Below are 57,671 nucleotides of genomic sequence, written 5' to 3' on the forward strand. Positions count from 1 at the left end.
ATACATCAATAATTGCACTCCAAAACCAACTAAAAAAGTTAAATCTCTATATTTTGTGGTCATTGAAGAAATAATCATTCCTAATCCCAATCCTAATAATCCCATTATTATAATTATAATTGGGAACAATGGTAATATTTTCAAATCAATACTTCCTGAGTTACCCTTTATCCAGAAAAAAAAGTAAAAGCCTATAAATATTAAAAATTGAATCCCAAATTTCAATAAATTAGAAACCACAACAGATAATGGTACAATAACTCTTGGAAAATATACTTTTCCAAAAACACCTTGATTCTTTTTAAATGTGTCACTTGTTCCTTTTAAACATTCAGAAAAGTAATTCCATATAGTAATACCAGCTAGATTAAATAAAAATGGATGGATGTTATCTCCTACTTCAATATTTGCAATGCCATTAAAGATTATCGTGAATATTACTGATGTAATTAGCGGTTGAATTAAGTACCATAGTGGGCCTAATACAGTTTGCTTATATAAAGTAATAACATCTCTCTTTACAAATAAGAATAGTAAATCTCTATAATTCCAAATTTCTTTAAAATTAAAACTGACTAATCGTTGTTTAGTTGAAATTGTATATAACCATTTTTCTTGAGTCACTATTTTTTTTTTAATTTCACTTATTTATGCTCTATACTCCAAATTATATTAGGATAAGTTTTTTCTTAAACTTATATCTTAATACTAAACAAAATTAATTACGAGAAGAAAATATATTTCAAGTCTAATTTTTATTATTGATTTTTAAGACACGTTTTATTCTCTTAAGCAATGATTTCTTAGAATCATTCTCATGATAAGAATTTCCGTATAATCCATAACCATAACCATAACCATAGCCGTAACCATAATTATTATTTTTATGCTTATAGTAATTTAAAATATAACTCACATTTTTAATTTCTCCGGCTTTATATTTTGCATTTATTAATTGCAACATACCTTTTTTAGTATATCCTAATCGTATCACAAATATGGATGCATCTGCATACTGCACTAATTCTAAAGCATCAGACACCAAGCCTAACGGCGGTGTATCTAATATTATAATATCATATTTCCCTCTAAGAGTTTCTATAATATCTCTCATATTGTCACTCATTAATAACTCTGAAGGGTTTGGAGGGATAGGTCCAGAAGGTATAATATCTAAATTTTCAATATGTGTTTTATGTGTTATTTCATCTAAAGTACTTTGACCAATAAGGTTATTCACTACACCTACATCATTAGTAATTCCAAAATCACCAAATATTTTAGGTTTACGTAAATCCACACCTAGTAAAATAGTTTTTTTTCCTGATAATGCATATACTGTGGCTATATTTATAGAGCTGAATGTTTTTCCTTCTCCACTAACTGATGATGTTATCATTAGTGTTTTTCCGGATTTTATATCTTGCTTTTTATAAAAGAATTGTAAACTCGAACGAATAGCTCTAAATGCTTCTGATATTGAAGATTTTGAGTTTTCATAAACAACTAAATTATTATTATTTGGTTCTTTACCTATAAGTCCCAAAATTGGAATTTTAGATAGACGTTCTACTTCATTAACATCACGAATACTAGTGTCCAATAAAAACACAATAAATATTAATAACATAGGTCCTAAAATCCCTCCAGCTAAGGCTATAATTTTATTAAGCCTTTTATCTGGGCCTACTAATCCTCCACCAATATCTTTAGCTTCATCTACTACAGTAATATCAGAGATATTAGCGGCCTTAATTATTGAAGCTTCACTATGTTTTGCTAAATAAACATCATAAGCTTCTTGACTAATATTAAGTCGTCTTTGAATTTTAAGGTATTGTTGTTGATCTTCTGGTAAGGCACTTAATTTTACTTGTGCGTCTCTTATATTTTTATCTAAAGAACTTTGAGTTGTTCTTATAGTTCCTTTAGTAGATTTAATAATCTCTATTAGTACATTTTTTTCCGAATCTATTTGTTTATCTAAACTATTAAATAAAGCTGAACTCTCCCTAGTTGTTGATTCTAAGTTTTGGCGTTCTACTGCTAAAGAAACTATTTTTGTTACACTTGCCGATATATTCCCTTCTTCAATGCCAACAGTTGTTGGAGCAGTAATTTTGGTATAATCTGTTTTTGTGTTTAAATAGTTTTCTAAGTTTTCTAAATACTGAAATTTTACATTTTCTGATTCTTTATTTTTTTGCAATTCTCTTAACTGTTCCGAAACAATTAACATCTCATCATCAATATTCAGTACTCTTTTTTGTCTTCTAAAATCATTTAATTCGTCCTGAACATTTTGCAAACTATCATCTACAGCAGCAATACTGCGTTCTATAAATTCAATAGTTCTAGTTGCATAAATATTTTTTTGCTCTAATTCCGATTTACTAAAAATTGCAACTGTAGCATTTAAAAAATCTACAATTTTTGCTTTATTATTTCCAGACATCGATAATTTTAATATGGAAGATGCTGTTCTCGAAAAAGGAGCTATAGTCACTCTATTTCTATAACTACCAACAACATTATCAAAATTTAAAAATTTAATAAAATACTCTTCATTAGGAGCAACAGTTCTATCTTCTCTTAACTTAAGTTTCGCATTAAAAAAAGGCAGTTTAACATCTTCATCAATTGAAAATGTTTCTTTAAATTCCCCTAAAGAAACCGAAACAGATTGCCTAGATTTATCCCCATAGGATTGAGTTAATACCTTATTTGATTCAAAATTTATAGAAATTTCATATTGCGTCTCACTAATAAATCTAACCTTTATAAGCTTATTTAAAATTTGCCCTTTAGATTTATCAATTTCTAAATAAAAAGGGGCTGCCGTGTATATTTCATCTTTCCTATATTTCCCTTCTTTTAAATATTGCACATAATATTCTAATGAATCCACAACAGCTTCATTATGAGTTCTAGTTCTAAGAGCAGTTATAATACGTCCTGTCTTTCCTGAAACACCACCCCAGTTAAAGGAAATGCTTGTATTTGCCGAAAAAAACGGGTTCTGATCATTCTCAATAGAGATCAACGTATCTAATCGGTATACATTTTGCTTACGCACATTAGCATAATTTGCTGCAAACAAACCTATTACAACACACAATACAATTAACCACCAATAATTTAATACTTTAAAAATGTATCCTTTTATGTCAAAAGTAAAACCTCCTCCTGGCTCTCTTTCTCCTTCATACTCATCTAGTTCATTAAAACTCATTTTTTAAAATCTATTAATTATCAATATTGATGTGGTAACCAAAGAAACAATAGAAAAAATAGTAGTCAATGTCTGTATACCATTTGTTCCAGTTCCCCATGATTTTTGTTTTAAAGGTTGTACTGTAATGATATCATTTGGTTGTATATAATAATAAGGAGAATTTAGTATCTTAACATCCGTAAGGTCTAGATGGTGTATTTTTTGACCTTGTGGGTATTGTCTAATAATTAATACATCTTTTTTATTTCCTGTTATTGGTATCTCTCCAGAATTTGCAATTGCTTCAAAAATATTTACACGATCTTGGTATAATGTTCGTGTTCCTGGGCTCCCAATTTCTCCATTTACAGTATAACGAAATCCAGAAAGTTTTACTGTTACAAATAAGTTAGCAGCTTCTTTAAATTCTTTTTCTAATAATTGTTTTTTAATAAGCTCTTCAATTTCTTCAGCAGTATATCCTAAAACATTTAACTTCCCCAATACAGGCATTCTTATATTACCATGTAAATCCACTGTAAAGCCCTCTGTATAAGCTCGTTCTACACCACTAGCATTTAAATTACCATCTCCAGTAGGGTTTAAAATAGTAACGAGTTCTTGTCTAGAAGCTTTTACTCTAATATCCAATATATCACTAATTTGAATACGATAAGGCTTTTGTTTTTCAATTAATGCTGGAGCATCAGTATTTGTATTATTTTCATTTAAATACTTAGTATCTTTATAGGGAACACAGGAGGTAATTAATAAACTTATAATTATGCCAAATCTGATAATGAATTTATTCATATTGAGGCGGGATTGTTTTCACACAAATATAACTTTTACACAGGAATATCAAAACTAATCTGTGATTTTTTGGTTATTTATACGTTATTTGCAAAAAAGACCTTTTGAACTATTTAACAGTAGAAAATATCTCTAAATCATATGGTGAATTAACGCTATTTGAGAATATTTATTTTAGCATCCACAAAGATCAAAAAATAGCTTTTGTAGCTAAAAACGGTTCTGGAAAAACATCTATATTAAATATACTTTCTGGTAAAGACGAATCTGACACAGGGCAAATTGTTTTCAGAAAAGGCCTTAAAACAGCATTCTTATCTCAAGAACCTGATTTAAAACCTACATTAACCATAGAAGAAACCATCTTTAATTCTGATAATCCTATTCTTGAAGTTATTAATACTTACAATAATGCATTAATTAATCCTGAAGATACTGATGCTTATCAAAAAGCATTTGAAGAAATGGAGCTTCACAATGCTTGGGATTTTGAAACTCAGTATAAACAGATTCTTTTTAAACTAAAATTAAAAGATCTCGATCAGAAAGTGAGTAATTTATCTGGTGGGCAAAAAAAGCGTCTAGCACTTGCAAATGCACTTATAAATAAACCTGACTTACTAATTTTAGATGAGCCAACCAATCATCTAGATTTAGAAATGATTGAATGGCTCGAGCATTTTTTTGCTAAAGAAAACATGACTCTTTTTATGGTAACTCACGATCGTTATTTTTTAGAGCGCGTATGCAATGAAATTATCGAATTAGATCAAGGTAACATCTATAACTATAAAGGTAATTATTCTTATTATCTAGAAAAAAAAGAAGAGCGCATTGAGCGTGAATCTATAGAAGTTAATAAAGCTAAACAACTCTATAAAAAAGAGCTAGGCTGGATGAGAAGGCAGCCAAAAGCACGAACAACAAAATCTAAATCAAGAATTGATGATTTTTATGAGATTAAAGAACGTGCTCACAAACGTCGTGAAGACCACGAAGTACAGTTAGAAATAAATATGGAGCGCTTAGGTAGTAAAATACTTGAGCTTTATAAAATCTCTAAAAAATTTGATGAAAAACAAATTCTAAACAAATTTGAATATGTTTTTCAAAAAGGAGAACGTATAGGGATTATTGGAGAAAATGGCACAGGAAAATCTACATTTTTAAATATATTAACGGGTAATATAGTTCCAGATTCTGGTAAAGTTATTTTAGGTGAAACCGTTAAGTTTGGCTATTATACTCAAAATGGAATTACAATAAAACCTGAGCAAAAAGTAATTGATGTTGTTCGTGAGTTTGGAGATTACATTCCACTAAAAAAAGGGCGTCAAATTAGTGCTCAACAATTACTGGAACGTTTTCTGTTTGATAGAAAAAAACAATACGATTTTGTCGAAAAATTAAGTGGAGGTGAACGCAAGCGTTTGTTTTTATGCACTGTATTAATTCAAAATCCAAATTTTTTAATTTTAGACGAACCTACAAACGATCTGGATATTGTAACCCTAAATGTTTTAGAAAGCTTTTTATTAGATTTCCCTGGCTGCTTAATAGTCGTATCTCACGATCGTTATTTTATGGATAAAATTGTAGATCACCTTTTCGTATTTAGAGGGCAAGGTATTATTGAAGATTTCCCAGGAAACTACAGTGATTTTAGAGCCTATGAAGACAGTTTAGAAAAAATAAGTTCTAATAAAGTCGAAAAGACAGAAAAAAAGCAATGGAAAAAAGATGATACTCAAAAGTTATCTTACAATGAGCAAAAAGAGTTAAATAACATCGAAAGCAAGTTAAAATCATTAGCACACGATAAAAAAGAACTGGAAGCTAAATTTAATGACCCTTCACTCACTCAGGATGAGATTACAGAACTCTCAAATAAGTTACAAGTTATCATTGATGATATTGAAACCAAAGAAGAACGTTGGTTTGAGTTATCTGCCAAGTTAGAGTAAAATGGAACGCATTTTTGCATACATAAAATTTTTACTTAGATCTAAAAATCAACATGGTGTTCACTCCCCTTTTGTTTACGATTTAATTACTAAGTGTTTTTATGACAGTAAAAAATACGCCCCTTATTTTCAATTAAAAAAATACAGACAATTCTTATTACAGAACAAAAACACTATTTCTGTTACCGATTTAGGAGCAAATTCTCGTGTTATGAAAGATAATACAAGGGTTATTTCTCAAATTTCCAAAAATGCCGGAACAACCTATAAAAGAGCAAAGTTATTATATCGATTAACCTCTTATTTTAAATTCAATACCGTTTTAGAATTAGGAACTTCTCTAGGGATGGGTACACAAGCCATACATTTAGGAAATTCAAAAGCAGCTATTACTACTATTGAAGGTTGCCCAAATACTTCTAAAGAAGCTATAAGTAGTTTTAAAATATTTAATATTAATAACATTAATTGTATTACTGGAGATTTCAATAGAGTTATAAAAGAGCTGACTACAAATACTTATGACTTTATTTTTTTTGATGGCAATCACCAAAAGGAAGCAACTTTAAATTATTTTGAAACCCTATTACAAACTATTCATAACGATTCTGTATTTATTTTTGATGATATTTATTGGTCTAAAGAAATGACAGAAGCTTGGGAAGAGATAAAACAACATCCAAAAGTAAGTGTTACTATAGATACTTTTTTTTGGGGATTTGTTTTTTTTAGAAAAGAACAAGAAAAAGAACATTTTACAATTAGAATATAAAAAGTTATCTACTTTTATTTTCAAAAATCAAGGCACTTTATCAGTAAAAATAGCTTAAAAAACGTTTAACTTTAATTTTTAACTTTTAACTTGCGTAGCATGAAGGTTTACACAAAAACAGGAGATAAAGGAACTACTGCATTATTTGGCGGAACACGTGTTCCTAAACATCATATCCGTATAGAAAGCTATGGTACGGTTGATGAGTTAAACTCGTACATAGGTTTAATTAGAGATCAAGATATCAATCCTGATTATAAAAAAATACTTGTCGAAATTCAGGATAGATTGTTTACTGTTGGTGCTATTTTAGCCACCGATCCAGAAAAAGCTATTTTAAAGAGTGGGAAAGAACGCTTAAATATTCCTAAAATATCTGATGAAGATATCACACTTTTAGAACAGGAAATGGATATGATGGAAGCGCCTTTACCTCCAATGACACATTTTGTACTTCCAGGTGGGCATCAAACGGTGTCATTCTGTCACATAGCACGCTGTGTGTGCCGTCGTGCCGAACGTTTAGCTACTGCTTTAAATGATATCGAACCCTTTCAACCTAATACTTTAATGTATTTAAATCGCCTATCCGACTATCTATTTGTATTGGCACGAAAATTGTCCAATGACTTACAAGCAGATGAAGTAAAATGGATTCCTAAAAAAAATTCGTAAACATTTATCTTCTAAAAGAATAAACATTGCAAAAAAAATAGTTTTGTTCTAAAATGCAGATCGAAGCTAACGTTCTTGAAAATAATGATTAAATAATTATTTTTTTACTTGCATATTTAAACTAAAAAATTATTTTTGCAAAAAATTAAAATAAGTACAAAATGTATTGGACATTAGAATTAGCATCTTTTTTAAGTGATGCGCCTTGGCCAGCAACTAAAGACGAATTAATAGATTATTCTATTAGAACTGGAGCCCCCCTAGAGGTTGTAGAGAATCTTCAATCTATTGAAGACGAAGGAGATTCATATGATTCTATCCAAGAGATTTGGCCTGATTACCCTACAGATGAAGATTATCTCTGGAATGAGGATGAATATTAAATACAAGCCATTAAAAAATAATTAAAAGTCTCATTAGAGGCTTTTTTTGTGCTTCATTTTTTCTGATAACACTGTAACAAACATTATCTTTGACATCCTATTTGTTAAAGAGTAAAATAAACATATATAATGAGTTTTTTAAATTCAGTACTTAAAGTATTTGTTGGAGATAAATCCAAACAAGATGTAAAGGCACTTTCGCCTATAGTTGAGCAAGTAAAATCTTTTGAAGCAAATCTAGAAAGTCTATCTCACGATGAGTTAAGAGCAAAAACTATAGAATTTAAATCTAAAATAGCTGAAGGCAGAAAAGTTTTTGAAGACGAAATTCTTAAACTTCAAGAAGAAGCAGACACTATTGAAGATATAGATAAAAAAGAAGACATCTATCAAAAAATTGATAGCCTTAAAGACGATTCATATAAAGCAACAGAAGAAGTATTAAATACCATCTTACCAGAGGCATTTGCAGTGATTAAAGAAACTGCAAAGCGTTTTGTAAATAACACCAGTATTACTGTTAATGCTAATGCTTTTGATCGTGAGATCTCTGGAGGTAAAGCTTATGTAAATTTAGATGGAGATAGCGCTACTTGGGCAAACTCATGGGATGCTGCGGGGAAAGCTATTATCTGGGATATGATACATTACGATGTTCAGCTTATTGGTGGTTCCGCAATGCATCAAGGTAAGATTGCCGAAATGCAAACAGGTGAAGGTAAAACTTTAGTAGCTACACTTCCTGTGTATTTAAATGCACTTGCTGGTAAAGGAGTACATTTAGTAACCGTTAACGATTATCTAGCTAAACGTGATAGTGCATGGATGGCACCTATTTTTGAGTTTCATGGACTGAGCGTAGACTGTATTGATTATCACCAACCAAACTCTGAAGGCAGACGTAAAGCTTATGAAGCAGATATTACTTACGGAACCAATAATGAATTTGGTTTTGATTATTTGCGTGATAATATGGCACATTCGCCAGACGATTTAGTACAACGCCCACACCATTACGCTATTGTAGATGAGGTAGATTCTGTATTAGTTGATGATGCTCGTACGCCACTTATTATTTCAGGACCTATCCCTCAAGGCGATCGTCACGAATTTAATGAGTTAAAACCAAAAGTTGATGATATTGTTTCTGTACAACGCCAATATTTAACAGGTGTTTTAGCAGAGGCAAAAAAGCTAATTGCAGCTGGAGATACTAAAGAAGGAGGGGTACAATTACTACGTGCATATCGTGGTATTCCTAAAAACAAAGCACTGATAAAGTTTTTAAGTGAAGAAGGGATCAAACAATTACTTCAAAAAACTGAAAATGCTTATATGCAGGATAACAATAGAGAAATGCATAAGATCGATGCAGAACTTTATTATGTTATTGATGAAAAAAATAATCAGATTGAATTATCAGATAAAGGTGTAGATTATCTTTCCGGGAAAGATGATCCCGATTTCTTTGTAATGCCTGAAATGGGTATTGAGATTGCTAAAATTGAAGCACAAGGCCTTTCGGCAGAAAAAGAAGCTGAGCTTAAAGAAAATTTGTTTCGTGATTTTGGAATTAAATCCGAGCGTATCCATACTTTAAATCAGTTATTAAAAGCTTACGCATTGTTTGAAAAGGACAATCAGTACGTTGTTATGGATAACAAAGTAATGATTGTAGATGAGCAAACTGGTCGTATTATGGATGGACGTCGTTATAGTGACGGATTACACCAAGCGATCGAAGCTAAAGAAAACGTAAAGATTGAAGCTGCCACACAAACCTTTGCTACGGTAACACTTCAAAATTACTTTAGGATGTATCGCAAGTTGTCTGGTATGACGGGTACTGCGGTAACAGAAGCAGGTGAACTTTGGGAGATCTATAAATTAGATGTGGTAGAAATTCCTACCAACCGCCCTATTGCCAGAGATGATCGTGAAGATTTAGTATATAAAACTAAGCGTGAAAAATATAATGCTGTAATTGATGAAGTAACAAAACTATCACAATCTGGTCGTCCGGTACTTATTGGTACCACCAATGTGGAGATTAGTGAGTTACTTGGCAAGATGTTGAGTATTCGTAAAGTACCACATAACGTCTTAAATGCAAAATTGCATAAAAAAGAAGCAGATATTGTGGCAGAAGCTGGTAAACCAGGGCAAGTAACTATAGCTACCAATATGGCTGGTCGTGGTACCGATATTAAATTAATAGATCAGGTTAAAGATGCTGGTGGATTAGCCATTGTGGGTACAGAACGTCACGATTCGCGTCGTGTAGATAGACAGTTACGTGGTCGTGCTGGTCGTCAGGGAGATCCGGGAAGCTCGCAATTTTATGTGTCTCTAGAAGATAATTTAATGCGTTTATTTGGTAGTGAGCGAATTGCGAAAATGATGGACAGAATGGGATTAAAAGAAGGCGAAGTAATTCAGCATTCTATGATCTCTAAGTCTATTGAGCGTGCACAGAAAAAAGTAGAAGAAAACAACTTTGGAGTACGTAAGCGATTATTAGAGTATGATGATGTGATGAACGCTCAACGTGAGGTAGTATACAAACGACGTTACCATGCTTTATTTGGAGATCGTTTACGCGTAGATCTTGCTAATATGATCTACGATACTTCAGAAGGTATTGCGCAAACCAATAAAGATGCTAACGATTTTAAAAATTTCGAATTCGAATTAATTCGTTATTTCTCGATGAGTTCTCCAATTACAGAAGAAGAGTTTGGGAAACTTAGCGAACAAGATATCGCTTCAAAAATTTATACAGCAGCATTTGATCATTATAAAGAAAAAATGCGTCGTAATGCAGAGATTGCATTCCCTGTCATTAAAAATGTATACGAAACACAGCGTAATCAGTTCCAACGTATAGTAGTACCATTTACAGATGGTATTAAAAGTTTACAAGTAGTTACCGATTTAGAGAAAGCTTATGAAACTAATGGTAAGCAATTAATTACCGATTTCGAGAAAAACATCTCATTAGCCATTATTGACGATGCCTGGAAAACACATTTACGTAAAATGGATGAGTTAAAGCAATCGGTACAATTAGCGGTACATGAGCAAAAAGATCCTTTATTAATTTATAAGTTCGAATCGTTCGAGCTGTTTAAACAAATGATCGATCAGGTAAATAAAGATGTGATCTCTTTCTTATTTAAAGGGGAGTTACCACAAGAAACCACAGATACTATCCAGGAAGCTAGAACTAGACGTAAAGAAAAGTTAGAAACGACTAAAGAAGAGATTCCTAATATGGATGAGCGTTCTGCACAAAGTAGAGCTGCTGGCGGTAATACACAAGCGCAACAAGTGGTAGAAACTATTGTACGTGATAAACCAAAAATTGGGCGTAACGATCGTGTTACCATTAAAAATGTGATGAATGGTGAAAATAAAACCCTTAAATACAAACAAGCAGAACACTTAATTGCTAAAGGTGATTGGGTTTTGGTTGAAGATTAATTAATTCTTGCGAAAGCAGAGATCCTATAAAATAAAATCCTGATAGCAACAAATATGCTATCAGGATTTTTTCTTACATTTAATAAAAATATCTGTAATACACATATAAGAGATATATAGTTACTAAAGTAACTATATATCTACGTTAGGCAACATATGAAACCAACAAAACGCAAATGAAAAAACAATTATTTACTTTAATAATTCTATTAGCCTCATTCTTAACTTTTGCACAAGAAAAATTTGAACCAACAATTCTAATACTTCCCCCAAATGAAACAAAGTATGAGAAATCATTCAAGAAAGAAATAGCAGAATACAACAGCAGTATTGAAAAAAACAACAATACTTCAGAAACAGAATCTTATCTTAATTCTGAAGATTTTTTATCACAACCCGAAAACATTCGAGAGATGATAAAAAGTGAAATAGAATTTACTAAAAACATAGATTTTTTTAAAAATGCAAGTTCTATTTCCGAACAATTTTTAGCATATCGTTTTTTTGAAAAATTCCCAAATCTATTAATTATTCTAAAAGACAAAAAAAGTGATGGTTCTTTAAATAATTTAAAAAGTATATCCGAAAATGAGAAATTTCAGTATGTTCTTAATTTCTCAAAAATTGAGTTGTACAAACAAAATGATGTTGGTTATGCCAAAATCAAAATTGAACTATTTGACAACATATCAAACTCTATAGTTTTAGATAAATCTTATATTGGAGATTGGAATAATCCAGGATTTGAGTTTGCGTGTACTAATGAATCAATTAACTGTACAATTAACAATGCTTTGTCGAAAGCATTGAACGATATTATTTACACAGTTGCAATTAACAGTCCGACATTAAAAAAAGAAAAACAATTAAGTCAAGAAAGATTTAATATTCTTTCAAATGAATATTTAAGAAAAGAGTTTGATGAGCAATTTTTAAAAACCATTTTATCTAACAATAATGATAAACCTTTTCAATTATTGCTAAATGCTGACGAAACAAAATTTGTAGCTTTTTTTATTGAACAAGTCTCTTCTCAAGATTTTAAAGGTTTAACTAAAAATAAGAAAGATAAAAACGTAAAAATCATTTCACCAAATGACATTAAGGACAAGAAGTTTCTCGAAGAAATTCCAAGAACATATGCTTACATTATAAAAGCTGTGAAATACAATGATAAATGGTATTATGAAAAATCAAAAGTTACTTATTTTCAAGCAAACTCAATAAATGAAGGACAAGAACAATATTTTAATAATCTTCAACAATGGAATTTTTTCAAAGAAAATTCAACAGAATTAAATCCTGACTTTTGGGAAACAAATTTATTTGAAAAAGTCCCTGATTTAAAAAAAGACCCAGATTGGGATAAATATGGAGAATCGATATGGAAAACTGATGAAGTTAATAATCGAAATTACATTGGATTATACGAAATTGTTGCTGACTCTTTAAGAAAAGAGAAACAATCAAAAAACACTGCTTTTGAAGAAAAACTAAATAAAAACATTTTTAACCCTGCATATGAAATTTTAAAGAAAAATAATCCTAACAATTATTCAAAATTATCTGTTCATTCTTTAATATATTCAGAAAACAGAGGTTTAGCAATTAATCCTGTGTTAGTAACCGACAAGGAAGGAATTAAAAAACTTCACTATTTCTTGGCTTTTAATGATTCCCAAAAATTATATGAATGGAACTATTTTGAGCCTGTAACTATTAAAGGTAATTTATTTGGAAGCAAGGTTGTTGACCAAATTGGTTCTGTAACCGAATGGAATTTTTCCGTTGACAATCTAAATGATGACAAATTTTGGAATCAATATGTTTTACTAAAACAAGGAAGTGATTATAAATATTTAAAGGAAATAAAAAAATAAAGCCAGCTGGTAACAACGTGTATAAGCCATTACTTGGTCAGAGCTACTTTGGAAAATTCTTGCGGATTTTCCAACTGAGTTTTGTACTTGGATTGGTTCACGCTAAACCACGCAACGGCTCATACACAAACCGTTGTAACCAATGCGAAAATCCTAAATGGTAAGAATATATTTTGATAAGCAGATTTTTAGTCATCTCTTCAAACAAGAGAAAAGTCAATATGTCAAATTATTAGAAAAAATAAGAATTCAAAAAGCAAGTTTATTTTGTTATTCTCATGCTCATTTACTTGATTTAAAAAACGATAAAACAGATATAAAATATTCAGAGTTAAAATTTATCGATTCCATTGTGAATGATAATTATCTCTCTTACCACGCAATTGAAAAAAAGACATCTTGTTATTTAGCAAGACCTTTAGAGGCATTCGCTGATGTTGAAAATGAAACAGATCACATTGACTTCTCTAGTTTGTTTGACTTTGACACAAGTAATTTAAATCCTGAAGAATTAGAAAAAATTCAAGCTGCAAAAACCTTATTAACCGAAACTAAATTAGATTTTAATTTCCCTGGACTTGAAAATATGGATTCAGAATTATCTGATCCATTAAAAAACATTATTCCAGTTGGAGAAGAACCAATGTCAATAATGCAATGGGGCGAAAAGTTTTTAGGGATGGTAAATAATATGAAAGAAGATAAAACCATTTATAAGGGTTTAAGAAATCTCACTGATAAGCATATTAATAACGGGAAATTTACAATTGAATATGATGAAATCGATTTTAATGAAGACCTAAAAGATTCTCAACTTCAAAAAACTTTTACTGAATATGTAAATAGTAATCTAAATCCCAATGGTGATAAAGAAATTTCAAAATATGATTTTTTTAATAATGCCTATTTTACTCTAGATATATTAGGGATAAGCAAAGAACCATCAAAAAGTGTAAGATTCAATAATATGCTAAATGATGGAATTCACAGTTATTATGGAGCTTATTGTGATTGTGTAGTGTCTGATGACCAAGGTTTTCTTAAAAAGACAAGAGCGCTCTACAAACTACTTGGAATTGACACAAAGGTTATGCATGTGGATGATTTTATAAAGTCATTTGATTTCATTGTAGAAAAAGAAGAAAAAGACCAAATAGCTTTCTCTAAACTATTAATCAATGATTTAAAAAATGGTTTAGTAATTGATTCATACAAATCATTAGATAGAAATAGAGAAACTGAAACAATTAAACCTGTTCATCACTATTTAGGATTTTTTAATAGAATAGATAAAATTCATGAAGATGGAAGAAACTATTTGTATTTCTATCGAATAACTAAGAATTATTCGAAGTTCACTTTCATCCGAGAATATGAATTAGTTGTTAATAATGCAATAGAAATCTTTGGAACTGATATGTATTTCAAAGAAAAATTTGAATGGGAAAAAGAGAAAGATTTAATTCAATCAGGAAATTGGCAAGGTAGAACTTGGGAATTTGATAGCTATACTCTAAAAATTGAGTGTAATAAAGGTTCTGGCGATTTAAGTATATTGATATCAATAAATTAAAAATGCACAGGCTACAACAACGTGTATAACCAATTGCTTGGTTTGTGTGTACTCGGAAAATCCTAGCGGATTTTCTATTCGGTTTGTATTTGCTAACTTAGTACCAACACAACCTAACATACACAAACACAATGTGTGTAAATCACAAAAAATAATAAAATAGCAATTCAATGAAACAAAACGGATCTGTTATAATTCCAACCATGAGATACAAAGATGCCCCAGCAGCTATTGAATGGCTCTGTAATGCTTTTGGGTTTGAAAAGCATTTGGTTGTGCCAGGTGCAAATGAAACTATCACTCATGCTCAGTTAAGTTTTGGTAATGCTATGATCATGCTAGGGTCTGAAAATGATAGCGAATATGATAAATTCGTCAAGACACCAAAAGACTTAAATGGAATTAATACACAAACTCCGTATATTATTGTTGAAGAAATTGATGACCATTATAATAGAGCAATTGCAGCTGGAGCAACAATAATTTTAGATATAAAAGATCAGGATTATGGTGGTCGTGGCTACAGTTGTAAAGATCCAGAAGGATATATATGGAATTTTGGCTCATACAATCCATGGGCATAATAAAAAATTAAAAGCTTACACACAAAAAAAGCTATAAACCTATTATCGCCTTGCAAGACAGCAACGCCTTATAACCAAACTGTTAATAGTTATTAGAAAGACCAAAAAACGAAAATTAAATGCTAAAAAAAATACTTTGGGGAATACTAACTATTGCTATAATAGGAGGCGTCTTTGGTTATTATAAATATCAAAAAATAATGTCTCCTAATGTTCCTGAAAAACTAGAGAATAATATTGTTATTATTCCAACTAATTCCTCATTTAATGACGTCGTTGAAATCCTCTATAAGAATAACCAAATTATAGATACCGTTTCGTTTCGTGAAGTGTCGGAGATGATGAATTATAAAAAAAGTATCATGAGATCCGGAAGGTATAAAATTATTCCATCCTGGAGTAACCGCTCATTAATCAGTCATCTTAGAGCAGGAGAACAAGAAACTGTAAATTTAGTTTTAACTCACGGTTGGTTATTAGAAGATGTCGCAGGCAAAGCTTCTGGATTTATAGAAAGTGATTCAACTGATTTGATTAATCTTTTTCAAAATGAGAATTATATAACCAAATTCGGATACACCGCTGAAACTCTAATGAGTTTGTTTGTTCCTAATACATATGAATTTTATTGGAACTCAAATGAAAAGGATTTTTTTGAAAGAATGATTAAAGAACATAAGCGTTTTTGGAATTCCAACAATAGACTTACAAAAGCTAAAAAAATAGGATTGACTCCTGAAGAGGTTTATACCTTAGCTTCAATTGTGGAAAGGGAAATATCAAAAGATGAAGAAAAAAAACGAGTAGCAGGGTTATATCTAAATCGAATTAAAATAGGTATGAAGTTAGATGCAGACCCTACGGCAAAGTTTGCAACAAGAGATTTTAAAGCGACAAGAATTTTATATAAACATATTCGTTTCGAGTCTCCATATAACACTTATTTGCACAGAGGGCTACCTCCTGGACCAATAAGTATGGCATCTATTAAAAGTATTGATGCTATTTTGAATTCAGAAGAACACAATTTTTATTATATGTGTGTTGATCCAGATAATCCGGGATATCACCTTTTCGCAGAATCTATAACTGAGCATAATAAAAATGCCAGAAGGTATCATCGTTGGTTAGATAGAATAGAGAATAAAAATACTAACTAAAGGTACATATTACGGGTTCATGTTTGCTGAACAGCAAATGAATGATATCTTATTTAGTAGAAAATCAACTGCTAGTTGTTCTCCTTTTTTTTCCTAATTCGTAGTGTTTTGATATTTCACTAATTTAAAAAAAATTAACCTATTCTTTTAATATTATGAGTTTTGCCTTTGTGAATTTTCAACTTTTTTAATATACTCTGTTGGAGTAACCTTTGTTATCTCTTTAAATGCTTTGTAAAAGGTAGATTTAGAATTAAATCCAACTTCTAGCGCAATAGAAACCAAAGTCAGTTCTTTATGATTATTGTTATCAATTCTTTCTAAGAAATCTTTAACTCGATATTCGTTAACCAGTTCGTAAAACGTTTTTTTATAAATGTTATTTAGAACCCATGATAATTTATTAGTTGTTGTATTAATTTCATTCGCTAGAATAGACAAACTTAATTCTGGTCGACAATACCCTTTCTTTTCTTTTAAGAAGATATCAATTAGGTTTTTAATCTCATTTATTTGTTTTTCGTCAAGCTTATTCTTTTTTTTAGGTCTGTTTTCTTTCTTAGAAGGAAAACGAATTTTAAATACTTCTGGGTATTTTAAATTATAAAAACCTACAATATAAATCTGTATCCCAAAGATTAAACAAGATATATCCCAAATCATTCTAATATCAATTGGTAATTTAATAACAAAACGCTCAAGAATTCCTAACAACCAAAAAATCATATAAATCAATAAACCAATCAACATGATCTCTACATATTTTACAATGGTTTGATTAAAGGACAGTTCTTCTTCTTCGTTTTTCTTATAGTAATTCAACAATCTATTAGATTTGAATAAATAAGCAGAAATAAAGACAAAAAATATGACGTCATTCCAAAACAATAAAGTATTAAAATAGCCACTCAAATCTTCTATTGAATCATAAATATAAATATGAAAAAAACAGAATCCTAAATACAATAGTGCTGGCAGATAGTGATAGAATGCTAACTGATAATTTCCATTTTTATAAAAAAGTAGCCGCCTAATATACGTATAAACGAAAGGCCCAATAAAAAGATATAAAGCATTAATGATGTTACCATATCGTCTCAAAAAATCTCTTTCAAATTGATGACCTAAAGCTCTTTCGAATAAAAAAAGGCTATAAATAACCAATAAGTACTGTATAACCCTGTTTGCTCCTGTATGCTTTTTAGGAATATACTGAATAGCAAAAATCAAAAACAAACACTGGCCAATAATTAATACTAGAAAAAGTTCATATGGCGATATACTCATCCACTTAAAATTTTAACATTGTTGTGTTTTAATCTAACATAAAAATACGTTTTATATTATTTTATTTAGTTAGAACTTAATCTTTATTTATACAAGGATTAAGAAAATAGTCTGATACTATAGTTTAGGACATCTAAGTAACTAAAATTGGCACATCTGATAACAAAAAAAGTTTTCTTTACAAGAAATTAATTTACAAATTATGAGATCTAATTATTTATTCATTCTTATTGCCTGTCTATTATTATCATGTAAAAACAGTAGTCAATCAAAATCAAACAATACACTATCAAACGAAATTGAGAACTTATCTTTTTCAACAGTAGACTTTACAAAAGTTAAAGGTAAAATACAGAATTATTCAAAACAATTCAATTTACATACCGATGCTTACCTAAGCATTATTTTTAACTTAGATAAACCACTTATACAAAGTCTTCAAAAATTAGCTCCAACCTTATCAGAAGATGAATTATTAAGCAAAGGAAATTTTCAATTTTCATATTTGGTAGACGGAAAACTAATTCATGTAGAGAATTTAGGTACCGGAGCAGGACCAAAAACCCGAAAAACAGAGAAGCTTAGACAAGTAATACCATTAGTAACACCTGAGCGAATAAATTTTTGGGGTTGGTATATGTGGCAACGATTTATGAAAGTTAATGGTGGGCAAGATGCATTTACAGAGGGAAACCATACGTTAAGCATCGAAGTAAGACCTTATTTAAACGAAGATGTATTAAAAGTTGGTTCGCTTTTGGCAAAAGGAAATGTTGCTGTAGAAGTTCCTAAAATAGTTATAGACGAAAATTTAGTTCCTGTTCAAAAAATAAAGCCAAATAGTGGATGGGAAATTTCTAAAGATAATTTTGATGTTAACAAGATTGAAGCTCTCAATAGAAAAATAGCAGAAGGTAGATTTAATGATATTAATGGAATTGTGGTGATAAAAGAAGGCGAACTTTTAATAGAGGAATATTTTAACGATGCAACAAGAGATAGTTTACACGATGTTAGATCTGTGGGAAAATCATTTGCCTCTACAATTATGGGTATTGCCATTAAAGAAAAATTTATAAAAAACGAAAATGCTTTGTTAAAAGACTTTTATGATTTAAAATCCTATAAAAATTATAGTGCAAAAAAAGATGCTGTAACATTAAAATCACTTTTAACCATGAGTTCTGGATTTTTGGGTGATGATGATGACTATGAAAGTCCGGGGACTGAAGATAAAATGCAATCTTCTGATAACTGGGTAAAATTCACGTTAGATTTACCTATGCATAAAGACAAAATAATAGGTAAGGATTATAATTATTTCACTGCAGGGACTAATTTGCTTGGAGATATTATTCATAAATCGGTTCCCAATGGACTTGCTTCTTATGCCGATAAAAAATTATTTGCCCCATTAGGTATTGCCAATTATAAATGGTTTTATACGCCTCAAAATATTGTATACACAGGTGGAGGCATACGACTACGAGCTATTGATTTTGCAAAATATGGACAATTATATAAAAACAAAGGGCTTTGGAATGGTAAACAAATTCTCACTAAAGCTTGGGTAGAAAAAAGTTTAGCCAAACAAGTATCGCAGGATTATGGAGGAATAAAAGGCTTTCATTACGGTTACCTTTTCTGGAATAGAGTATATACAGTTAATGGCAAAAACCACGAAGTTTCTTTTTCTGTTGGTAATGGAGGTAATAAGATTCTCATTTTTAAAGATATTCCTTTTGTTATTGTCATTACTGCTTCTGCTTATAACCAACCAGGCGCTCACGCAAATGTTGATAAAATGGTGACTGATTATATTTTACCAGCTGTATTAACTGAAAAATAAGGTAATACTTTATTATATAAAAAGAAGCTTTACTTTTACTTTGAATAGACAAAACTTAAAACATATGCGTTTAATAATTAATTTTCTTTTCTGGTGCCTATTAATTCCCATAATAGGTTATTCTCAGAAAACAGATGAGCGTCTTAAATATCTGGGTCAAAAGCCGCCAACTATAAGCTCAGAGAGATTCGCACCAGGTCTTATTTCTAAAAAGGGGGTATATGAGTTTGGATCTGTTTTTAATAAGGATGCCACCGAGTTTTTCTATGGAGTAAATGTCAATGGGAAAGAAGAGATTCGATTTTCAGAACTGGTTGGAAGCAGTTGGAGTACTCCAAAAACAATTCTTAAACATGAACGATATGGTTATAACGATCCCTTTCTTTCTCCTGATGAGAATCGATTATATTTTATTTCTCAGAGAACTTTAGATGGCAGAAGCAACAAACAAGATTATGATATCTGGTATGCTGAAAGGGTTGAAGATGGGTGGTCAGAACCCATTAATGTCGGGTCAAACATTAACACAAAAGGAAATGAATATTACATTTCTTTTACCAACGATGGCACCATGTATTTTTCTTCAAACAAAAATAGATCTAGTTTTGATATTTATACTTCAAAATTCGTTGACGGAGAATTTCAAAAGCCTATTGCGTTAAGTGATTCAATTAACACTTCAAATTACGAAGCAGATGTTTTTATCGATCCAAACGAATCTTATATTATTTTTTGTGCCAATCGTCCAGAAGGACTAGGGAGAGGTGATCTTTACATTAGCTTCAAGAATACTGATGGAACATGGACAAAATCTATTAATATGGGAGAGAAAATAAATACAAAAGGTCATGAGCTCTGCCCTTTTGTATCTAAAGATGGTAAATATTTATTTTATACAAGTAATCAAGATATTTATTGGGTAAGTGCAGAGATTATTAATGTAATAAAAAAGAAAGAAAACCGCAATTGAAAAAGTATTGTCTATAAATAAACAAATCCTATATCATTATAATTAGGATTTTAAACTCTAGGAAAAAAAGATAATAGTAATATATTCCTGTTTCTATTTTTACAGAAATTAAAGAGGTTTACTGCATGATAACATTACTATACTTTGCGTTGATAATAATTGTTTTATCGGTACTTGAATTATCTTTAGAGAATGAAGAACTGCTAGTTCCTGCTTTTTTATCTGGATGCGAAAAACGTGTACGATTACCTTGATACTCTAAATTATAAGCGCTCTTAGGTAGCTGTACAATAGCATCTGTATTTTCTAATATCAAGTTTAAATTTTTAAAAGAATTTGAAATACTATTAATTTCTAGATCTCCAAAGCTTCCATTAATAATAGCATTACCTGTTAACTCCCCTACTGTAATATTTGATGAGTTGGAGTTTAACCTTAACTTGTTTACACGTTTTAAATGTGTGTTCTCTCCATAGTTTAATTTTAATTCGCCTAAGTTCCAGTTATCAACTTCAATAGTTGAGTAAGAAGCATCGATGGAGGTTTCCCCTCCATCAATACCTACTGCTAATAACAATGAGTGTGATAAATCTGCATTTAAATTATGTACCACAGATGCAAACTTAAGTTCGCCATGACGAACATTTACTTTAAGTTTTGTATCCTTAGGCATTTTAATTTTTATGGTTTTAATCACTTTATTATTTTTTAAGCTTTTACCATCACGATTTAATCTTATTACTCTATTATTTCTGTGTATGTTCCCCTCTTCATCAAGATCTTCTACACGCTCTACAAGCTCTCTAATCTCTCTCTGGAAATCACCATTTTCGTCTTCAAATTGCTCTGCAAACTTTTCTGCCCAAACTTCAATGTCTTTTCCATACTTATCTTCAAACTCGTCTCCCCATTTTTCGATATTCTTTAACCAATCGCTATTTTCAAAACGTTTTCCGAGTTTCTCACCCCATTTCTCCATATCTTTTGCCCATTTACCTTCAAACTTCTTACCGAATTTCTCTCCCCATACTTCCATTTCTTTAGACCATGCATCAAAATCTGTTTTTGCAAACTCTTTTGCCCAAGCTTCCATCTCATCAGAATACTCTTTACCATACTCTTCTTCGTATTCTTTTTTCCATTTCTTAAGATAACTGTCACCATCTTTTTTGTACTCATCAAAGTCAAAATTAAAATTATGAACTCCTTTTGGTAAGTCTGGTAAATCTGGAAAGTTTGGCATGTGTGGCATCTCTGGAATACCAGGAACTTCTGGAATTTCTGGAATTTCTGGGAAATCTGATATCACAATCTTTAAATCTTTCATTGCATCACCTATAACATGATCTAAATCAAGATCTAAATCAAGATCATTCCAAGTATGAATTCCGCTGCCTTTTGTAGAAATTGTAACATTACTACCAAAGCCATCAATATCTACATCCCAATTTTCTAAAATTTTCTGAAGATCTTCTTTACTCAATTCTTTACTTTCAATATAAGCTTCTACTTGAATTTCGTTTTTACTCCAAGACTCAATTTCAATATTAGTATAACTTGTATTTAAGTTTAAAGTAACATCCTTATTAGCACTTACGGTCTGTTTTGTTTTCTCTAATTTTTGCTGAGCATTTAAATTAAAGCCTATTAAACAAACTAGAGCTATTATTATTTTATACTGTTTCATTTTTTTGATTTTTAATATAAGTATACCCACTTATATAATGTTTTTAGAATTATTTAATTCGCTTAGTTTTTCTTTTAAACGATACATTAAGTTTAAACGTAATTTTAAATTCTCGATAGACGCATTAATAGTCTGTTCGTTTGGTCCAGACTCAACAAGTTCTGTAACTAATAATTCATATTCTTTATTTAACTCTTCCAAACGTTGTAAATACCCATCAAAAAGCTCTTTAGTTTCTGGCGTAACTTTCATTTTAGATAACTCTAAATTAATACTCGCCAAATAATAATCTTCAACTTTTTTTAATTGAGGAGATACTTCTCCTATAGATTTTGTTTGCCCTTCTGATGGAGTTGTTGTACTTATCTCTGTTGGAACTTCACCACCTGTGTTCGATAAAAATTGATATGCACTAAAACTTAACCCTAATAATATTATCACACTTGCTGCAATATTTAAAACTGAAAATTTGCGTTTTATGGATTGTTCAGGAAGCGCTTCATCTAATTTTTTTAGAAATCGTGTTTCGTGCCCGTTAGGCATTTTATCGTTACTTGTCTTAACTTCATTTTCGAACAACTTTTTAATGTCTTGTGCCATTTTGTAATATTATAAGTTCGTCTCTTAATTTTGTCTTACCTCGAGATAATTGTGTTCGTGATGCAACTTCTGTAATGTTTAAAATCTCTGCAATTTCTTGATGGTCGTAACCTTCAATTAAATAGAGCATCACCACGTATTTGTACTTATCTGGTAAATTATGTATTGCATTTTTTACTTCTTCTAAAGTAATTGCATCATCTACTAACCATTCGTCTTCATAATTAGAGTCGACTACCTTGAGGTGCACCTCATCTAATTCCAACAATTGTTGTTTTTTAGATTTTATTAAGTCTATGCTCTTATTAATAACGATACGTTTTAACCAAGCCCCAAAAGTGACTTCTCCTTTATACTGATCTAGTTTTGCAAATGCTTTAATAAAGGCCTCTTGTACGATATCTTCAGCTTCAAAAGAATCCTTTACAAAACGTTTTGCTACAATAAACATCCCATCACAATATTGGTTATACAGTTGCAACTGCGCTTTACGATTGTTTCGTTTGCATTGTTCTACAATATCAATTGTAAGTGTACTCACGTTTTGGTTTTGGTTAGGTTTCGTCGAATTCTAACTTTAGAACTCAACATAAAGACGACAACAAATTTAAGATGTTGCAAAAAAGGTAAATATTTTTTTACTCCTATTAAAACAAAGTATAACAAAATCACGTTTTTGTATTAAAATATTAAGGTTTTAAATATCTTTATATCCAAAAATTAATCTTGTAATTAGTAACTATGAATCGTGTTTTAAAAGGAATCATCTTTTTATTATTAATAGCTGCAGTTGGCATATTTATATATGCATATACTGGTGGTGATTTATTCAAAAAGCCTTTAAGTCCAAAAGATACTGTAGAGTTTAAATTAAATGATCTAAACTTAGAAGTATTTTACAATCGCCCTTCTAAAAGAGATCGAGATATTTTTGGAGCTTTAGTAGCTTACAATAAAGTATGGCGAACTGGTGCTAATGAAGCAACTACTTTTGAAACTAATAAACCTCTTAAAGTAGGTAATGACTCTTTACCAGCTGGTAAATACACGTTGTGGACTATCCCTAATGAAGATAAATGGAAGGTTATTTTTAATACAAAGCAATATCCTTGGGGTGTAGATGATGCAATGCGACCATTAAGAGAGCCTGAATTTGATGCCGTAAGTATTGATGTTCCTGTTGAATCTATAAATAATATAGTAGAACAGTTTACAATTGCTTTTGATAATTCTACAGATAACTTATCTTTAACAATGGCTTGGGATCAAACCAAAATTACAGTGCCATTAAAATAAATTTTGCAAAACAACAAAACACATAAAAGTGCTTTGCACGAACAAGAAGGTGTTTCTCAACCTGAGATTACTGATAAAAATGCGATTTCTAAAATAAAAAGTAATCGAAAAAAGCAACCTAGTGCAGAAGAATTAACCGCAGGTATTTTTAAAGGTAATATCACATCGCTAAGCCAAGCTATTACTTTAGTAGAAAGCAAAAATTTAAAGCACCTACAAAAAGCCAATACTATTATTACGAATTGCTTACCAAAAGCAAATAAATCTATTAGAATAGGAATAACTGGTGTTCCAGGTGTTGGAAAAAGTACTTTTATAGAATCTTTTGGAAAACATCTTACCAACTTAGGTAAAAAAGTAGCTGTTCTTGCAGTAGACCCAAGTAGTTCTATTACTGGAGGAAGTATTTTAGGTGATAAAACCCGAATGGAAGATCTAGTAAAAGATAAAAATGCTTTTATACGACCTTCTGCTTCTGGAGATTCTTTAGGTGGTGTTGCCAGAAAAACACGAGAAACCATTATTTTATGTGAAGTTGCTGGATTTGATACTATTATTATAGAAACTGTTGGTGTAGGACAAAGTGAAACGGCAGTACACAGTATGGTTGATTTCTTTTTATTATTGAAGTTAGCCGGTGCTGGAGATGAGCTACAAGGTATTAAACGCGGTATTATAGAAATGGCTGACGCTATTGTTATTAATAAAGCAGATGGCGATAATTTAAAGCAAGCTAAACTGGCTAAAGTAGAGTTTAACCGTGCACTTCACCTTTATCCTGAAAAAGAATCGTTTTGGACTCCTAAAGTATCGCTTTGCAGTGCTTTAAACCATGAAGGTATTGATGAAGTTTGGCAAATGATATTAGGGTATATTTCACTAACACAGGAGAATCATTTTTTTGAGCAAAAACGTAATGATCAAAATAAATTTTGGTTACTACAAACTATAGAAGAAAAATTAAAGTCAGATTTCTTTAATCGAGAAGCTATAAAGAAAGAGCTAAAATACCAATTACAATTAATAGAAAACCATCAAACTACACCTTTTGCTGCGGCAGACGTACTATTAAATTTATAGATGAATTATAAATTAACAATCATTGTTCCTGTTTATAATGAAGAAGATAATTTATATCGTGTTGAAAAAGAACTACTCGATTATATAAAAATTGCATTATATCCTACTTGTGTTTTATTTATAAATGATGGTTCTATAGACAGCAGTCAAGAGTATATTGAAGACATCTGTACTAGAAATACGTCATTCAATTTTATTTCTTTCGAAAATAATAGTGGATTAAGCGCTGCAATGAAAGCTGGTTTTGATCATACAAAAACTGAATTAGTAGGTTATATAGATGCTGATCTACAAACTACACCTCAAGATTTTAATCTATTACTAAAACATATTGAAGAATACGATTTAGTTACTGGAATAAGAACCAATCGAAAAGATTCTCTTATTAAAAATATCTCTTCAAAAATAGCAAACAAAACACGTAGAGTTTTTACTCGTGATGGAATGGATGACACTGGATGTCCTTTAAAAATAATTAAAACAGATGTTGCTAAATGCATTCCTATGTTTAAAGGATTACATCGGTTTTTACCAGCAATGGTTTTATTACAAAAAGGAAAGGTCACCCAAATTCCTGTACAACATTTTCCAAGAATTGCAGGGAAAACTAAATTTGGTATCTTGAATCGTTTTTTAGGACCTTTAAGTGATTGTTTTATCTATTTATGGATGAGAAAAAAATACATTAATTATAATGTAACTAAACAAAATTAATGAAAGATTGGTTAGTATACTCTATAGGTTTTTTGGCGCAATTATTATTTTCGTCTAGACTTATCTTACAATGGATTATTTCTGAAAAACAAAAGAAAGTTGTTACTCCTGTACTATACTGGATTTTGAGTTTAATAGGTGCTATTTTTCTTTTTGTTTATGGATCATTACGAAATGATTTCGCCATAATGCTAGGGCAAACACTTACTTACTTTATTTACATTAGAAATTTACAATTACAAAAGCAATGGAAAAAAATATCAGTAGCTTTTAGATGGTTTCTTATTCTAATTCCTGCTGTTGCTATTATTTATTACCTCAATGATATAAGTAAGGTGGAATATTTATTTTTTAATGAAACGCTCCCAATATGGCTATTACTCTTGGGGATTGTTTCTCAAATAGTATTTACATTTCGATTTGTTTACCAGTGGATGTATTCTGAGAAATACAAAAAATCTACCTTACCTTATGGTTTCTGGTTATTAAGTTTAATAGGTGCTATATTAATTCTAATCTATGGTATTATTAGAAAAGACATTGTACTTATTGCAGCGAGTGCTTTTGGTAGTTTTATATACGCACGAAACTTAATTCTCTTGAGGGAGAAATCGTTTTCTTAAATAGATTTGTAGTTTATAAAAACCTAAACCAGCCATGGCTCCAAAAGCCATTCCGCAGATAATATCCAGAGGGTAATGTACTCCAACATAAATGCGACTATAAGCAACAATTACACTCCATATAATTAAAACAAATATTAGTTTTTTATAATAGGGCTTTAGCAACAATCCTCCAAAAACAGCTGCAGCCATAGAGTTAGCTGCATGGCCTGAAAAGAAACCATATCTACCACATCTTTCTGCAACAAATCTCATTATACTTTGTAATTCTTCTTCCCTACACGGCCTTGGGCGTTTTACTAAAACATATTTAAATAAATTGGTGATTTGATCTGTAAATGCTATTAACGCTGCAATAACAATAACTAAAAGCAACAACGTTTTTAAGCCAAACTTTTTATAAACCAAAAAAAGTAATGCTGCATAAAGTGGTATGAATGTTAGTTTATTGGTAATGATTAACCAAAGGTTGTCCCAAGTTTCACTTCCTAAATTATTTAAAAATAAAAATAGTTCTTTATCGTATTCTAAAAGTTGATCTAACATATTAATCGTCGTATCGTGAAACTTCTCTATCGTAAAATGCTGTTGCGTCTGCTATGAGTTGTTCGGTTTCATTAAATAATTCTTTTTCATCATGTTGATCAAAATCTTCTAACCACTCTACTTCATCATTCTCTAGATTAATAATAAATCTAGGGAAATTTGTATGAACCACAAAAATAGCATTTGGGAAATCTGTATTGTCACCGAGTATAAATTTTGGAAGCTCCATAATACGCTTATTTTTTATTTAGCAAAATTAATTTTTTTGTCAAATAATTAAATCGAATATACAACAAAATTGCCGCAGATGTTAATCCCATTAATAATCCTAGCCAAATACCAAAACTGCCATAAGCTTCTTCTTTTCCTAAAAAATAACTCACAGGAAAACCAATTAACCAGTATGCTATAAATGTAATTAATGTTGGTATTTTAACATCTTGCAATCCTCTTAAAGCTCCTAAAACCGTGACCTGAATACTATCACTTAACTGAAATATTGCTGCAGCAAGCAACAATTTGGCTGCAATTACAATAACTTCAGAAGTATCTAAAAAGTTTTCAGCATCATTTAAATCTACATACAATTTAGGAAGATCTTTATGAAATACTAAAAACACAATAGCAAAAACAAAAGCTAATCCTAGTCCTAATAAAAATATTGAAATCGCTATACGGCGTAATTCTTTAAATTGTTGCAAGCCTTTTTGGTTTCCTACTCTTATCATTGCAGCCACACTTAATCCCATAGCAACCATAAACGTCATTGACGATAAATTAAGTGCAATTTGATTTGCTGCTTGTGGATTTTTACCTAATGTCCCGCTAAGCCATACTGCTACTGTGAAAATCGCAACTTCAAAAAACATTTGCATAGCGCTAGGGAGTCCTAAATTGATTATTTTTTTAATCATTTTATTATCTAATACAAATAATTTTATATGTGTTACATATACTTTTGACTTCTCTTTATTTTTTAACAACCACCATAAAAAGAAGAGCATTATAAAACGAGATACTAAAGTTCCGACGGCAGCTCCAACGATCCCCATTTCTGGAAAACCAAATTTTCCAAAAATCAAGAGATAATTTAATACTACATTTATCACATTTGCTAAAATAGTAGCATACATAGGATACTTTGTCATAGACAAGCCATCGCTAAACTGCTTAAACGCTTGAAATATAATTAGAGGTACTAATGAAAATGCTACTAAATCTAAATATGGAATTGCGAGTACAACCACTTCTTCTGGTTGTTTCATTAAATACATTAGTGGTTTAGCAAGAAGTATTAGTCCAAACAAAATTAAACTCAACACTGAGCATAAAAACAAACCATGCTTAAAAGAAGATTTCCCTTTTATAAAATTAGTTTCTGAATCTGCCTCTGCTATTAAAGGAGTTATTGCTGTAGAAAAACCAATACCTAAAGACATAGCAATAAACACAAAACTATTCCCTAATGATACCGCAGCCAACTCTGCTGATCCCAATTGCCCTACCATAACGTTATCAACAAAACTCACAAAAGTGTGTCCTAACATTCCTAACATTACCGGAGTAGCTAATTTTAAATTGTATTTAAATTCTTTTGTATAGTTAACTAACACGTAATTTTTAAATATAATAGCGGCAAAGGTAACTTATGAAGTTGAGATTATTAATCAGAGATGAAAATTGTTAATAAATCAATTTTAAATACTTCATAACAAACCATTTAAGCTTTATTTTTACTATGAATTAACATTTTTCGATAATTTTAGTTTTTTAGAGGGATTTTTAAAATTATTTTTCAAAAAAATGTCGCATAAAAAAGACGATTCGTAGATGAATCGTCTTTTTTTATTTTATAATAGCATATCTGCTCTATTCTTCCTCATCATTATTTTCATTTTCTACATCTTCATCCAACAAATTAAGTAAATCGTTTTTTTGCAAAAGATTATACCAACGAATCACTTTTTTAATATCACTTGGATATACTTTGTCTTCATCATAATCTGGTAATACCTCAAAAAAGTATTCTTCTAAAACATCTTTACTACTTTTATGATTTATAGTTGTTTCTGCTCCATTTTCTTTAGTTCTGATTTTATCAAATACATCTCTAATTGGCACTTCTTCTGTAAGTGTATAAATTGCAATCTCACTTAACACGCTTACATTACTTCTTAAACTTACAGAGATTCGTTTCTTATCTTCTAACCCTTCAGCAATAAAGCCTCCCCTAGTTTGTGTCACTAATTTATATAATCCTGGTTTTTCTGAAATTGCTATAATAGTATCTAAGCCCATTGTATTACTAATTATTTTAAAACGGCAAATATCATTGCTTTGAGATTATTCTCAAAATATTATCGTTTCTTTTTTACATCAGGGAATTTCATTTTATAATCTATATTAATTTTCCCTTTAGATATGTTTAAAAGCTTCCCTTTTATTAGACGTTTTTTAAAATTAGATAGTTTATCTGTAAATAAAATACCTTCAATATGATCATATTCGTGTTGAATGACTCTAGCTAATAAGCCATCAAATTCTTTAATATGAGTTTTAAAATTTTCGTCTTGATATTCAATTTTGATATTTGGTTTCCTAAATACATCTTCACGAACATTAGGGATACTCAAACATCCTTCATTAAACACCCATTCTTCACCACTCTCTTCTAATATTTTAGCGTTAATAAATGTTTGTTTAAACTCTTTTAGTTTAGCTTGCTCTTCAGGACTAAGTGTATCATCATCTGCAAAAGGCGCTGCATCAACCAAAAAAACACGAATTGGTAATCCAATTTGCGGTGCAGCTAACCCTACTCCATAAGCATTGTACATGGTCTCATACATATTTGAAATTAATTCATTCAAATTAGGATAATCCGATGTTATATTTTTCCCAACCTTTTTTAGTACTGGGCTACCGTAAGCTGTAATTGGTAAAATCATTTCTAAATTTTAAGAGTACAAAAATACAATACTTTAAATGTTTAGTTGCAAAGAAACTGTGAAAAACTATTTATTATATAGATAACTTTGAAGTATTATTACAGCACTAATTTCATCAACTAAAGATTTATTTTGTCGTTGTTTTTTTTTAAGTCCACTATCTATCATAGTCTGAAATGCCATTTTAGAAGTAAAACGTTCATCTACACGTTTAATGGGGATAGCTGGAAATGATTTAGATAATTTTTTTAGAAATGGTTGAATTAATGTTTCACTTTCTGAAACTTCATTATTCATTTGCTTTGGTTCTCCTACTAAAAACAATTCAACATTTTCCTTACTTATATAATCGTTTAAGAAGGTTAACAATTCTTTAGTAGCAACAGTTGTTAATCCCGAAGCGATAATTTGCAGCTCATCTGTTACTGCTATTCCTGTTCGTTTTAATCCATAATCTATTGCTAAAATTCGCGCCATTAATATTTTTTCATTTTTTTAAATTCATTTTAATATATCGGTGAGACATGATATCCATTTTAATTATACTCATTGGCGTTAATTAAATAATTATAGATATTTCACAAAAATAGTATAATGAAATTAAGTATTTAAAATAGAGCACTTATCTTTGCGCAAAAAATTTACTTTTAATGAAAGATTTACAACAAATTATAGAAAATGCTTGGGAGAATAGAGCACTTTTATCAGAAACTGAAGTTATAGACAGTATACGTAAAGTAATCTCTTTATTAGACACTGGAGATCTAAGAGTAGCTGAACCTACTGCAAATGGTTGGCAAGTTAATGAATGGGTAAAAAAAGCAGTTGTTTTATATTTCCCTATTCAAAAAATGGAAACTTTAGAAGCTGGTATTTTTGAATATCACGATAAAATTCCTTTAAAAAGAGGTTATGCTGAAAAAGGAATTCGTGTGGTGCCTAATGCCGTTGCTAGACATGGCGCTTATATCTCAGAAGGTACTATTTTAATGCCAAGTTATGTAAATATTGGTGCTTATGTTGATGAAGGTACTATGGTCGATACTTGGGCTACTGTTGGTAGCTGTGCACAAATTGGTAAAAATGTACACTTATCTGGCGGTGTTGGTATAGGTGGCGTTTTAGAACCTTTACAAGCTGCTCCAGTAATTATAGAAGATGGTGCTTTTATTGGTAGTCGTTGTATTGTTGTTGAAGGCGTAAAAGTTGAAAAAGAAGCTGTTTTGGGTGCCAATGTTGTATTGACAATGAGCACAAAAATAATTGATGTAACTGGTGATACTCCAGTAGAAATGAAAGGGATAGTTCCTGCACGCTCTGTAGTAATACCTGGAAGTTATACAAAAGAGTTTTCAGCTGGAAAATATAATGTACCTTGTGCTTTAATTATTGGAAAACGTAAAGAAAGTACCAACAAAAAAACATCTCTTAATGATGCGTTAAGAGAATACGACGTTGCTGTATAAACTATTTTGAAAATATTAATTATTCAACAAAAAATGATTGGTGATGTACTTGCAAGCAGTATACTGTTTGAAGTACTAAAAACAGAACTTCCTAATGCTGAATTACATTATGTAGTTAACTTACATACAATTCCTGTTTTAGAAAACAATCCTTTTATTGATAAATTAATTGTTGTTACTCCAGAAATTGAAAAGAGTAAATTAAAATTTTGGAAGTTTTTAAATCTTCTAAAAAATGAAAAGTATGATACAGTTATTGATGTTTATTCTAAAATGTCAAGTAACTTGATCACTCTCTTTTCTGGAGCCAAAACAAAAATTTCTAAACAAAAATGGTATACTTCATTTATATATACTAATACATTTGAAGAACAGAGAATTTGTAATACAAATAAAGGTTTAGCTATTGCAAATAGGTTACAATTATTAAAACCTATTTGCAATACTATTCCTAAATCAATTTCTCCAAAAATATACTTAACTCCACGAGAAATTGCAGCGGCAAAACAATTTTTAGTTCAATCAAGTATCAATTTATCTCAACCTTTGTTCATGATAAGTGTTTTAGGAAGTCATCTCAATAAAACATATCCTTCTGAATATATGGCAAAACTGATAGATAGTATAGTTGGAAAAACTCAAGGACAAATCTTGTTTAACTATATTCCTAAACAAGAAAAGGAAGCTAAAACAGTTTATGATTTTTGCAAAGACAGCACTAAAAAACACATTTATTTTAATGTTTTTGGTAAAAACCTGCGTGATTTTTTAGCGATTACAAAACATTGTAGTGCTGTAATAGGTAATGAAGGAGGCGCTATTAATATGGCAAAAGCAATTAATATTCCAACTTTTACAATATTTTCACCTTGGATTATAAAAGAAGCTTGGAACACCCTTGAAGATGACAAGATTCATGTTGCTGTTCATCTAAAAGATTATAACTCAGAATTGTTTAAAGGTAGATCATTGAAAGAACTTAAAGAAAACACTTTTAATCTTTATCAACAATTTTTGCCAGAAACTATCACCCCAAAATTAAAACAATATTTACAACAGTTTTAGTTATTCTTTTATAATTCCAAAAGGAGTTCTAATCACTTTTTCTCTTTTAGTTACAGCTCTTATCTCTAAATTCTTCTGAATCATTTCTTTCTTTACATACCCTCTTTTATGATCTAAATGTAAGCATATTGCACTATAGCGTATTTGTTTAGCTTTAATTTTATTATTAAACAGACGCTCTCCTATCTCTCTGTCTTCTCCACCATATTGCATACGTTCATCAAAACCATTGACATTTAAAATATCCTTTTTCCAACCAGAAGAATTATGCCCATTCCAAGTTGCTTTGGTTGGTGTAAATTTATTAAGCAATTTTTCTTTTAATCCACTTGTGGTAATCTTATTATTTTTAAAAGATGATTTTAATCCATTTTTCTTTAACCATCTTATATCAAAACATTGTTGAGATTTAATCTCTTCTTCAGAGATAAGTTTACTAATGTTCATTGACAATTTAAAATAACCTCCAGACAAAAAACGACCTTTTTCTTTATTTGTATTGTGTACTTCTAAAAAATCATTTCGTGCAATACAATCTCCATCTGTAAACACAAGATATTTCCCCTTACTTGCCGTTATTGCTTTATTTAAAATAATTGTTTTTTGAAAGCCATTATCCTTATGCCATACATGTTGTATTGGATAACTCACTATATTTTTCATTTTCTCAATAAGAGTTTTCGTAACATCATCAGAGCCATCATCGGCAATAACAACTTCAAAATCTCTATAGCTTTGATTTTCATAACTCCATAATACTTTTTGCAACCATAATGGATGATTATAAGTACTAACAATTACTGATATATTTAGTGCGTTCATTGGCTCAAAAATAGTTATTTTTGTCAACTCTAAATCAGCAAATTAATTTTCTTTTGAAATTAGATCATATTAAAATATCAGCTTTATTGATTACTTATAATGAAGTGAATCATATAAATGAGGTGATTGCTAATATTGATTTTGCGAATGAAATCATTGTTATAGATTCTTATAGTAATGATGGGACTTATGAAAAGCTTAAGAAATTAAACAACGTAAAAGTAATTCAACGTGAATTTAAGAATTTTGCAGATCAGCGTAACTTTGCTATAGATCAAGCAAATAACAATTGGATTCTTTTTATTGATGCAGATGAACGTATAACTCCTGGGCTTAGACAAGAAATTTTAGAGAAGGTTAATAGTGATACTGAAAGTGTGGCTTTTAGGTTTCCTAGACAATTTATATTTCAAAAAAAGCAAATTAAATTTAGTGGCCTACAAACAGATACTATTTTTAGATTATTCAAAAAAGGAACTGCAAAATATCGTGAAGATAGGCTAGTTCATGAATTACTTGATATTAATGGTAAAACTGAACTTTTGAATCATAAAATGCTTCATTATTCATTTAGCAACTATGAAAGTTACAAGAGCAAAGTAGAGCATTACGGTAAGTTAAAAGCATTAGAGTTATTTAATAAAGGTGTAAAACCTAATGCATTTCATTTTTATTTTAAACCTTTTTATAAGTTTGTATCTAATTTTATATTCAGATTGGGTTTTCTTGACGGAAAAGTAGGTTATAACATTTGCAAATTAAATGCCTATGGTGTTACTTGCAGATATAATGAACTCAAAAACTTAATTAAGATTACGCCAAAATAATAATTTGTTTTTAAACCTTCTTTTACGGTGAAATTTATTTTGAAACTCTTGAGTAATTTTCCACATTAAATTAAAAACCTTATTATAATTTTCTCCAGCTAATTTAGCATATTCATCACTCATAATTTCAATCATAGATTGGTGAGTTGTTAACCTTGAAAAATTTTTAATACGAGTTTCAAAATCTAAAGTTTTAAATTCCATTCTATTTAAATCTACTAGATAAAATTCATAATTTTCATTAATTATTTTAATTAAGGTATTACCTGGTGAGTGATCTAAGAAGTGGATTCCTTTTTCATGTAATTCAAAAGTGAATTTTGTGAAAGCTCTTAATATTTTTTCATGATTAGGGTAGTTAAAATCTGTTGTTAATTCTCTGTAAGTTAAATCATAATGTAAGTGTTCACTAACGTAAAAACTCTTTTTAAATAAAAAAGGAGTCATAAACTCATAAAACGCGATTGGTCTTGGTGTATTAATATTACGTTTTATGAGTTCATTAGCATAAATATAGGAACGTTGTGCTTTACTTTTTCGAAAAAACTTATATGCAACTTGATTGAATATATTTGGAATCTTAAAAGACTTTATATTAATAGTTATTTCATTAGTTTCAAAAGTTTTTAATGAATTTCTATTTTGATTTCCAAAATCTTTCCCTTTTTTATCATAATTTAAAATTAAATCATCAAGAAAGTTTTTTTTACTTCTAAAGTTATTATGAATAGTTTTATTTTTCATTTAAATAAGAATCAATTCCATTTTCACACCAAGTAACTTTATTTTTAATTGTGTTTAGTTCTATCTCATTATTTAATTCTAATCTATCTTTAGGTTTTTCATTATGAAAGATATGAAATAATATAGCTCTGTATCGCAATCGTCTTGCTTTCAATCCATAATTATGAAATCTTAAAGCTAATTCTGAATCTTCTCTCCCCCAACCCTCAAAATTTTCGTTATAACCATTAATAGCAATAAAATCTTTTTTATAAAACGAAGTATTACATCCTCTATATTTTTTAGAAAATAAATCGTTTTTTTTATAAAACATACTAAATAAAGGTGCATGTAATGCTCGTGTTCTCTTTTTTATTCCTTTGGAAAACAAGTGAAAATTCACTTTTCTTCTTTTAAATAGTTCCTTTAAAAATGATTCTTGGATATTTACACGACTACCAAATAAATAAACATTTTTTTCAACAAAATTTATATGATCTTTAATGAATGAAGGGTGTAAAATACAATCACCATCTACTTGAATAATATAATCTCCGGTGGCTTTGGCAATAGCTTTATTTAATATTGTAGCTTTTCTAAACCCATCATCTTCCTGCCAAATATGTATTAATGGGATTGTAATTTTTTTAGCATAAACTTCAATTACTGAACGAGTATTTTCATTTGAGCCATCATCTGCTATAATCATTTCATCAGGTAACACTTTTTGAAACATTATACTCTTAAGCATTAAGCTTAATGCTTCTGGCCAATTATATGTTGAAATAATTAAACTTGATGTTATATTAGGTTTCATTTAAAGTTTTGCTATCAATTTTCAAATATATGATAACCTTTTAAATTTAATTTTTCTTTTGGAATTAAAAACACATTATCTAAAGTACTACATTCATTAAGCGAATTAATTTGAGTCCATTTTAAATTAGATTCTCGAAAAATAGCATACTCCTTAGGTATTAATTTAAAAAATCTCTCGTCTAATTCAACATTCCGAGCCTTATAATATGGTTTATTCACTTCCATTAATATCGTAGGCCTGTATTTATTAATTGTCTCCGACCCTCCTTCTAAGCAAAAATCTTCATGTCCTTCAATATCCATTTTCATGATATCTATTTTACCGTATTTCTCAAAGTCATTAGGCCAAACATCATCTAATGATTTTAATTTAATTGGCGATAATTTAAAGCCTTGATCCATTTCTTCACTAGTCGGGATAGATGCATTACCTGTATTGGATCCTCTTTTAAAATCTTCCCTTAATGTAATTTGACTTTCTTCAGATTTGTTAGATAGTCCATATTTATTGAGTAAACAAACATCAGTTAGTTTATTCATTTTTAAGTTATCAGACAATCTTCGAAAATTTCCTTCAAATGGTTCAAAAGCTATAATTTTTCCTGAGAATTTTTGTGATTTAAAATAATTCCCCATAGAGATGGTATAAAACCCAATATTAGCGCCTATATCTAAAAAACAAGAATCTGTTATAAGTAATGAATGGATAATTTTTATAAGTTCTGGATCATATTTTCCTGTATAAAAAGAAATTCTCTCAGTTTTTGTGCTTATATCTACCAACATATTAGTACCATCTTCCATTTTAGCAGTCATAAGAGAATCTGCTCCAATAGCTAAAAATAACCTATTAAAATGTTTATATAACTTATTTAATTTTCTATGGTAAGGTAATTGTCTTGTTATGCTTGAACTTATAGTTAATATTTTATTAGTTAATTTCATAAGCTGTTTTAAATTCTCTGGCCAAAGGTAATCAAGTTACCTTTAGTTATATTTATTAAGTACAGTTTTTCATTTCATAAATCAAATAACTCAATATAGTTCTCTTTTATTATTTTCGCAATATGAAAAATGAGCTTAAAGAAGCCTTAACAACTTTAAAAAGTAAAAATTTAATCCTTTACCCTACAGATACAGTTTGGGGTATTGGTTGTGATGCCACAAATTCTAAAGCAGTTCAAAAAATATATCAGTTAAAACAACGAGATGAAAGTAAAAGCCTTGTGATTTTAGTGGATAGTATTAAAATGCTGAATCAATACATTAATATTATTCCAAAAAAAGTTACCAAAATATTAAGTGAAGCCAAAAAACCTACTACTATTGTTTATGGTAAAACAGAAGGTTTAGCAAAAAATGTAATTGCTAAAGATAACACTGTAGCAATAAGAATTGTCCAAGATAAATTTTGTGAAGAATTAATTAAACAATTTGGAAAACCAATAGTCTCTACCTCAGCAAATATTAGTGGGGAATCTACTCCAAAATCCTTTAAAGAAATAAGTCCTAAGATTTTAAAGGGTGTGGACTATATTGTAAATTTGCACCACGAAAAAATTAATATAAATCCATCTTGTATTATTAAATTAAATGATGATGGAAGCATTAAAATAATACGTGAATAAACCTCAAAAATCCAAACATCAAAGTTTATTTTTTTCTATTTGTAATTTTGTTTTGAGTATTTAAATTCCATTTATGAATTATAAAAATGCATTACAACATAATATTTTTAAAATAATTTCTAAATCTGCTAAAGATTTAGGATTAGATTCTTATGTCATTGGTGGGTTTGTTCGTGATTTCATCTTGCAGCGAGCTACAGCTAAGGATATAGATATTGTTGCTATTGGTAGTGGTATTGAACTTGCTAAACAAGTTTCAAAAAATCTACCTAATACACCTAAAGTACAGATATTTAAAACTTATGGAACTGCAATGCTACGTTATAATGATATTGAAATCGAATTTGTAGGTGCTCGAAAAGAATCTTACTCTAAAGATAGTAGAAATCCTATTGTTGAAAGCGGCACATTAAAGAATGATCAAGATCGTCGTGATTTTACTATTAATGCATTAGCTTTAGATTTAAATGAGAATAGGTATGGGAACTTACTCGATCCTTTTAATGGCATTAAAGATTTAAAAGCAAAAATTATACAAACACCTTTAAATCCTGATATTACTTTTAGTGACGATCCACTCCGAATGATGAGAGCAATTCGTTTTGCTACTCAATTAGATTTTAAAATTAATGATGTTACATTAAAAGCCATTTCAAAAAATAGTCATCGAATAGAAATAATTACAAAAGAACGAATTGTTGTAGAGCTACATAAAATTCTAGAAAGTTCGACACCATCTATTGGGTTTCTCTTATTAGAAAAAACAGGTTTATTACACTATATATTGCCTGAACTAATAGCCTTAAAAGGTATTGATGAAATTGAAGGGCAACGTCATAAGGATAATTTTTATCACACTTTAGAGGTTGTAGATAATATTTCTAAACACACTAACGATTTATGGTTACGTTGGGCTGCATTATTACATGATATTGGTAAAGCACCCACAAAAAAGTTTAGCAAAAAAGTAGGTTGGACATTTCATGCTCATGAGTTTGAAGGTTCTAAAATGGTATATCATCTTTTTAAAAGATTAAAAATGCCTTTAAATGATAAAATGAAATTTGTTCAAAAACTTGTTTTTATGAGTTCTCGACCAATAGTTTTAGCCAATGAAACTGTTACCGATTCTGCAGTTAGACGTTTAGTGTTTGATGCTGGAGATTATGTAGATGATTTAATGACTCTTTGTGAGGCAGATATTACCACAAAAAATCCAAAAAAATTTGATAAATATCACAATAATTTTAAAATTGTTAGACAGAAAATTATTGAAGTAGAAGAGCGAGATCAAGTTAGAAATTTCCAACCTCCTATTACTGGTGAAGAGATTATGAAAGTTTTCAATTTAAAACCTTCTCGCGAAATTGGATTAATTAAAGATGTTATAAAAGAAGCTATTTTAGAAGGTGAAATTCCAAATGAATATGAAGCAGCTTACGACCTTATGCTTAAAGAAGGTAAGCGGTTAGGGTTAAAACAAACTCTTAAATTATGATTAAGGCCGTTAGAACAAATTCAAGACACAAAGGTTTTATTAATCTTGTAAAAGAGTTAGATGCTTATTTAAAAATAGTAGATGGTGAAGATCATTCATTTTATAATCAATTTAATAATATTGACACATTACAAAATGTAGTAATAATTTATTTAGATAATATTCTTGCTGGTTGTGGCGCATTTAAAATTTTTAATGACAACTGTGTCGAAATTAAGCGTATATATACAAAACCAGAAGCTCGTAATAAAAGTATTGCAAGTAAAATTTTAAATGAATTGGAATTATGGGCAAAAGAATTAGGTTTTACAAGTACTATTTTAGAGACTGGTATCAGACAAGTAGAAGCTGTCCAGTTTTATAAAAAAAACAACTATAATATCATTCCAAACTACGGTCAATATACAGGTGTTGATAACAGTTTGTGTTTTAAAAAAGAATTAATTTAAAATGAAAAAAGACAATAAAAGAGTTATCTATTGGCTGTTCACAGGATGTATTCTTATTTTTATAATGGTTATTGTAGGTGGGATTACAAGGTTAACACATTCAGGGTTATCTATTTCTAATTACAAATTAATTTCGGGAACAATTCCTCCTTTAAATGAAGTAGAATGGCAAGAAGCTTTTGATTTATATAAACAATATCCAGAGTATCAAAAAATACGCAACGATTTTCATCTTGAAGATTTTAAAGACATTTATTTTTGGGAATGGCTGCATCGTGTTATTGGACGATTAATTGGGTTAGTATTTTTTCTTCCTTTTTTATATTTTTTAATTAAAAGGCAACTAACCAAATCAACAATAAAAAAATCAATTATTTTATTGTTACTAGGAGCATTTCAAGGGTTTTTAGGCTGGTACATGGTAAAAAGCGGATTAGTAGATAGGCCAGACGTAAGTCATTATAGGTTAGCTGCTCACTTAATTACTGCATTCATCACTTTTGCATATACATTTTGGGTTGCTCTAGATTTAATTTTTACAGAAAAACAAATTATCAGTAAGTCATTCAGAAATTTATTAAGATTTGGTCTATTCATTTTAATTTTACAAATAATTTATGGAGCTTTTGTAGCTGGATTAGATGCTGGAGGCATTCATAATCATTGGCCAATGATGAACGAAGGGAAATTTATGCATGAAACTGTTTATATAGAACAAAGTCCATTGTACAAAAATTTCATTGAAGGCAAAAGTGGTGTGCAATTTATTCACCGAATCTTAGCGTATATTGTATTTTTCACTATTTTATTTATTTGGGTAAAGTCAAAAAAATTAGATAGAAGTTATTATCAAAAAAATGGAGTTAATGCTTTATTAATTATTGTAGGAATACAATTTATTTTAGGTGTTTTAACTATTATTTTAAGTGTTCCTGTTTGGTTAGGAGTTATGCATCAGGTAGGCGCATTTTTCTTATTAAGTACAATGACATTTACTTTACATCGTTTTAGCAAATAACATAAAAAGTATAACTTTGCAAAATCAATAATTAACCTATGATTTATAGATTTAGAGTCATTCTTGACAATGATACTGAGGAAGATATTTTTAGAGATATCGAAATTAGAAAAACTGATACTTTAGAAGATTTGCATAATGCAATTACACAATCTTTTGGTTTTGATGGTACAGAAATGGCTTCATTTTATATCAGTGATGATGAATGGAATCAAGGCGAAGAAATCTCTTTATTCGATATGAGTGAAGGTATCAATTCAGTAAGATTAATGAATGAAACACAGATTGGTGATGTTACTGGAGTTAAACATACAAAGCTTATTTATGTTTATGATTTTTTCAGCATGTGGACTTTTCTTGTAGAATTAGGGGAGATTGTTGAAGAAGCAGAAGGTACAGATTATCCTAATTTAATGTTTGTGCATGGCCAAATACCTCAGCAAGCACCTCAAAAAGAATTTGAAACTGATGATCTTAGTGAAACTAATGAATCTGATGAGCATTTTAATGATGATATAGATCCAAGTAATTATGACGATTTAGACTTTGATCAAAACTGGAATTAAATTATTATTCTTCGTTATTATATTTCAAAAAACCAATTCCTTTAATAATATTGTAACATTTTAGTTAGTATGGCGTCATACTCACATTAACTAATCAATCATATTTACTTTGGAATCAATTTTAACAATCAATAACCTCACTAAAAAGTTTGGTTACTTAACTGCTGTTAAAGACCTTTCATTTACTATAAACAAAGGTAACGTTTATGGTATTTTAGGCCCAAATGGTAGTGGAAAATCTACAACTTTAGGTGTTGTTTTAAATGTTGTAAACGGCACTTCTGGAAAGTTTCACTGGTTTGACGGTCAAACTTCTACTCACGATGCTTTAAAAAAAGTGGGAGCTATTATAGAGCGCCCAAATTTTTATCCTTACATGACCGCTTATCAAAACTTAAAGTTAGTTTGTAGGATAAAAGAAGTTAGTGAAGATAAAATTCTTGAAAAGCTCGAGATTGTAGGTCTATTAGATCGAAAAGACAGCAAGTTTAGAACTTATTCTTTAGGAATGAAGCAACGTCTAGCTATTGCTTCTGCTTTACTTAATGATCCTGAGATATTAATTCTTGACGAACCTACAAATGGATTAGACCCACAGGGAATTCATCAGATACGTGAAATTATAAAGCAGATTGCTTCGCAAGGTACAACTATTCTTTTAGCTTCACATTTATTAGATGAAGTTGAAAAAGTTTGTACTCATGTTGTCGTGCTTCGTAAAGGTCAGAAATTATATTCAGGGCGTGTAGATGAAATGATATCCAGTCAAGGTTTTTTTGAATTAAAAACTGAAAATTCAGAAGCACTTATCAAGCTTCTAGAAGAGCATCCATCGTTTGAAAAATTAAAAGTTGAAAGCGATTTAATCACCGCATTTTTAAATACTCCTATGGAAGCTTCTGATTTTAATAAATTAATGTTTGAGAAAGGAATTACATTATCTCATCTTGTAAAACGTAAGGAGAGTCTAGAAGAGCAATTTTTACAATTAACAGATAATAACTAACCAAAAAACCAATCAAAAAATGTTACGTCTTTTAAAATTAGAATTACAAAAACTTTTACTCAATAGAGCTAGTAAAGTTTTAATTTTTATATCTTTTATATTACCATTTACAGTATTAATTCTATCATCTATTAAAATAAACTTCTTTGGTTTTTTTACGTTAGAACTAGGGGAATTAGGAATATTTAATTTTCCAATAATCTGGCATATTACTACATTTTTCGCTTCGTATTTTAAATTTTTCTTCGCTATAGTTGTAGTAAGTATGATTGGTAACGAATACAGTAATAAGACCATTAAACAAAACCTTATTGATGGTCTTAGTAAAAAAGAGTTTATACTTTCTAAATTCTATACAATAGTATTCTTTTCATTAGTAGCAACATTATTAATAGGCTTAGCTTCTTTATTAATAGGTTTATATTATTCAAGTTATACAGAGTTACCTATTGTTTTTAGTGAAATAGAATTTTTATTGGCATACTTTGTAAAATTGGTTGGCTTTTTCAGCCTTTGTTTGTTCTTTGGAATGCTCCTTAAACGTTCAGCATTTGCCCTTGGGTTCTTATTCATTTTATACATATTTGAATGGATAATATTCGGACTTATAACCTGGCAAGTTAGTGTAGATTTAGGATGGAAAATAAAGAATTTATTACCATTAGAATCAATGTATAAATTAATAGATCAGCCTGTACAACGCATGGTTATGACTAAGTTTCCAGATAAAGCAGAATTAGCTTATGATTACGCAGTACATTGGTATGAAATAGCTATAGTATTAGGTTGGACATCTTTATTTATATTCTTCTCATATAAACTACTAAAAAAGAGAGATTTGTAAACTAAGTATAATTATAAATTTAAAAAAGTCTAATAAGAAGTATCAATCAAGGTATTTCTTATTAGGCTTTTTTTATTTCAATTCATTAAACTACTTCACCTTAGATAATTAAGTTTCTTAATCCTCGTTAAATTATAAAGAAAAGGGTATCCACAAAAGAAATTTCTTAAATAAAAAATATTTTGTAAGAATTAACCTATATAATAATTATATATACAAAATTTTTATTACATTTGAACCTGTTAAATTTACTTTTTATCGATAAAATATAAAACTCTTTACTGAAATTTTAGTAAATTCAAATGAAAAAACTTTTATCAATATTAATTCTTTTATACTCGCTAAATACCTTAGCTCAAGGAGAAGCAGCTAATTGGTATTTTGGTTTTAATGCTGCTATACAATTTAATCAAGGTGGTATTACAGTATTAAATGATAATGCTTTGAGCACAAATGAAGGGTCAGCTACTATTTCTGATCCAGGCGGTAATTTATTATTTTATACAGATGGAGAAAATGTATTTAATAGAAATCATCAAATAATGGCTAATGGGAATGGACTATTAGGTAATCCTTCTTCTTCTCAATCTGCTATTATAGTTCCTAAACCTAATGATATTAATATATATTATATTTTCACAGTTGATGACGTAACTTCTGGTCCTTCTAGAGGCTTACATTATTCTGAAGTAGATATACGATTAGATGGAGGTTTAGGTGCTGTAACTCAAAAAAATATTAATTTATTAAGAAGAACTACAGAGAAAGTATCTGCTGTTTTAAGAGATTGTTTTGATGGATCTCTTTGGGTTGTAACCTTTGCATCTCAGGACGGCAATGGATCTGTTGCCGACACATTTCATGCATTTCAAGTAAATGACACTGGTGTTAGTATGGCTCCCGTTTCTTCAACATTTAACATAAATATTAATGATGGTAGAGGGTATCTAAAATTATCTCCAGATGGCACTAAATTAGCTAGTGCTAATGCAGATGATGGCTTATACATTTATGATTTTGATGCACTTTCTGGAGTAGTTTCAAACCAACAACAGCTTATAATTAACAATCAATCTAATTCTGTTTATGGGATAGAATTTTCACCAGATAGTCAAGTATTATATGTACATTCTTCTTTTTCTAGAGGCATCGGTATTAATAGTAGCGATCCAAATAATCATACCTCTGCATTAACTCAATTTGATTTAACAGCTGCAAACATACAAGCTTCTGAGGTTTTGTTAGATGATAGAATTCTTTTTAGAGGTGCTTTACAATTAGGTATAGATGGAAGGATTTATCGTGCATTAAGTTCCACTTTTAATACAGGAACTCCTTTTTTAGGTGTTATTAATAACCCTAATACTTTAGGGATTGGTGCAAATTATCAACATGATGCTATCAACTTATCTCCTAACACTTCATCTCAAGGGTTACCTCCATTTGATCAATCATTATTTGTGAATCGAATAGATATTATTAGAAACGGAATAAGTGCTGTACGTCTCGATTTATGTGTAGGTGAAACCTATACACTCATGGGAGATGATATTCCTGGAGCTACTTATACCTGGTCTCGTGATGGGGTTATCTTGACCAATGAAACTAATTTTGATTTATTTATAAATCAAGGCGGGTTCTATGAGTTGTTAATAGACCCCAATAATGGTGACTGTCCCATTATAGGAGAAGCTCTTGTAACTATCTTTCCAGAACCTGATGCTTTTGATACTATATTAATACAATGTGATGAAGATAGTATCCCTGGTGGCTTTAATACTTTTGATTTATCATTATCCATTAATGATATTACAGGAGGAGCAGCAAATAGAACAGTACAATTTTATCCTACATTATTAGATGCTCAAAATGAAACTAACGAAATCACAAATACAATTATAAATACTAATGATTTAACACAAGTATTTTTTGTTCGGGTTAGTATCACCTCTGCAAATGTTGCTTGTTTTAGTATTGCTGAATTAAGATTAGATGTTACTTTTACCATGGGTAATGATACTTCTCTAACTGAATGCGATAATGATGGTACCGTAGATGGTCGTTTTACATTTAATTTGCAAAATGCAAATCCTGATATTTCAACAGATCCAGGTTTAACATTTACTTATTACCTCACTAATAATGATGCTGTACTAGCCCAAAACCCTCCATTACCAAATATCTATACAAACACAACTCCTTTTAATCAAATTATCTATGTAAGGTCTGAAAATAACCAAGGTTGTTTTTCTATTAACGAAATAGAATTAATTGTCACTCTTCCTAATGATACCCAAACAACTGAAGAGGTAACCTATTGTGAATTCTTATTTCCACAAACCATAACACTTACCTCTGCAGTTCCTAATGATCAAATTAACGATTTTGTGTATTTATGGTCAACTGGAGAAACAACTCCTGAAATTGAAGTTAATGGAGCTGGTATATTCACTGTGGTAGCAACAAATTTTCAAACATGTACAACATCAACAAAAATTACTACTGTTACAGTAGCTAATTTAACTACAATAACCGATCCTATTCAAATAGATATTACAGATGCTTCTGAAAGTAATATTATTACAGTAGCTGTCTCAGGATCTGGAAACTATGAATATGCATTAGATGATATTAATGGTCCTTATCAAAGTAGTAATCGTTTTGAAAATGTCCCGCCAGGTCTTCACACAGTATATATTAGAGATTTGAATAGTTGTAGTATCGCCGAGCGAAGTATATCTGTAATTGGTTTTCTTAAATTTTTCACTCCAAATAACGATTCTACATTCGACACTTGGCAAGTCATAGGTATAAGTAGAGATTTTCAACCAAATACTACTATATTTATTTTTGATAGGTATGGAAAACTCTTAAAACAATTAGATCCTCTTGGTCCTGGATGGAACGGAACATTTAATGGTCAATTATTACCTGCCAGTGATTACTGGTATCGAGTAACTCTAGAAGATGGTCGTGTTTTCAGAGGGCATTTTGCTTTAGTTCGTTAAAACATTCATTATTCTTTTTGTTATTTAAACTAGTCTATTTACCTTTTATCGTGTAGATGGATAAAAAATTGATATTTATGATATATTTATAAGCTCTTTACATTTTTTTAAATGAAGAACTTATTATTAGTCATTACATTCTTAATTTCCACTATCACTTTTGCTCAAGGAGAAGCTGCCAATTGGTATTTTGGTAATGCAGCCGGTCTACGTTTTAATCAAGGAAATGGTACAGTAACATCGTTAAATGATGGGCAATTATCAACTACAGAAGGCTGTGCTACTATTTCTGATTCAAATGGAAATTTATTATTGTATACAGATGGATCTATAGTATGGAATCGAAATCATACAATAATGGCTAATGGCACTGGACTTTTAGGAGATTTTTCCAGCACACAATCTGGTATTATTGTACCTAAACCTGATGATCCTAATATTTACTACGTGTTTACTGTAGATGATATTGAGAGTCAAAATGATCCAAATGTAGGTTTGCATTATTCAGAAGTAGATATTTCACTTGAAGGAGGGTTAGGTAGAGTTACTCAAAAAAATATTAATTTACTTGAAAAAAGTACAGAAAAAATTTCAGCTGTTTTAAGAGATTGTATTGATAAATCCATATGGGTCATTACATTAGCTTCTGAAGATGGCACCAGAACAGATAATTACAACACTTTTCATGCTTTTGAAATAAATAGTAATGGGGTTAATATGAATTCTATTACTTCCACATTTACATTTAATTCACCAATCACTGATGCTAGAGGGTATTTAAAATTTTCTCCAAACGGTACTAGAATGGCTAGTGCCAGTATAGGCAATGGTCTTTTTTTATATGATTTTGACGCCAGTACAGGTGTAGTTTCTAATCAACAAGAATTAACGATTAGTCCTGAAAATGGGAATGTTATGCTTCCGTACGGGTTAGAATTTTCTCAAAGTAACCAATTTTTATATGTGCATTCATTTATTGCAACATCTCAAGAAGATTTTAGCAATCCTAATGCTCAATTTTCTACGTTAACACAATTTGATGTTACTGTTAACGATATAGAAAACTCCGAGTTTTTATTAGATTCTAGACAGCTCTATAGAGGTGGTTTACAATTAGGTCCAGATGGAAAGATATATAGGGCATTAAGTGCTACTTTTTTTGATGGCTTACCATTTTTGGGAGTCATCGACAGTCCAAATAATCCAGGTATAGCGGCAAATTATCGGCATAATGCAATTAATTTATCTCCAAATCTATCTACTCAAGGGCTACCTCCTTTCATTCAATCTATTTTTAATACTCAGATAGATATCATTAGAAATGGAGAAAGCACCACTAATCTTAATTTATGTGATGGTGACACCTTCACTTTAACTGCAGATGATATTTTAGGAGCTACTTATACATGGACATTAGATGGAAATTTGTTACCAGAAACAGATTTTGATTTAATAATTAACCAAGGAGGGAGGTATGATGTTTTTATAGATCCTAATAATGGAGACTGCCCTATCGAAGGACAAGCTTTTGTTACTTTTAATCCAAATCCCGAAGCTTTTACAGCTAATTTAGTCCAATGTGATGATGATGGCTTAATTGGTGGGTTAACAGTTTTTAATTTGGATGAAGCCAATGATGTATTAACCGGAGGTTTTCCAGATCGATCTACTCAATTTTATTTATCTCAAGCTAACGCTGAGAATGATATTGAAGAAATCAGTAATATTTTTGAAACTGATAATTTACAAACAATTATATATGTTAGAGTTACTAATAACATAACAGGTTGTTTCAGTATTTCTGAATTAACTTTAGAAGTAAGTTTAACCAATGCCACCGATGCTATATTAAGTAATTGTGATGATGATGGTATAGAAGATGGTTTGTACACTTTTACGCTTTCTGACGCTAATAATGATGTCACTTCTGGGTTACCCAATGGGCTAACTGTAACATATTATGAAACCAGTGAGGATGCATTTTTAGAACTTAACCCTCTTTCTGATAATTATACTAATACGATTCCTTTCAATCAAACTATTTTTGTTAGAGTAGAAAATGATAATGCATGCTTTGGTATAAATCAATTAGAGCTCATAGTAAATGAGTTGCCAAACATTGAAATAGAATCTGAAGCAATTTATTGTATTAACTTTTTTCCAGAAACAATAACACTTTCTAATGGTATTTTAGAAGGTAATCCAGAAGACTTCACTTATTTATGGTCTACTGGTGAAACAACCCCTGAAATTCAAGTTAATGAAATCGGAATTTTCACTGTTACCATAACAAACGAAAATATGTGTTCAAAATTGAGGACTATTAATGTAGTTCCTTCTAATATAGCAACTTTTGAAAATATTTCAGTTACAGATGTTTCTGAAAATAATACTATTACTATTACAGTTTCTGGGGATGGAGATTACGAATATGCATTAGATGATATTAATGGGCCATATCAAAATGAAAATGTATTTGAAAATGTTACACCTGGTATTCATACAGTCTACGTAAGGGACAGAAATAATTGTGGTATTGTTGAAGATTTAGTTTCCGTAATAGGGTTCCCTAGATTTTTTACACCTAACCAAGATGGTACAAATGATACATGGCAGGTTTTTGGTTTAAATGAACAATTTCAACCCAATACCATTATTTTTATTTTTGATCGTTACGGTAAACTACTTAAAGAACTAAATCCTTTAGGGGCTGGTTGGGATGGCACCTTTAATGGAGAAAATTTACCAACTAATGATTATTGGTTTCAGGTCACTCTTCAAGATGGTAGGCTTTTCACAAGTCATTTTACCCTCAAACGTTAAGATTTCAAATAAAATAAAAGATTCTCTTAATCGTATTGTTCTATTAATATCTTTCGTTTAGTTTTGTAGTTATGCGTTTTAAAATTGAATCTGAATTTAACCCAACTGGTGATCAACCTCAAGCTATAAAACAATTAGTTAACGGTTTAGGTACTAATGAAAAATATCAAACTTTACTTGGTGTAACAGGTTCTGGAAAAACATTTACCATAGCTAATGTAATTAAAGAAGTTGAAAAACCGACATTAGTTCTAGCACATAATAAAACATTAGCTGCACAACTCTATTCTGAATTCAAACAATTTTTCCCTAACAATGCAGTAGAATATTTCGTCTCCTATTACGATTATTACCAACCAGAAGCTTATATCCCTGTTTCTGGCACTTATATAGAAAAGGATTTATCTATAAACGAAGAGATAGAAAAAATGCGACTAAGTACAACTTCATCGCTCCTCTCTGGGCGTCGTGATGTTTTAGTTGTTGCTTCAGTTTCTTGTTTATATGGTATTGGAAATCCTGTCGAGTTTCAGAAAAATGTAATTTCTTTAAAAAAAGATGAAGTTATTTCTCGTACAGCTTTACTACATAGGTTAGTACAAAGTTTATATTCTCGTACAGAAGGTGAGTTTAATCATGGTAATTTTAGAATTAAAGGAGATACTGTAGATATATTTCCTAGCTATGCGGATGATGCATTTAGAATTCATTTTTTTGGAGATGAAATAGAAGACATTGAAGCTTTTAATATAATGACTAATGAAGTTGTTGAAAAGTATGATCGCTTAACTATTTACCCTGCTAATATGTTTGTAACCTCTCCTGATGTACTACAAAATGCTATTAAAGGAATTCAGGACGATTTAGTAAAACAACACGATTACTTTAAAGAAATTGGAAAACATTTAGAAGCAAAGCGCCTTAAAGAACGTACGGAATTTGATTTAGAAATGATTCGTGAACTAGGTTATTGTTCGGGTATTGAAAATTACTCTCGTTATTTAGACGGTCGAGAAGCTGGAACACGACCTTTCTGCCTGTTAGATTATTTTCCTGATGATTATTTAATGGTTGTGGATGAGAGTCATGTTACCATTTCTCAGGTTCATGCAATGTATGGAGGTGATCGAAGTCGAAAGGAAAATCTTGTAGAATATGGTTTTAGATTGCCAGCAGCCATGGACAACAGGCCTTTAAAATTTGAAGAGTTTGAAGCTTTACAAAATCAAGTCATTTATGTGAGTGCTACTCCTGCAGATTATGAATTACAAAAAACAGACGGTGTATATATAGAACAAATTATTCGCCCTACAGGATTATTAGACCCTATAATAGAAGTCAGACCAAGTTTAAACCAAATAGATGATTTAATAGAAGAGATACAATTGCGTGTCGAAAAAGATGAACGAACTTTAGTCACTACATTAACTAAACGTATGGCTGAAGAGCTCACTAAATATTTAGACAGAATTCAAATACGCTGTCGTTACATACATAGTGATGTAGATACACTTGAACGTGTAGAGATTATGCAAGATCTTCGAAAAGGGTTATTTGATGTGCTTGTTGGTGTAAATTTATTACGTGAAGGGTTAGATTTACCTGAAGTATCTTTAGTTGCTATTTTAGATGCCGATAAAGAAGGGTTTTTGAGATCTGCACGTTCACTTACTCAAACAGTTGGAAGAGCCGCAAGGAACCTTAACGGTAAGGCTATTATGTATGCTGATAAAATAACAAATAGCATGCAAAAAACTATTGATGAAACTAATTATCGTCGAGAAAAGCAAATTGCGTACAATACAACACATGATATTACTCCTAAAGCATTAAACAAAAGTTTAAATAATGCGCTTACTAAAAACTCTGTAAGTTCGTATTATTATGAGATAGAGGCACAAAAAGCTGCTGAACCTGAAAGTGAGTATTTAACTAAAACTCAATTAGAACAAAAAATAAGAGATAAGCGCAAACTAATGGAGCAGGCTGCTAAAGAATTAGATTTTATTGTTGCTGCAAAACTCAGAGACGAGATTAAAACCTATCAAACCAAATTAAAAGAATTAAGTGTCTGATTTAATTGTATTGTGTTTTAAATATATCTATTAAAAAATCTGGTGGTACAATTCTATTTGGAAAACTTTCCATTAAATCTAAAACTCTATTAATAGCTTCATGTCCAAAACCCATTCTTAAACCAAAATTATGAAGTCTAATATTTTCTCTTTTAGTCATCTCTTCTCCTTGACCTAAATTCATCAAAAGGATTAAACGATGAAATTGAACGATACGTTCACTATGAGATTTTAAATGAACATAAGTTACAGGATTATCCAATAAGTATTCAAAATCTTCTCTAGTAATCTCTAATTGTTTTGCTACTGCTAGCAAAAAATTATATTCAACTTCTTTTAGATTTTTATCTATTCTTGCGAACTCAATCATTTCTGAGAGTAAGCTTAATTTTTCAACACGATTAATCATAATAACAAGGACTAATTAATTAACAATATAAAATTATAGATAATTGTGTTTTTATAATCGTATATAAGTAGTCACTCATCGAAAAACGGAGAGCTTTTTATCGAATATATTTTAATTTCATGCGATTTTCAATTTCAAGATACTAATAATCAACAAAATAACCGTTCATCGATGTATTCTGATTTTACAAGTGTAAGCACCATTTTTTGAGTTTTTAAGGGCTTGAATAAATAGTTATCAGATCTTATAGTTTTAATTAGTTGTATTAAAAAAAACTCCCAAATTAAGTTTGGGAGTTTTAAGACTAATTCAAATAATTTTTTATCTATATACTAAATATTATTAGATGTGAATTTTACTGGAACATTAAATGTTGATTTAAGCCCAGAAGTAGAGTTTCTAGATAATGTTTTATAGTTTAATCTATTTTTAATGTAACTAGCCATAGTTTCATTTTCCGTATTAACAGATAATACTACAATTTCATTATCCTTATTTAGTGTCACTGTAACAATAGTTACAATATCTTCTGTGATTTCAAAAGAAGGGTTTTTTAATAAATTACTAATTTCTGTAGTAATAGGTTTCTCAACTTTACTATCATTTTTTGGATCTGTATTCGCATTAATTAAATTGCTAAAAGCAATCATTGTAATCAATACTAACATTTTAATCTTTCTCATAATACTTGTTTTAAATTTTGTTTTATTTTTATAAGATTCCTAAGTCGACAACGTTCATATTTCCTTATAATTTTGTGATAGTTTAACACGTATTAACAAAACTCTAACATATTGATTTTTAAATCACTGAATACATAATCTATAAAAAAAGGAGTAGTGTGTTCTACTCCTTTTAAATATATAATTTTAATTCTATTTAGATATTACTCATCTAAATAAATTATTAGGCTAAAACAGCTTGTACCTTATCTGCTGCTTCTTGAAACTCTACAGCACTTTGTACATCTAATCCAGAATTATCAATTAACTCTTTTGCAATGTCTGCATTGGTTCCTTGTAAACGTACAATAATTGGTACATTTATCGTTCCCATATTTTTATAGGCATCAATTACACCTTGTGCTACACGATCACAACGAACAATACCTCCAAAAATATTTATAAGAATAGCTTTAACAGCTGGGTCTTTTAAAATAATTTTAAATGCAGCTTCAACTCGCGCAGCATCTGCAGTACCACCAACATCTAAAAAGTTAGCTGGCTCTCCTCCTGCTTGTTTTATTAAATCCATAGTCGCCATTGCTAAACCAGCTCCATTAACCATACATCCTACATTTCCATCAAGATCTACATAATTAAGCCCCAGTTCTCCAGCTTCAACTTCAATCGCATTTTCTTCACGAATATCTCTTAAATCTACATAATCTTTATGACGATATAATGCATTATCATCAATAGTTACCTTGGCATCAACAGCCATTATTTTATTATCACTTGTTTTTAAAACAGGGTTTATTTCAAATAAAGAAGAATCTGATTTAACATAAGCTGTATATAAAGATGCTACAAATTTTGTCATTTCTTTAAATGCAACACCAGATAATCCTAAATTAAAAGCAACACGACGTGCTTGGAAAGGTAATAACCCAGTTGCTGGGTCTATCTCTTCAGTAAAAATTAAATGTGGCGTCTCTTCAGCTACAGTTTCAATATCCATACCTCCTTCTGTAGAGTACATGATCATATTTCTCCCTGTTCCACGATTTAGTAAAACTGACATATAAAACTCACTCGTTTCACTCTCACCAGGATAATATACGTCTTCTGCAACTAATACTTGATGTACACGTTTACCTTGAGCAGAGGTTTGAGGAGTAATTAAATCCATTCCTATAATATTACCTGCAATCTCTTCAACTTCTTGTAAGTTTTTGGCAAGCTTTACACCTCCACCTTTTCCTCTTCCTCCTGCATGTACTTGCGCTTTTATTACGTGCCAGCTTGTACCTGTTTCAGATGTTAATTGTTTAGCAGCTGCAACTGCTTCTTGAGCATTTTTGGCAACAATACCACGTTGGATACGTACGCCAAAACCACTTAATATTTCTTTACCTTGATATTCGTGTAGATTCATACTTTTAACAAATTATTTTTTGCGTTGCAAATGTAAACATAGTTGAACTTTTAACCAATCTTTTTAATTTGTAAAATATTTAGATTAATATTTTTTATCGCTTAAATCTTTATAGTTTTACAAACTCTTATTTTTAGACTGAAATACTAAGAATTCATTACAAAATAAGAAGCATATAAATTAAAATGAATATTATGAACAACGAGGTTTTATTAAACATTACAAAAGCTCATGGAAGTCCAATTTATGTGTATGATGCACATAAAATCGAAGCGCAATATAAACGCTTAACCTCTGCATTTAATAAAGTTAAACAGCTAAAAATAAATTACGCAGTAAAAGCACTTTCTAATATTTCTGTCTTAAAGTTAATGAAATCTCTAGGAGCTGGTTTAGATACTGTATCTATACAAGAAGTTCAATTAGGGCTCACCGCTGGTTATGATGCTAGTAAAATAATTTACACTCCAAATGGTGTATCCTTAGAAGAAATTGAAGAAGCTGCAAAATTAGGTGTTCAAATAAATATAGATAATCTTTCTATTTTAGAACAATTTGGCAGTAAACATCCAAACGTTCCTGTATGTATTCGTATTAACCCACATGTTATGGCTGGTGGTAATACTAATATTTCTGTAGGGCATATCGATTCTAAATTTGGAATTTCAATTCATCAAATCCCACATATTCTTCGTATTGTAGAAAATACAGGAATGACTATTAATGGTGTACATATGCATACTGGTAGTGATATTTTAGATATTGATGTGTTTCTATATGCCAGTGAAATTTTATTTGACACAGCAAAGCATTTTAAAGATTTAGAGTTTTTAGATTTTGGGTCAGGTTTTAAAGTACCTTATAAAGAAGGTGATATAGAAACTAATATTGAAGAGTTTGGGCAACGTCTTACAGCTCGTTTTAAAACATTTTGTAAAAATTACGGTCGTGAGTTAGCCTTAGGTTTCGAACCAGGGAAATTTTTAGTAAGTGAGTCTGGGTATTTTTTAACTAAAGCAAATGCTATAAAACAAACTACCTCAACAGTATTTGCTCAGGTAGATTCTGGGTTCAATCATTTAATTCGTCCGATGTTATATGGGTCACAGCATGAAATAGAAAACATTTCCAATCCAAATGGCAAAGAGCGCTTTTATTCTGTGGTAGGTTATATATGTGAAACAGATACGTTTGCAAACAATAGGCGTATTAACGAAATTACTGAAGGTGATATTTTAGCTTTCAAAAACGCAGGTGCTTATTGTTTTACAATGGCAAGTAATTACAATTCTCGTTACCGCCCTGCAGAAGTGTTATGGTATAATAATCAAGCTCATTTAATTAGAGAACGTGAAACGTTTGATGACATCCTTAAAAATCAAATTATTATTGATGTCACTAAAAAAGAAAAGGATTTAGCTTAAATAATTTTAAAAACCGGCTATATATATTAAAAACGTCTGCTAAATGCAGGCGTTTTTTTGTAACTGAGTATAAAAAAATGCATCTTTATCAAAAGAATCATTAATTATGAAAAAAATCACCTTACTTTTTATTATAATTTGTTTCAATTCTTATAGTCAAGAAGTAGCTTTTAAAAAAGTAGTTGAAAAAGATTCTACGCATATTAATATTATAAATTATCTCTACGCGCCAATAGAAGCAAATATAACTCCAGTTGAAACTTTAAAAGCTAGAATAAAAATAAAACCTTATTTTATATTAGAAAAGAGAGATACAATCTACAAAATTTTAAGTATTCCCAACACCATAATTAAAGACACCTCCAAAATAACTGTCACAGATTACTTAAAATTTGATTTAGTCCTTGGGGATCCTAATACTATAAAACATAACAATAAATACTTATATGCTTTGCCTTATCCTAAAGGGAAAACATATAGTATTATTCAATCTTTTAAAGGCAAATTTAGTCATAGCTCCACAAGATCCAAATATGCTATTGATTTTAATTTACAAATTGGAGACACTATAACAGCAGCTCGAGAAGGTATTGTTGTTAGAATTAAAGATGAATATAAAGAACATGGAGGTCGTGATTTTATTGACAAAGCAAATCTCGTTACTATTATTCACGATGATGGAACTATAGCAGCATATGTACATTTAGATTATAAAAGTGTATTTGTAAAACCTGGGGATTATGTAAAAAAAGGGCAGCCTATAGGCTTATCTGGCTTTACTGGATTTAGCACAAAACCTCATTTGCATTTTGTTGTTCGTAAAGAACAAAATATTGCTATTCCTATTTATTTTGAAGGTTATGCTAAAAAGATTCTAAAAAAAAATAAACGATATAAGCGTCATTAATTTTAAGGCTATGAAAAATTCTAAAAACAATACTAAACGAAGAGATTTTTTAAAATTATTTGGCTTAAGTAGCATCCCTTTAATGGCTCCTTCAATTGTCTTAGGTAATACTCTTTCTAAAAAAGAAGAAAACTTAGATTTCAAAAGAGAAAGTGATAATACTTTTGTGAATTTTATTAGTGATGGCCTTATGTTATCTCCCAAAGAACGTATTCAAAAACTATCTAATATAAATAGCATATCTAAAATAGAACAGGATGTTTATGGTAATGGAGGAACAATTTCAGAGTTAGAAAATGCATTTGCAAAAATAACAGGAAAAGAAAAAGCTATTTTCGTACCTACAGGTACAATGGCAAATCAACTAGCTATTAAATTATTAAACGAAAATAATACTAAAGTGATCGTTCCAGAAAATAGTCATGTTTTTAGAGATGAAGCTGATGCAGCACAATCTGTACATAATCAGAGACTTGTTCCAGTAGGAAAAGGCAAATCATTTTTTGATGCTACAGATTTAAAAGATACAATTGATTATTATAATTCTGGAGAAGTTTTTAAAAGTGGTTTAGGGACTGTAGTAGTTGAACACCCTGTACGTCGAGCTGATGGTACTGCCTTACCTTTGGACACCATAAAATCCATTTCAAAATATTCTAAAGAGAAAGGTTATAAATTACATTTAGATGGTGCAAGAATACATTTAGCTTCTGCTTTTACAGGAGTTTCAATTATAGAATACGCTTCTCATTTTGATACAGTTTATATTTCTTTGTATAAATATTTAAATGCTTCAACAGGCGCTATTTTATGTGGTGATGCTAAGTTGATTGATAAAATGAAGCATCAAATAAAAATTTTAGGTGGGACGACCTATCAAAATTGGAATTCATCTGCTATGGCATTACACTATCTCAATGGAATTGAAGATCGTTGGCAAAAAATAGTTCAAAAAGCCGATCAATTAATTTCTGAATTAAATAAAATTGATGGAGTTTCTATTTCAAAAATTGAGAACGGCACCAACATTTTCAACTTAAATTTAGGTGCTAGAATTAATATTCAAAACTTCAGAAGAACCTTAAGAAAAAATTATAATATTGGGCTCAGAGGAGCTGATGCAAATAGGATGATTAAATTTTCTATTAACGAAAGTTTATCTCGGCAAAAAAATAATACAATAGTAAATGCTTTTAAAAAAGCAATCACAGCTTAATTGTTATTTTATAATTAGTTTTATATTTCATCTTGAGATAAATTATAATTGCTATTTTTACAACTATCCCCTAATCTTAATGTAAAAATCGACTAATTCTATATAGATGAAAACCATCCAATTATTTATTATTGGGCTTTTAATTCTGCCTATAACCATTAACGCACAACGACGAAAAAAGAAAAAAGAAACACCTATAACAATAGTAAATGATACTAGTTTTCATAATTTAAAATTTAGAAATATTGGTCCATTTAGAGGAGGCAGAAGCGTTGCATCTTCAGGAGTAATTGGGCAGCCAATGACTTATTATATGGGTTCAACAGGTGGAGGTGTTTGGAAAACTGTTGATGATGGTATTACCTGGAATAATATATCTGACGGTTTTTTTAAAACTGGAACAGTTGGTGCTATTGGAGTTTCTGAAAGTAATCCAAACATTGTAGTCGTAGGTATGGGTGAACATCCTGCTCGAGGTGTAATGACTTCAATGGGAGATGGCATTTACAAATCTACCGATGCAGGAAAAACATGGACACACTTAGGTTTGGATAACTCTCGACATATATCAGATGTGATCATTCATCCTAAAGATCCAAATATTATTTTTATATCTGTACAAGGGGCGCAATATGGCCCTACAGAAGAGCGTGGTGTTTATCGTTCAATTGATGGCGGTTCAACTTGGGAACGCGTTTTATATGTGAACAATATAACTGGTGCTTCTTCCCTATCGATGGATATGAAAAATCCATTAATTTTATATGCAGCGATGTGGCAACACCAACGTTTTCCTTGGAAGATTGAATCTGGCGGTAAAGGTTCTGGGTTATACAAATCCAATGACGGTGGTATAACTTGGAAAAAACTAGAAGAAGGA

Annotated in this window: 52 protein-coding genes (2 of these 52 only partly in view); 32 read left to right on the forward strand and 20 right to left on the reverse strand. The window is 30.1% G+C overall.

Features of this window, described 5'->3' with window-relative positions:
* The 3 genes from D1817_13010 to D1817_13020 form a co-directional block, all read right to left on the reverse strand.
* Positions 1-627 carry the 5' portion of an ABC transporter permease gene (locus tag D1817_13010; GenBank protein AXT20764.1) on the reverse strand. It extends 261 nt beyond the left edge of the window, so the window shows 627 of its 888 coding nt (coding positions 1-627); the start codon lies at positions 625-627; its stop codon lies beyond the left edge, outside the window.
* 121 nt (positions 628-748) lie between these two features.
* Entirely contained in the window at positions 749-3,232 is a 2,484-nt protein-coding gene (locus tag D1817_13015; GenBank protein AXT20765.1) for a polysaccharide biosynthesis tyrosine autokinase, read from the reverse strand.
* Between the two features lie 3 nt (positions 3,233-3,235).
* On the reverse strand, positions 3,236-4,027 hold the full coding sequence (locus D1817_13020) for a sugar transporter (GenBank protein ID AXT20766.1): 792 nt from the start codon (positions 4,025-4,027) through the stop codon (positions 3,236-3,238).
* A gap of 104 nt (positions 4,028-4,131) precedes the next feature.
* On the opposite strand from D1817_13020, the gene D1817_13025 reads away from it, so the two are divergent.
* From D1817_13025 to mltG, 9 genes are all read left to right on the forward strand, one after another.
* Positions 4,132-5,991, forward strand: coding sequence for an ABC transporter ATP-binding protein (locus tag D1817_13025; GenBank protein AXT20767.1), 1,860 nt, complete (start codon positions 4,132-4,134; stop codon positions 5,989-5,991).
* A gap of 1 nt (position 5,992) precedes the next feature.
* A complete protein-coding gene (locus D1817_13030; GenBank protein ID AXT20768.1) occupies positions 5,993-6,763 on the forward strand; it encodes a class I SAM-dependent methyltransferase in 771 nt (256 codons plus the stop codon).
* Positions 6,764-6,862: 99 nt separating this feature from the next.
* Entirely contained in the window at positions 6,863-7,438 is a 576-nt protein-coding gene (locus D1817_13035) for a cob(I)yrinic acid a,c-diamide adenosyltransferase (protein ID AXT20769.1), read from the forward strand.
* Between the two features lie 161 nt (positions 7,439-7,599).
* Positions 7,600-7,821: a DUF2795 domain-containing protein gene (locus tag D1817_13040; GenBank protein AXT20770.1), complete on the forward strand. Its 222-nt coding sequence runs from the start codon at positions 7,600-7,602 to the stop codon at positions 7,819-7,821.
* A gap of 129 nt (positions 7,822-7,950) precedes the next feature.
* On the forward strand, positions 7,951-11,304 hold the full coding sequence (gene secA / locus D1817_13045; GenBank protein ID AXT20771.1) for a preprotein translocase subunit SecA: 3,354 nt from the start codon (positions 7,951-7,953) through the stop codon (positions 11,302-11,304).
* Positions 11,305-11,480: 176 nt separating this feature from the next.
* A complete protein-coding gene (locus D1817_13050; protein ID AXT20772.1) occupies positions 11,481-13,184 on the forward strand; it encodes a hypothetical protein in 1,704 nt (567 codons plus the stop codon).
* 157 nt (positions 13,185-13,341) lie between these two features.
* The gene (locus tag D1817_13055; protein AXT20773.1) at positions 13,342-14,757 is read left to right on the forward strand and encodes a hypothetical protein; all 1,416 of its coding nucleotides are present in this window, start codon (positions 13,342-13,344) and stop codon (positions 14,755-14,757) included.
* Positions 14,758-14,927: 170 nt separating this feature from the next.
* Entirely contained in the window at positions 14,928-15,341 is a 414-nt protein-coding gene (locus D1817_13060) for a glyoxalase (protein AXT20774.1), read from the forward strand.
* A gap of 119 nt (positions 15,342-15,460) precedes the next feature.
* The gene (gene mltG, locus D1817_13065; GenBank protein ID AXT20775.1) at positions 15,461-16,501 is read left to right on the forward strand and encodes an endolytic transglycosylase MltG; all 1,041 of its coding nucleotides are present in this window, start codon (positions 15,461-15,463) and stop codon (positions 16,499-16,501) included.
* 153 nt (positions 16,502-16,654) lie between these two features.
* On the opposite strand, the gene D1817_13070 is transcribed toward mltG, so the two are convergent.
* Positions 16,655-17,788: an AraC family transcriptional regulator gene (locus D1817_13070; protein ID AXT20776.1), complete on the reverse strand. Its 1,134-nt coding sequence runs from the start codon at positions 17,786-17,788 to the stop codon at positions 16,655-16,657.
* 202 nt (positions 17,789-17,990) lie between these two features.
* On the opposite strand from D1817_13070, the gene D1817_13075 reads away from it, so the two are divergent.
* Both D1817_13075 and D1817_13080 read left to right on the forward strand, forming a co-directional pair.
* Complete coding sequence (locus tag D1817_13075) at positions 17,991-19,637, forward strand: class C beta-lactamase-related serine hydrolase (GenBank protein AXT20777.1); 1,647 nt, start codon at positions 17,991-17,993, stop codon at positions 19,635-19,637.
* Positions 19,638-19,701: 64 nt separating this feature from the next.
* The gene (locus D1817_13080) at positions 19,702-20,607 is read left to right on the forward strand and encodes a hypothetical protein (GenBank protein AXT20778.1); all 906 of its coding nucleotides are present in this window, start codon (positions 19,702-19,704) and stop codon (positions 20,605-20,607) included.
* 118 nt (positions 20,608-20,725) lie between these two features.
* Here D1817_13080 and D1817_13085 read toward each other — a convergent pair whose 3' ends face one another.
* The 3 genes from D1817_13085 to D1817_13095 are packed head-to-tail and all read right to left on the reverse strand — an operon-like array spanning position 20,726 to position 23,435.
* Positions 20,726-22,324: a hypothetical protein gene (locus D1817_13085; GenBank protein ID AXT20779.1), complete on the reverse strand. Its 1,599-nt coding sequence runs from the start codon at positions 22,322-22,324 to the stop codon at positions 20,726-20,728.
* The gene (locus tag D1817_13090; protein ID AXT20780.1) at positions 22,325-22,894 is read right to left on the reverse strand and encodes a hypothetical protein; all 570 of its coding nucleotides are present in this window, start codon (positions 22,892-22,894) and stop codon (positions 22,325-22,327) included.
* Positions 22,878-23,435: an RNA polymerase sigma factor gene (locus D1817_13095; GenBank protein ID AXT20781.1), complete on the reverse strand. Its 558-nt coding sequence runs from the start codon at positions 23,433-23,435 to the stop codon at positions 22,878-22,880. The genes D1817_13090 and D1817_13095 overlap by 17 nt, the downstream gene beginning before the upstream one ends.
* Positions 23,436-23,635: 200 nt before the next feature.
* Here D1817_13095 and D1817_13100 point away from each other — a divergent pair, with 200 nt between their 5' ends.
* From D1817_13100 to D1817_13115, 4 genes are read left to right on the forward strand one after another with little or no spacing between them, the layout of a single operon-like run.
* Positions 23,636-24,190 carry a DUF2911 domain-containing protein gene (locus D1817_13100; GenBank protein AXT20782.1) on the forward strand — a complete coding sequence of 185 codons (555 nt, stop codon included), beginning with the start codon at positions 23,636-23,638 and terminating at the stop codon, positions 24,188-24,190.
* On the forward strand, positions 24,191-25,270 hold the full coding sequence (gene meaB, locus D1817_13105) for a methylmalonyl Co-A mutase-associated GTPase MeaB (GenBank protein AXT20783.1): 1,080 nt from the start codon (positions 24,191-24,193) through the stop codon (positions 25,268-25,270). It begins immediately after the preceding gene.
* Positions 25,271-25,984, forward strand: coding sequence for a glycosyltransferase (locus D1817_13110; protein ID AXT20784.1), 714 nt, complete (start codon positions 25,271-25,273; stop codon positions 25,982-25,984).
* Positions 25,984-26,607, forward strand: a complete 624-nt coding sequence (locus D1817_13115; protein ID AXT20785.1) for a lauroyl acyltransferase — start codon at positions 25,984-25,986, stop codon at positions 26,605-26,607. The genes D1817_13110 and D1817_13115 overlap by 1 nt, the downstream gene beginning before the upstream one ends.
* On the opposite strand, the gene D1817_13120 is transcribed toward D1817_13115, so the two are convergent.
* The 6 genes from D1817_13120 to ruvX form a co-directional block, all read right to left on the reverse strand.
* Entirely contained in the window at positions 26,575-27,153 is a 579-nt protein-coding gene (locus D1817_13120; GenBank protein ID AXT20786.1) for a phosphatase PAP2 family protein, read from the reverse strand. The two genes, D1817_13115 and D1817_13120, sit on opposite strands and share 33 nt — an antisense overlap.
* A gap of 1 nt (position 27,154) precedes the next feature.
* Positions 27,155-27,382, reverse strand: a complete 228-nt coding sequence (locus tag D1817_13125; GenBank protein ID AXT20787.1) for a hypothetical protein — start codon at positions 27,380-27,382, stop codon at positions 27,155-27,157.
* A 7-nt stretch (positions 27,383-27,389) separates the two neighbouring features.
* Positions 27,390-28,709 carry an MATE family efflux transporter gene (locus D1817_13130; GenBank protein AXT21284.1) on the reverse strand — a complete coding sequence of 440 codons (1,320 nt, stop codon included), beginning with the start codon at positions 28,707-28,709 and terminating at the stop codon, positions 27,390-27,392.
* 313 nt (positions 28,710-29,022) lie between these two features.
* Positions 29,023-29,451, reverse strand: coding sequence for a hypothetical protein (locus D1817_13135; protein ID AXT20788.1), 429 nt, complete (start codon positions 29,449-29,451; stop codon positions 29,023-29,025).
* A 59-nt stretch (positions 29,452-29,510) separates the two neighbouring features.
* A complete protein-coding gene (locus tag D1817_13140) occupies positions 29,511-30,101 on the reverse strand; it encodes a peptide deformylase (protein AXT20789.1) in 591 nt (196 codons plus the stop codon).
* A gap of 66 nt (positions 30,102-30,167) precedes the next feature.
* The gene (ruvX, locus tag D1817_13145; protein ID AXT20790.1) at positions 30,168-30,578 is read right to left on the reverse strand and encodes a Holliday junction resolvase RuvX; all 411 of its coding nucleotides are present in this window, start codon (positions 30,576-30,578) and stop codon (positions 30,168-30,170) included.
* A 173-nt stretch (positions 30,579-30,751) separates the two neighbouring features.
* Between ruvX and D1817_13150 the strand changes: the two genes are divergently transcribed.
* Positions 30,752-31,567, forward strand: a complete 816-nt coding sequence (locus D1817_13150) for a 2,3,4,5-tetrahydropyridine-2,6-dicarboxylate N-succinyltransferase (protein ID AXT20791.1) — start codon at positions 30,752-30,754, stop codon at positions 31,565-31,567.
* 6 nt (positions 31,568-31,573) lie between these two features.
* Positions 31,574-32,632: a lipopolysaccharide heptosyltransferase family protein gene (locus D1817_13155; GenBank protein AXT20792.1), complete on the forward strand. Its 1,059-nt coding sequence runs from the start codon at positions 31,574-31,576 to the stop codon at positions 32,630-32,632.
* On the opposite strand, the gene D1817_13160 is transcribed toward D1817_13155, so the two are convergent.
* Entirely contained in the window at positions 32,633-33,454 is an 822-nt protein-coding gene (locus tag D1817_13160; GenBank protein ID AXT21285.1) for a glycosyltransferase, read from the reverse strand.
* A gap of 53 nt (positions 33,455-33,507) precedes the next feature.
* Here D1817_13160 and D1817_13165 point away from each other — a divergent pair, with 53 nt between their 5' ends.
* Complete coding sequence (locus D1817_13165) at positions 33,508-34,281, forward strand: glycosyltransferase family 2 protein (GenBank protein ID AXT21287.1); 774 nt, start codon at positions 33,508-33,510, stop codon at positions 34,279-34,281.
* On the opposite strand, the gene D1817_13170 is transcribed toward D1817_13165, so the two are convergent.
* Genes D1817_13170 through D1817_13180 form a run of 3 tightly spaced genes read right to left on the reverse strand, consistent with a single transcriptional unit; the run spans position 34,258 to position 36,768 of the window.
* Positions 34,258-35,025 carry a Kdo domain containing protein gene (locus tag D1817_13170; protein AXT20793.1) on the reverse strand — a complete coding sequence of 256 codons (768 nt, stop codon included), beginning with the start codon at positions 35,023-35,025 and terminating at the stop codon, positions 34,258-34,260. The two genes, D1817_13165 and D1817_13170, sit on opposite strands and share 24 nt — an antisense overlap.
* Entirely contained in the window at positions 35,015-35,809 is a 795-nt protein-coding gene (locus tag D1817_13175; GenBank protein ID AXT21286.1) for a glycosyltransferase, read from the reverse strand. Before D1817_13175 ends, D1817_13170 begins: the two co-directional genes overlap by 11 nt.
* Positions 35,810-35,835: 26 nt before the next feature.
* On the reverse strand, positions 35,836-36,768 hold the full coding sequence (locus D1817_13180) for an FkbM family methyltransferase (protein ID AXT20794.1): 933 nt from the start codon (positions 36,766-36,768) through the stop codon (positions 35,836-35,838).
* Positions 36,769-36,890: 122 nt separating this feature from the next.
* Here D1817_13180 and D1817_13185 point away from each other — a divergent pair, with 122 nt between their 5' ends.
* The 10 genes from D1817_13185 to uvrB all read left to right on the forward strand — a co-directional run bounded on the left by D1817_13185 (position 36,891) and on the right by uvrB (position 50,738).
* Positions 36,891-37,451, forward strand: coding sequence for a threonylcarbamoyl-AMP synthase (locus tag D1817_13185; protein ID AXT20795.1), 561 nt, complete (start codon positions 36,891-36,893; stop codon positions 37,449-37,451).
* A gap of 73 nt (positions 37,452-37,524) precedes the next feature.
* Positions 37,525-38,949, forward strand: coding sequence for an HD domain-containing protein (locus D1817_13190; protein AXT20796.1), 1,425 nt, complete (start codon positions 37,525-37,527; stop codon positions 38,947-38,949).
* Complete coding sequence (locus tag D1817_13195) at positions 38,943-39,398, forward strand: GNAT family N-acetyltransferase (protein ID AXT20797.1); 456 nt, start codon at positions 38,943-38,945, stop codon at positions 39,396-39,398. The genes D1817_13190 and D1817_13195 overlap by 7 nt, the downstream gene beginning before the upstream one ends.
* A gap of 1 nt (position 39,399) precedes the next feature.
* Entirely contained in the window at positions 39,400-40,416 is a 1,017-nt protein-coding gene (locus D1817_13200; GenBank protein ID AXT20798.1) for a heme A synthase, read from the forward strand.
* A gap of 38 nt (positions 40,417-40,454) precedes the next feature.
* On the forward strand, positions 40,455-40,982 hold the full coding sequence (locus tag D1817_13205) for a hypothetical protein (protein AXT20799.1): 528 nt from the start codon (positions 40,455-40,457) through the stop codon (positions 40,980-40,982).
* Between the two features lie 109 nt (positions 40,983-41,091).
* Positions 41,092-41,988, forward strand: a complete 897-nt coding sequence (locus D1817_13210) for an ATP-binding cassette domain-containing protein (GenBank protein AXT20800.1) — start codon at positions 41,092-41,094, stop codon at positions 41,986-41,988.
* Positions 41,989-42,007: 19 nt separating this feature from the next.
* Positions 42,008-42,832 (forward strand): ABC transporter permease, encoded by an 825-nt coding sequence (locus D1817_13215; GenBank protein AXT20801.1) that lies wholly within the window; start codon positions 42,008-42,010, stop codon positions 42,830-42,832.
* A 302-nt stretch (positions 42,833-43,134) separates the two neighbouring features.
* Entirely contained in the window at positions 43,135-45,840 is a 2,706-nt protein-coding gene (locus D1817_13220) for a gliding motility-associated C-terminal domain-containing protein (protein ID AXT20802.1), read from the forward strand.
* Between the two features lie 111 nt (positions 45,841-45,951).
* Positions 45,952-48,663 carry a gliding motility-associated C-terminal domain-containing protein gene (locus D1817_13225; GenBank protein AXT20803.1) on the forward strand — a complete coding sequence of 904 codons (2,712 nt, stop codon included), beginning with the start codon at positions 45,952-45,954 and terminating at the stop codon, positions 48,661-48,663.
* Between the two features lie 71 nt (positions 48,664-48,734).
* Complete coding sequence (gene uvrB, locus D1817_13230) at positions 48,735-50,738, forward strand: excinuclease ABC subunit UvrB (GenBank protein AXT20804.1); 2,004 nt, start codon at positions 48,735-48,737, stop codon at positions 50,736-50,738.
* Between the two features lies 1 nt (position 50,739).
* Here the strand turns inward: uvrB and D1817_13235 are convergent, their stop codons facing one another.
* The 3 genes from D1817_13235 to D1817_13245 all read right to left on the reverse strand — a co-directional run bounded on the left by D1817_13235 (position 50,740) and on the right by D1817_13245 (position 53,244).
* Positions 50,740-51,147, reverse strand: coding sequence for a TerB family tellurite resistance protein (locus tag D1817_13235; GenBank protein ID AXT20805.1), 408 nt, complete (start codon positions 51,145-51,147; stop codon positions 50,740-50,742).
* A gap of 332 nt (positions 51,148-51,479) precedes the next feature.
* Positions 51,480-51,815 (reverse strand): hypothetical protein, encoded by a 336-nt coding sequence (locus tag D1817_13240; GenBank protein ID AXT20806.1) that lies wholly within the window; start codon positions 51,813-51,815, stop codon positions 51,480-51,482.
* A 238-nt stretch (positions 51,816-52,053) separates the two neighbouring features.
* Positions 52,054-53,244: an ADP-forming succinate--CoA ligase subunit beta gene (locus tag D1817_13245; GenBank protein ID AXT20807.1), complete on the reverse strand. Its 1,191-nt coding sequence runs from the start codon at positions 53,242-53,244 to the stop codon at positions 52,054-52,056.
* 194 nt (positions 53,245-53,438) lie between these two features.
* On the opposite strand from D1817_13245, the gene lysA reads away from it, so the two are divergent.
* The 4 genes from lysA to D1817_13265 all read left to right on the forward strand — a co-directional run.
* The gene (gene lysA, locus D1817_13250) at positions 53,439-54,668 is read left to right on the forward strand and encodes a diaminopimelate decarboxylase (GenBank protein ID AXT21288.1); all 1,230 of its coding nucleotides are present in this window, start codon (positions 53,439-53,441) and stop codon (positions 54,666-54,668) included.
* A gap of 106 nt (positions 54,669-54,774) precedes the next feature.
* Positions 54,775-55,575 carry a M23 family peptidase gene (locus tag D1817_13255; protein ID AXT20808.1) on the forward strand — a complete coding sequence of 267 codons (801 nt, stop codon included), beginning with the start codon at positions 54,775-54,777 and terminating at the stop codon, positions 55,573-55,575.
* Positions 55,576-55,585: 10 nt separating this feature from the next.
* On the forward strand, positions 55,586-56,791 hold the full coding sequence (locus D1817_13260; GenBank protein AXT20809.1) for a threonine aldolase: 1,206 nt from the start codon (positions 55,586-55,588) through the stop codon (positions 56,789-56,791).
* 106 nt (positions 56,792-56,897) lie between these two features.
* On the forward strand, positions 56,898-57,671 hold the 5' end (the start) of the coding sequence (locus D1817_13265; GenBank protein AXT20810.1) for a glycosyl hydrolase. The gene runs 2,379 nt beyond the window's last position; only the first 774 of its 3,153 coding nucleotides appear in the window; its start codon is at positions 56,898-56,900; the stop codon falls past the right edge of the window.

The sequence above is a fragment of the Flavobacteriaceae bacterium genome (genome assembly GCA_003443635.1).
In the GTDB taxonomy this organism is placed as follows: domain Bacteria; phylum Bacteroidota; class Bacteroidia; order Flavobacteriales; family Flavobacteriaceae; genus AU392.

Bases quoted from the DNA above. Each gene is read 5' to 3' on its own strand.
- D1817_13015 (AXT20765.1), bottom strand. From the start codon at position 3,232: ATGAGTTTTAATGAACTAGATGAGTATGAAGGAGAAAGAGAGCCAGGA.
- D1817_13020 (AXT20766.1), bottom strand. From the start codon at position 4,027: ATGAATAAATTCATTATCAGATTTGGCATAATTATAAGTTTATTAATT.
- D1817_13030 (AXT20768.1), top strand. From the start codon at position 5,993: ATGGAACGCATTTTTGCATACATAAAATTTTTACTTAGATCTAAAAAT.
- D1817_13035 (AXT20769.1), top strand. From the start codon at position 6,863: ATGAAGGTTTACACAAAAACAGGAGATAAAGGAACTACTGCATTATTT.
- D1817_13040 (AXT20770.1), top strand. From the start codon at position 7,600: ATGTATTGGACATTAGAATTAGCATCTTTTTTAAGTGATGCGCCTTGG.
- secA (AXT20771.1), top strand. From the start codon at position 7,951: ATGAGTTTTTTAAATTCAGTACTTAAAGTATTTGTTGGAGATAAATCC.
- D1817_13050 (AXT20772.1), top strand. From the start codon at position 11,481: ATGAAAAAACAATTATTTACTTTAATAATTCTATTAGCCTCATTCTTA.
- D1817_13055 (AXT20773.1), top strand. From the start codon at position 13,342: ATGGTAAGAATATATTTTGATAAGCAGATTTTTAGTCATCTCTTCAAA.
- D1817_13060 (AXT20774.1), top strand. From the start codon at position 14,928: ATGAAACAAAACGGATCTGTTATAATTCCAACCATGAGATACAAAGAT.
- mltG (AXT20775.1), top strand. From the start codon at position 15,461: ATGCTAAAAAAAATACTTTGGGGAATACTAACTATTGCTATAATAGGA.
- D1817_13070 (AXT20776.1), bottom strand. From the start codon at position 17,788: ATGAGTATATCGCCATATGAACTTTTTCTAGTATTAATTATTGGCCAG.
- D1817_13075 (AXT20777.1), top strand. From the start codon at position 17,991: ATGAGATCTAATTATTTATTCATTCTTATTGCCTGTCTATTATTATCA.
- D1817_13080 (AXT20778.1), top strand. From the start codon at position 19,702: ATGCGTTTAATAATTAATTTTCTTTTCTGGTGCCTATTAATTCCCATA.
- D1817_13090 (AXT20780.1), bottom strand. From the start codon at position 22,894: ATGGCACAAGACATTAAAAAGTTGTTCGAAAATGAAGTTAAGACAAGT.
- D1817_13100 (AXT20782.1), top strand. From the start codon at position 23,636: ATGAATCGTGTTTTAAAAGGAATCATCTTTTTATTATTAATAGCTGCA.
- D1817_13110 (AXT20784.1), top strand. From the start codon at position 25,271: ATGAATTATAAATTAACAATCATTGTTCCTGTTTATAATGAAGAAGAT.
- D1817_13115 (AXT20785.1), top strand. From the start codon at position 25,984: ATGAAAGATTGGTTAGTATACTCTATAGGTTTTTTGGCGCAATTATTA.
- D1817_13120 (AXT20786.1), bottom strand. From the start codon at position 27,153: ATGTTAGATCAACTTTTAGAATACGATAAAGAACTATTTTTATTTTTA.
- D1817_13125 (AXT20787.1), bottom strand. From the start codon at position 27,382: ATGGAGCTTCCAAAATTTATACTCGGTGACAATACAGATTTCCCAAAT.
- D1817_13130 (AXT21284.1), bottom strand. From the start codon at position 28,709: ATGTTAGGAATGTTAGGACACACTTTTGTGAGTTTTGTTGATAACGTT.
- D1817_13135 (AXT20788.1), bottom strand. From the start codon at position 29,451: ATGGGCTTAGATACTATTATAGCAATTTCAGAAAAACCAGGATTATAT.
- D1817_13140 (AXT20789.1), bottom strand. From the start codon at position 30,101: ATGATTTTACCAATTACAGCTTACGGTAGCCCAGTACTAAAAAAGGTT.
- ruvX (AXT20790.1), bottom strand. From the start codon at position 30,578: ATGGCGCGAATTTTAGCAATAGATTATGGATTAAAACGAACAGGAATA.
- D1817_13150 (AXT20791.1), top strand. From the start codon at position 30,752: ATGAAAGATTTACAACAAATTATAGAAAATGCTTGGGAGAATAGAGCA.
- D1817_13160 (AXT21285.1), bottom strand. From the start codon at position 33,454: ATGAACGCACTAAATATATCAGTAATTGTTAGTACTTATAATCATCCA.
- D1817_13170 (AXT20793.1), bottom strand. From the start codon at position 35,025: ATGAAAAATAAAACTATTCATAATAACTTTAGAAGTAAAAAAAACTTT.
- D1817_13180 (AXT20794.1), bottom strand. From the start codon at position 36,768: ATGAAATTAACTAATAAAATATTAACTATAAGTTCAAGCATAACAAGA.
- D1817_13185 (AXT20795.1), top strand. From the start codon at position 36,891: ATGAAAAATGAGCTTAAAGAAGCCTTAACAACTTTAAAAAGTAAAAAT.
- D1817_13190 (AXT20796.1), top strand. From the start codon at position 37,525: ATGAATTATAAAAATGCATTACAACATAATATTTTTAAAATAATTTCT.
- D1817_13200 (AXT20798.1), top strand. From the start codon at position 39,400: ATGAAAAAAGACAATAAAAGAGTTATCTATTGGCTGTTCACAGGATGT.
- D1817_13205 (AXT20799.1), top strand. From the start codon at position 40,455: ATGATTTATAGATTTAGAGTCATTCTTGACAATGATACTGAGGAAGAT.
- D1817_13215 (AXT20801.1), top strand. From the start codon at position 42,008: ATGTTACGTCTTTTAAAATTAGAATTACAAAAACTTTTACTCAATAGA.
- D1817_13220 (AXT20802.1), top strand. From the start codon at position 43,135: ATGAAAAAACTTTTATCAATATTAATTCTTTTATACTCGCTAAATACC.
- D1817_13225 (AXT20803.1), top strand. From the start codon at position 45,952: ATGAAGAACTTATTATTAGTCATTACATTCTTAATTTCCACTATCACT.
- uvrB (AXT20804.1), top strand. From the start codon at position 48,735: ATGCGTTTTAAAATTGAATCTGAATTTAACCCAACTGGTGATCAACCT.
- D1817_13235 (AXT20805.1), bottom strand. From the start codon at position 51,147: ATGATTAATCGTGTTGAAAAATTAAGCTTACTCTCAGAAATGATTGAG.
- D1817_13240 (AXT20806.1), bottom strand. From the start codon at position 51,815: ATGTTAGTATTGATTACAATGATTGCTTTTAGCAATTTAATTAATGCG.
- D1817_13245 (AXT20807.1), bottom strand. From the start codon at position 53,244: ATGAATCTACACGAATATCAAGGTAAAGAAATATTAAGTGGTTTTGGC.
- lysA (AXT21288.1), top strand. From the start codon at position 53,439: ATGAACAACGAGGTTTTATTAAACATTACAAAAGCTCATGGAAGTCCA.
- D1817_13255 (AXT20808.1), top strand. From the start codon at position 54,775: ATGAAAAAAATCACCTTACTTTTTATTATAATTTGTTTCAATTCTTAT.
- D1817_13260 (AXT20809.1), top strand. From the start codon at position 55,586: ATGAAAAATTCTAAAAACAATACTAAACGAAGAGATTTTTTAAAATTA.